This is a genomic window from Candidatus Pantoea formicae (assembly GCF_011752625.1).
In the GTDB taxonomy this organism is placed as follows: Bacteria; Pseudomonadota; Gammaproteobacteria; order Enterobacterales; family Enterobacteriaceae; genus Pantoea; species Pantoea formicae.
The window spans coordinates 1-57,671 of the sequence record NZ_VWXD01000007.1; the positions used below are offsets into that span (position 1 = coordinate 1).

Here is a 57,671-nt window from a genome sequence, read left to right on the forward strand (position 1 = left end):
TAATGAATTTCATTATGTGTTCACTCGTGAGACTTGATATTTTTTACGTCCGGAGACGCTGATATCAATCCTGCGAGTGCCCACACAGATTGTCTGATAAATTGTTAAAGAGCGGTGCAATCAGCGCCTTAAGCTGCTGTTGCGAGGTGGCGTATATTACGCTTTCCTCCTTCAGAGTCAAACACTTTTTTCAGCGTTTTCTCCGGCGGGGTGAATCATTTCACTCCCTGCTGAGCCGTCTGCGTTGCCGCTTTGCCGTCTCAGTGGTGGCGCATTATAGGGAGTTATTCGGGGCTGACAAGGGTTTATTGCAAAAAATTGACTGAGCGCTACTTTTTTAACCGAACAGGCTAAAAACAGACATTTCTCGATCAATAATCAGTCAAAAGCGCCCGTTTAGCGGCACAAATCAGCGTCACGCATATAAGCACCAATGCTATTCTGTTACTCCAACGCCGTTTTCTTTGTTGCAGACTGAACAATTATTAAAGAAGGATTTTCAATGATTCGCTCCGCGCGCAGTATGGCCGGCTTGCCCTGGATCGCCGCAATGGCATTTTTCATGCAAGCCCTCGATGCCACCATCCTCAATACTGCGCTCCCTGCTATCGCCACCAGCCTTGAACGTTCTCCCCTCGCCATGCAATCTGCCGTTATCAGCTACACGCTTACCGTGGCGATGCTGATCCCTGTCAGTGGCTGGCTGGCCGATCGCTTTGGCACGCGCAAAGTTTTCATTATTGCCGTATCGCTGTTTACGTTGGGTTCTTTAGCTTGTGCGCTGTCGGGTTCGCTGAGCATGCTGGTTGTCTCGCGCATTATTCAGGGCGTTGGCGGCGCGATGATGATGCCGGTCGCGCGTCTGGCATTGTTGCGTGCTTATCCACGCAGTGAATTGCTGCCGGTACTTAACTTTGTGACCATGCCGGGATTAGTCGGACCGATTCTGGGACCGATGCTCGGTGGGCTACTAGTCACCTACGCCAGTTGGCACTGGATATTCCTGATCAACATTCCAATCGGCATCGCTGGCATCTTCTATGCGCGTAAATTTATGCCGGACTTCACCACGCCTAAGCGTCGCTTTGATTTTGGCGGTTTCATTCTGTTTGGTTTGGGTCTGGTGCTGATATCCGTCGGTATCGAACTTTTTGGCGAACGTATTGTGTCACCCTGGCAGGCAGTGCTGGTGCTGCTGGCCGGTGTCGCGTTGTTGCTTCTTTATATAGTGCATGCGCGTCGTCATCCGGCACCGCTGATTAGCTTACCGATGTTTAAAACCCGTACCTTCTCGGTTGGCATCATCGGTAATATTGCGGCACGCTTGGGCACGGGCTGCATTCCGTTTTTAATGCCATTGATGTTACAAGTCGGTTTTGGTTATCCCGCATTGATCGCTGGCTGCATGATGGGACCCACCGCGATTGGCTCACTGCTGGCTAAATCCACCGTGACACAAGTTCTGCGACGTTTCGGTTATCGTAAAACGCTGGTCGGCATCACTATCATCATCGGCTTCCTCGTCGCCAGTTTCTCGCTGCAAACACCGGGTGAAAGTGTGTTAATGCTATTGGCGGCACTATTTGTATTAGGGATGGCGATGTCAACGCAGTTCACCGCCATGAATACCATCACACTGGCAGACTTGAATGATGAGAACGCCAGCGGCGGAAATAGCGTGCTCGCAGTGACACAGCAGGTATCGATTAGTTTTGGTGTGGCCGTCAGTGCCGCGGTGCTGCGCTTCTGGCAGGATATTGAAAGCACCACCGTGCAACAATTCCACGCCACCTTTATGACGATGGGTGTCATCACCGTGCTCTCAGCGTTTGCTTTCTTGATGTTACGTCCAGGTGATGGCCGTAATCTGATCGCTAATCGCGAGAAAAAGAAAAAAACTGCTTAAACCGAACCGCGTTCCACCAGCTCCGGCGTCAGCACCAGCGTTTGCTGGCTGGCGTCAGGATCGCTCATACGATGGATCAGCGTATCAATCGCCAGTTCGCCCAGCTCATCTTTGGGTTGATGGATAGTGCTGAGCGGCGGTGTGAGGTAACGCGACAGTTCTATATTGTCATAGCCCATCACTGCAATATCTTGCGGCACGCTTAACCCCGCCTGGAATAGCGCGTGATAAACGCCCACTGCCATCGCATCATTACTGGTGAAAACCGCTTCAGGCAATAACTCTAACGTCAGCAGTTGGTTCATCGCGTTGAAGCCACCCTGAAATTCGAAATCACCGTCGACCACATAACCGGGCAATACCGGCAATCCACTGCTGGCCATGGCTTTACGGAATCCATCCAAGCGCAGACGCGCAGGCGTTTTGTCCTGCGGCCCGGCAATGCAGGCAATGCGCGTGTAACCACGATCGATCAGATGCTGCGTCGCCAGTTCGCCGCCTAGCAGCGCGTTATCCTGAATAATGTCGCCACGCCCCTCAAACGGCGCCCAGTCCATCATCACCATAGGTACGGACGGATAACGATTGAGGATCTCCGCAGAGGGGAGGTGCGTTTCAGTACACATCATCAGTAACCCATCGACACGCTTTTGCATCAGCGTTTCGAGGCTGCGATTCATGCGTTCTTCATCGCCTTCGGTGTTACACAGAATGAGGCTATAGCCGCGTTCGTAGCAGCTATTCTCCACGCCACGCACCACTTCGGAATAGAACGGGTTACTACTGGCCGTCAGCAGCATACCGATGGTACGCGTCTGATTGATCTTCAAACTGCGCGCCAATGCGGAAGGCGCGTAGTTCAGCTCACGAATCGCTTGCTCAACCTTTTCCCGCACCTGCTCGCTAACAAAGCGATTGTTATTGATGACGTGGGAAACGGTGGATGTTGAGACGCCCGCCAGGCGGGCGACATCTTTCATGGTCGCCAAAGGCTTAACCCTGTTGCTGCAGGAAGGTGTCGATCTCAGCGCGCCACGGCACTGAGGGCTGAGCGCCAGGACGCGTCACCGCAATCGCGGCGGCGGCATGAGCAAAACGGACCGCATCATGCATTGCCACTCCTTCTAAACGCGCAGTAATGAAAGCACCATTGAAGGTATCACCTGCCGCAATCGTATCGATAGCCTGAACGCTGAAGCCTGGAATGCGCACACCTGTGCCTTGCTCACTCAGCCATACACCACGACGCCCTAAGGTGATCAGTACCGTGTGAATGCCTTTTTCATGTAACGCCTGTGCTGCACGCGCTGCGTCTTCATCACTTTTTACCGCAATGCCGGTTAAAATTTCGGCTTCGGTTTCATTCGGCGTGATGATATCAATTAAAGCCAGCAACTCGTCAGAGAGCTGGGTCGCAGGAGCAGGGTTCAGGATCACCTGGGTGGCATTGGCACGAGCAATCTCTGCAGCAGCCAACACGCTTTCCAGCGGCGACTCCAGTTGCATCAGCAGTGCGTCCGCCTGAGCAATCACCTGCTGATGACGCGCCACGCAAGCTGGCGTCAGTGCCGCGTTAGCACCCGAATAGATGCCGATATTATTCTCACCTTCGCCGTTAACGAAGATCATCGCCACACCGGTGGCTTCATCCGCCACGGTTTCCACCGGCGCGGTATCAATACGGTCCTGCTGTAATTGCTGGCGGATGCGCTCGCCAATGTCATCTGCACCGACACAGGCAATAAAAGCGATGTCGGCACCGGCACGCCCCGCAGCCACAGCCTGATTAGCCCCTTTGCCACCAAAAGCAATCTGATACTGTTTTCCGATCACCGTTTCACCCGGACGTGGAAAGTGGGTGAGGTTAAGGATGTGATCGGCATTAATGCTGCCGAGTACCGCCAGTTTTGCACTTGTGTTCATAGGGTTTGATCCAGAAAGTTGCGCCACCGGGAAGGTGGCGCGTTGCCATGCTTTTCTTTGTTTTTTATTTGGTAACCAGCTTCAGGTCAACCGGGTTAACCGCCTGTACTTTTTCGCCTTTCAGCACTTTATCTGCAGTATCAACACCAATCACGCCAATTTTATCGGGCATCTGCGCGACGGTAGCGGTCAGTTTACCGGATTCTACTGCTTTCACACCGTCTGCCGTGCCGTCGAAACCGACCACCAGCACATCAGTTTTACCCGCTGTCTGCAGCGCACGCAGTGCACCCAGCGCCATTTCGTCGTTCTGTGCAAATACGGCCTGCACATCTGGATGTGCCTGCAGCAGGTTCTGCATCACGTTCAGACCTTTAGTGCGGTCAAAATCGGCAGGCTGGCTCGCCAGAATATTAAATTTGTGTGCATCGGCTGCCTGTTTGAACCCTTCGCCACGCTCACGCGCTGCGGAAGTCCCGGCAATACCCTGCAGTTCAATAATTTTCGCGCCATCGCCCAGTTTCTTCGCAATGAAGTCACCGGCCATTTTGCCGCCAAAGCGGTTGTCAGAGGCAACGTGACTCACCACGGTACCCTGCGCAGCAACGCGGTCCAGAGTAATCACTGGAATGTTTGCCTGGTTGGCCATTTTCACAGCGTTGCCCACGGCATCAGAATCCGTTGGGTTGATCAGCATCAGCTTGGTGCCGCGCACAGTCAGATCCTGTACGTTTGCCAGCTCTTTCGCCGGGTTGTTCTGAGAATCCAACACCACCAAGTTATAACCCAGTTTGTCAGCTTCTTTCTGTGCGCCATCTTTCAGTGACACAAAGAACGGATTATTCAGAGTCGATACAACCAGCGCAATGGTGTCCTTTGCCATCGCGCCAGCACTGAGGGTGGCGCCAAGGACGACGGCCAATGCAGTTAACTTTTTCATTTATATAATCCTGTGTGAAGGTCAGAGTTATTTACTGCTTTTGTTATCCACCAGCACTGCCAGCAGAATGACGACGGCTTTAACAATCATTTGGTAGTAAGAAGACACGCCCATCAGATTCAGGCCGTTGTTCAGGAAACCAAGAATCAGTGCACCAATCAGCGTGCCCATGATGCGACCTTTACCGCCTGCCAGGCTGGTTCCACCCAGCACCACCGCCGCGATAGCATCCAGTTCATAACCGGTACCCGCTGTAGGTTGCGCAGAGGAGAGACGTGCCACTTCAATGGTGCCCGCCAGCGCTGCCAGCAGACCACACAGTGAATAGACGATGATTTTGACTCGGTTAACATTGATACCTGACAGTCGAGTCGCCGCTTCATTACCGCCCAGCGCATAGATATAACGACCCAAACGCGTGTGATGCAGCATGTACCAAGCCAGCGCAAACACGACTGCCATCAGCCATACCGGTGTTGGGATACCCAACGGACGGCCAATACCGAACCAGCCAAACAGATCGGCGTTATCACTGAAACCGGTATTGATCGGGCTACCGTTGGTGTACACCATGGTGACACCGCGCAGCAGCAGCATCATCACCAGCGTGGCGATAAAGGCCTGCACCTTGCCGCGAGCCACAATCACCCCAGTAATCCCGCCGATTGCCGCACCAAGTGCCAATGAAGCGGCGACCGCCACCAGCGCATTCACTTCCAGGCCGACAATCGATGCCGCGACAGCGCCGGTGAGCGCCAGCAGCGATCCCACGGACAGATCAATACCCGAAGTGAGAATCACCAGCGTCATCCCCACGGCCATAATGGCGTTGACCGAGGTCTGCTGCAGGATGTTGAACATGTTGGCAACGGTGAAGAAATTCGGGCTTTGGCTTGCTACCACGGCGATCAGCACAATCAGCGCAATCAGCGACTTCTGCTCCAGCAGCCAGGCTTTGCTGAACCAGCGACGGCTGGCGGGTAAGGTTTGGGTGCTCATACAACTAACTCCTCGCTGTGTTGCTTACCGACTGCTGCTGCCATCAGGGATTCCTGGGTAGCCTGCTCACGGGAAAATTCGCCACTCAGATGGCCTTCATGCATCACCAGGATGCGATCGCTCATGCCTAACACTTCCGGCATTTCAGACGACACCAAAATGATGCTCAGCCCTTCGGCTTTAAATTGGTTAATTAACTGATAAATTTCTTTTTTCGCACCCACGTCTACGCCACGAGTCGGTTCATCAAGAATCAACACGTCTGGGCGCGTCATTAAGCCACGCGCAATCGCCACTTTCTGCTGGTTACCACCAGACAGCAGGCCAATCGGCTGCTCCATAGAAGGGGTTTTAACGTTGAACAGGCGAATAAAGTCACCCACCGCTAGCTGCTCTTCACTATGCTTGAGATTACCCGCCGCGCGGCTGAAGTAACGCAGCGCGGTGAGCGACATGTTCTCTTTCACCGACATGCCGAGCACCAGCCCATCGCGCTTACGGTCTTCGGATATGTAGACGATGCCGTTCGCCAGACCATCCTGAGGAGAGCGAGTCATGATTTCGCGGCCGTTAAGCGTCACGGTGCCCTTACTGCGCGGCAATGCGCCGTACAGCACTTTCATCAGTTCGGTGCGGCCCGCGCCCATCAACCCGGAAATACCGAGGATCTCACCCTTACGTAAGGTGAAACTAACGTCATCCACGCCTGGACCGCTGAGGTGTGCGACTTTCAAACGAATGTCGCCAGGCTGTTGATCAATGTGCGGATATTGATCTTCCAGCTTACGGCCAACCATCATCTCGATCAGGCTCTCTTCACTGAGATCGCTTACCGCACGCTCGGCAATAAACTGGCCGTCGCGGAATACGGTGACGTCATCGCAAATCTCGAAGATCTCTTTCATGCGGTGCGAGATATAAACAATGCCGCAGCCCTGCGCTTTTAGTTCATTAATCACGCGGAACAGCGACAGGGTTTCGGTATCGGTCAGCGCATCGGTCGGTTCATCCATAATGATGACCTGCGACTCGAAGCTGAGCACTTTCGCAATCTCGACCATTTGCTGATCGCCAATGGATAAATCGCCCACCAGCTTATGGCTGTTGAAACGTAAGTTCAGGCGATGCAATAAAGCATCCGCCTCGGCATACATCCGTTTCCATTCGATGCGACCAAAGCGGTTAACAAATTCACGACCCAGAAAAATATTCTCCGCGACAGTCAGTTGCGGAATCAGGTTGAGTTCCTGATGGATGATACCAATGCCCGCTTCCTGCGATGCTTTCGGTCCAGAAAAAGCCACATCCTTGCCGAGCCACTGCAGCGAACCGGCATCCATGCTGTAAATGCCAGTCAGCACTTTCATCATGGTGGACTTGCCCGCGCCATTTTCACCGACCAGCGCCATCACGCGGCCCGGATAAACAGCAAGCGAAGCACCGTTCAGCGCCTTGACGCCGGGAAACGACTTTTCAATCCCTTTGAGTTGCAATAACGGTTGCATAACGGCCTCAGAAGGTCACGCCAGCGCTAAGGATGACATTCGCATACGGAGAACACTCTCCGCTGCGAATGACCGCCTGACTACGCTGTGTTTCTTGTTTGAACTGTTCATGGCTGGTGTAACTGATGGTGATGATATTCCCCTGGTGCCGTTGCAAGGCATCGAGCACGGCGAGCAGTGCGCTGTGAAGCTGCGGGTTAAGCTGTTTGATCTCTTCCGCCATCAGGGCGCTTTCGACTTGCATCTCCTGCGTGACAACATCCACCACCTGTAAAAATTCGGGCGTTCCCGGTGTTAATGCTAAATCGATACGCTGTGGACCGGCCGGAATCGGCAAGCCTGCATCAGCAATCGTCAGCGTGTCGGTGTGGCCCAGGCGGGCAATCACATGAGAGATTTCAGCGTTTAACAAGCGACCTTTTTTCATTTCTTCCACTCCACAGCGAAACGTTTCGCTGACCGGAAGTGTATTAAATGTACGCAGCAACTCAATGGCATCATCACGGAAATGTGATCGCCATCGAAACGTTTCGCTTGCGCCGGGGTGAATTTGAGTTTGGCCGTAAAAAGGGCCGCATCAGCGGCCCTTAAAAGGAGAGAAGTTAAATCTCGACTTGGGTGCCCAACTCGATGACACGGTTAGGCGGAATTTCAAACTGATCCGGCGCGCGAAGCGCATTACGTTGCAGCGCAAGGAATAGCTTGCCACGAAGGCGCAGATACCATGGGCGATCGCCGATAATCAGCGATTCATGCGACATGAAGAAGGAGGTTTCCATCATGCGGCAGTTGAGACCTTCCAGCCCGCAGCGGTGGAAAATCTCTTCCACATTTGGCGTTTCACGCCAACCGTAACTCGCCACTACGCGCCAAAAAGTTGGCGACAACTGCTCAATGGTCACGCGACGCACATTGTGTACGTAAGGCGCATCTTCAGTACGCAGCGTTAACAGCACCACGCGCTCATGTAGCACCTTGTTGTGTTTGAGGTTATGCAGCATGGCAAACGGAATCACGTTCAAGGCACGCGACATATACACCGCGGTGCCCGGCACGCGCACCGGCGGGGATTTCTCCAGTGAGGCGATCATCGCTTCAAGGGAGTTGCCGTGCTCATGCATACGACGCAGCAAACGGAAGCGCTCGCTTTTCCATGTGGTCATTACGATAAACATCATCAGCGCCAACGTCAGCGGTAACCAGCCACCTGAGAACACCTTGATCAGGTTGGCTGAGAACAGTGAAACGTCGATACACAGCATGCCAATCAGGATCAGAATCACCAGATAACGGTTCCAGTGCCAGTTTTGAATCGCCACCGTAGAGCAGAGAATGGCGGTCAGCACCATGGTGCCGGTTACTGCGATGCCGTAAGCCGCGGCCAGGTTGCTCGAGTGTTCAAAGCCCACGATGACGATAACCACAGAGAAGTAGAGCAGCCAGTTGATCACCGGGATGTAGATCTGACCGGATTCCTCTTCCGAGGTGTGCACAATGCGCATCGGCGGTAAATAGCCCAAACGCACCGCCTGGCGCGTCAATGAGAACACACCGGAGATAACCGCTTGCGAAGCGATGACGGTCGCCAGCGTGGCCAGAATCAGCATCGGAATCAACATCCAGTCAGGCGCCAGCAAGAAGAAGGGGTTCTTGATCGCCTCAGGATTTTTCAGCAGCAGCGCACCTTGGCCAAAATAGTTGAGCACCAGCGAGGGCAGAACAACGATAAACCAGGCAAGGCGAATCGGGAATTTGCCAAAGTGCCCCATGTCCGCATACAGCGCTTCTACGCCGGTAATGGCCAAAACCACCGCACCCAGCGCGAAGAACGACACCGTTTTGTACTGAATAAAGAAATGCAGCGCCCAATACGGGTTCATTGCATGCAGGACGTCAGGATTGTTGATGATGCTGCGCGCACCCAACACCGCAAGAATGATAAACCACAGCAGCATCACCGGCGCGAAAAGCTTGCCGACGATACCTGTACCGTGTTTTTGAATCACAAACAGCAGCGTTAACACCGCAATAGCAAGGGGAACGATATAGGTATCGAGACTGGGTGCAGCAATTTCCAGACCTTCAATGGCGGACAACACCGAAACCGCCGGCGTAATGACCACTTCGCCGTAAAAGAAACTGCCGCCAATCAAACCCATGATGACAAGAATGGCTGTGGCTCTGGCACCGGTATTACGGCCCGCCAGTGACATCAGGGTCAGGATACCGCCTTCGCCGGCGTTATCAGCACGCATCACGTAGCTGATGTACTTCAGCGACACGACGAGAATCAACAGCCAGAAGATCAGCGATAAAAAGCCAAAAACGGCTTCACGTTCCACCCCAAAGCCAAACTGGCCAGAGAGACATTCACGCAAAGTATAGAGCGGGCTGGTACCAATATCGCCATACACTACGCCAATCGCGGCGAGTGTGACTGCGCCGAGGGACTGCTTCTTATCCGAGCTCATAAGTTGTCTTTTGTTGGAGCCGATAAGGCATTTGCCTACCGCTCAAGCCATCAAAAAGCGCACAGTATGCACATATTCCCAAAAAAACCTACTCTTACAACATGTCACCATCACGTCAGCGACGCGGTTTTTCGCCGAAATTAGGCGAAAAAAACCGCCTGAAGCAGCGAGTTCTCTCGTCTCAACCTTCTGAAACAAAAAAGCTGACGGCTATCAACGCAATCAAGCATGATAACCAGTAGAGTATTGCGCTCGCCAGAATATGACGGCTCCAGGATCAGAAGGACAATGATGTGATTATGGCTCAACCCCATCTTTTGGCAGAAAGAATTTCTCGCCTGAGCAACGCCCTTGAGAAGGGGTTGTATGAACGGCATCATGCGATCCGCCTGTGCTTACTGGCTGCATTGAGTGGCGAGAGCGTATTTTTGCTGGGGCCACCGGGCATTGCCAAAAGCTTAATTGCCCGTCGTTTGAAATACGCCTTCCAGCACGCCCGCGCCTTTGAATACCTGATGACCCGCTTTTCCACCCCCGAAGAAGTCTTTGGTCCATTATCGATTCAGGCATTGAAGGATGAAGGGCGCTATCAGCGATTAACCAAAGGCTACCTGCCAGATGCCGAAATCGTCTTCCTGGATGAAATCTGGAAAGCCGGCCCGGCGATTCTGAACACCTTACTGACCGCCATCAACGAACGCCGCTTCCGCAATGGCGACAGTGAAGAAAAGATCCCGATGCGCTTGCTGGTGACGGCTTCCAACGAATTGCCAGAAGCCGACAGCGGGCTGGAAGCGCTGTATGACCGTATGCTGATCCGGCTGTGGCTGGATAACGTGCATGAGAAGCAGAATTTCCGCAGCATGCTCACCCACCAGCAAGATGAAAACGATAATCCGGTGACGGAAGCGCTGCGCATCAGTGATGAAGAGTATCACCAGTGGCAGAAAGGCATCAGTCAGGTGAGTTTGCCCGATCATGTGTTTGAGCTGATTTATCAGCTGCGCCAGCAGCTGGAAACGCTGCCTGACGCGCCTTATATCTCCGATCGTCGCTGGAAAAAAGCCATACACCTGCTGCAAGCCAGCGCCTTTTACAGCGGTCGCGTGACCATTGCGCCCATCGATATCATCTTGTTGAAAGATTGCCTGTGGCACGACGTCGCCTCGATGAAGCTGTTAGATCGTGAAATCGATGTGCTGATGACGCAACACGCCTGGCAGCAGCAGCCACTGCTGCATAAGCTGCAGCAAATCAAAGCCCGTCGTCTGGCACTGCAACAGCAGCAGAGCGTGGCGCAAGCGCTGACTTTGGAAAAACACAGCGGCATGTTCAGCCGCAAACCGCATTACGAATTGCCCGCTTCGATTGCTGACGAACAACTGACGCTGATGCTGCAACAACCGTTAATGCTGCACGATATGCAGGTCACGCATGTGCTGATTGCTCGCGAAGCGCTGAACCAGTGGTTAATAAAAGGCGGAGAAATTCGCGGTAAGTTGAACGGCATCGGCTTCGGTCAAACACTCGATCTGCTGGTGGATGCGCATCACTGCCTGACATTGCGTGACGTGAGCCTACAATCCACGCGATTAACCTTACCGGGTGCCAGCAGCAGCAGCGAAATGCCGCAGGAAATCATGGATGAATACGACGCACTGGATACGCAATTGCGCGCCCAGCGCACGCTGTTTAGCCAACACCAGCGCTGCCTGTTTATTAGTGATGACTGGCTGGCACGCATTGAAACCAGCTTACAGGACGTGGCGGAACAGCTAAAACAGGCACGTAAATGATCTCGCTGGAGACGCTGAGCACGTTGTTATCGATTGGCGAAACAGAGTTAATCGAAGAGTTGATTCTGGCCCTGCTCGCGTCGCCACAGCTGGCGCTGTTCTTTGAAAAATTTCCGCGTATGAAGCAAGCCTTAATGCGCGATTTACCACGCTGGCGCAGCGAGATCGCCGAACAGATGAAAACCACGCCGGTGCCGGATGCGCTGGCGCAAGAGTTTCAACTGTTTCAGCAAATGCAGTTACTCAGCACGCAGGACTTCAGCCACCAGCTTCCCCACATCATGTCGCAGCTAAAAAGCCTGCCTTCGCCGTTTATTGAAGAAGCCAGCAAACTGCTGCTGCACAACGAAACTGAGCAACTGAGCAATGCGCAGCACACGCTGTTTTTGCAACGCTGGCGACTCAGCCTGACGCTGCAGACCTTGACGCTCAACGAAACCCTCCTTGAGGAGCAGCGCGAACGCCTGATGGCCGAGCTGCAACAGCGAATGGCAATCAGCGGGCAGCTGGCGCCAATTCTCACCGACGATGATGAAGCCGCAGCCGGGCGTCTGTGGGATATGAGCAAAGCCCCGTTACAGCACGGCGATTATGAACTGATCGTGCAATATGGCGATTTCCTCGCACAGCAGCCGGAATTAATGAAACTGGCGCAGCAGTTGGGCCGCAGCCGCGAAGCCAAATCGGTGCCGTCGCAGGATGCACCGCTGGAAGCATTCCACCAACTGGTGCGCGAACCCGATCATGTGCCGGAAGAGGTCAGCGGCATTCATCAGAGCGATGACGTACTGCGTCTGTTGCCGCCGGAGTTGGCGGCGCTGAGCATCAGTGAACTGGAGCTAGAATTTTATCGCCGTCTGGTCGAAAAACGCCTGCTGACATATCAATTGCAAGGTGATGCATGGCATGAAAAAGTCACGCTACGCCCCGTCAGCCACCAGCAGCATGAAGAGCAGCCGCGCGGTCCCTTTATTGTCTGCGTTGATACTTCTGGTTCAATGGGTGGATTCAACGAACGCTGCGCCAAAGCCTTCTGCCTTGCGCTGTTAAAGGTGGCTTTAGCCGATAAACGCCGCTGCTACATCATGCTGTTTGCCCATGACGTGATCGGTTATGAACTCACGGCAGACAGTGGCATTGAGCAGGCCATCCGCTTCCTCAGCCAGCGTTTTCGCGGTGGTACCGATCTCGCGGCCTGTCTTGCCGCAGTGGTGCAGCGTATGGACGGCAGCTTGTGGCAGGAAGCGGATGCGGTGATCGTGTCAGATTTTATCGCTCAACGCCTACCTGACGATCTCGTTAACACCATCAAGCAGCGTCAGCGGCAGCATCAACAGCGTTTTCACGCCGTGGCGATGTCGCTTCACGGTAAGCCAGGCATTCTACGTATCTTCGATCACATCTGGCGTTTCGATACAGGGCTGAAGAGCCGCTTGCTGCGCCGCTGGAAGCGCTAATTCATCTGACGGAAATGCTTATTTGCTATAGTGATAAGTTCGCACACTGAGCATCTGGAGCATCTTGTGACTACCGCCCAACTTCCTGCACCTACCCGCACCTTGCAGCTCTCCGGCCAAAACGCCGAACAAAAACGGAGCGAGCTGCTGGCCTATTTCACCCAAACCTGGGAGCTGTACGAAAGCCTGTTTGATTGCCTTGCCGATGAGCGCGCTTATTTCGATAAAGCCATCTCCTTACGCCACCCGTTAATCTTCTATTTTGGCCACACCGCTACTTTCTACATCAATAAGTTAATGGCCGGACGCTATCTGGAAAACCGCGTAGACGATCGCATCGAAGCGATGATGGCGATAGGCGTGGATGAAATGAGCTGGGATGATCTTAATGACAGCCACTATGCATGGCCAACCGTCGAAGAAGTGCGTGATTATCGCGGCAAAGTGAAAAGCCTGGTGAGTGAATTCATTCGCACCATGCCACTTGAACTCCCCATTACATGGGAAAGCCCTGCTTGGGTGATCTTAATGGGTATCGAACATGAGCGTATTCATCTGGAGACCTCCAGTGTATTGATGCGCCAACTGCCTATTGCTTGGGTAAAACCTCAACCGCATTGGCCAGTGTGTTCGCAGGCGCGCCATGACCGAGCATCAGTACCGGCTAACAGCTTGATTAATATGCCCGGAGGCCGCGTACAGCAGGGGAAAGCGGACGACACCTACGGCTGGGACAATGAATACGGTCATCAGGTCACCGAGCTTAAGCCTTTCAAGGCCAGCAAAATGTTAGTCAGCAACGCCGAGTTTTACCGTTTTATCGCTGCCAACGGTTATCAGGATCAACGCTGGTGGGATAACGAAGGCTGGGGCTGGCGCGAATTTTCTGGCGCACAAATGCCGACATTTTGGGTGGGTGACGTATCGCAACCCGATCAGCTAAAACTGCGTTTGATGACCGAAGAAGTGGCCATGCCATGGGATTGGCCAGCGGAAGTGAATCAGTTGGAAGCGGCGGCCTTCTGCCGCTGGTTGGCAGAAGAGACAGGGAAATCCATCCAGCTACCTTGTGAAGCCGAATGGATGCAGTTACGCGAGCAGGTAAGCGGCGACCAACCCGACTGGATCGACGCACCAGGCAATATCAACCTGGCCTATTGGGCTTCATCAAGCCCGGTGGATCGCTTTGCGCAGGGTGAGTTTTTCGACATCGTCGGCAATGTCTGGCAGTGGACCACCACGCCGACTAACGGTTTCGAAGGGTTCAAAGTGCATCCGTTATACGATGATTTCTCGACGCCAACCTTTGACGGCAAACACGCGCTGATCAAAGGCGGCAGCTGGATTTCTACCGGCAACGAGGCGTTGAAATCGGCTCGCTATGCTTTCCGCCGTCATTTCTTCCAGCATGCCGGTTTCCGCTATGTGGTTTCGTCACACGAAGAGACCATGGCACTGAATCCGTATGAAACCGATAGCATGGTGTCGCAGTATCTCGATTTTCAATATGGGCCAAGCTATTACGACGTCCCTAATTACGCCGCTGCGCTGGTGGAAAAAGTGCTGCCGCACTGTCATGCGCGCAGCGCGGCACTGGATATCGGCTGCGCCACCGGTCGCGGCAGCTTTGAGCTGGCTCGCTATTTCGATGCCGTGACCGGAATGGATTATTCCGCGCGTTTCATTGATGTGGCCTTGCAGCTGACTTCCGGTGAAGACTTCCGCTATGTGGTACCGGAAGAGGGTGAGCTGGTGGAGTATCGCCAGGTGCGGTTGAAAGATTTTGATCTCAGCGATGAGCAGGCAAAACGCATTCAATTTTTGCAAGGCGATGCCTGTAATCTCAAACCGCAGCCGGATCGCTACGATCTGGTACTGGCTTCCAACCTGATCGATCGCCTGCGTCAGCCGCAGCGTTTCCTACAGGACATCACGCCGATGATCAAATCTGGCGGATTGCTGGTGCTCTCTTCGCCATATACCTGGCTGGAAGAGTTCACGCCAAAAGAGAACTGGCTGGGCGGCGTGCGCGAGAACGGTGAAGCACTGACCACCTACCAGGCATTGCAGCGTTTACTGCGTGAGGATTTCGAAGAAGTCGCTGCACCGCAGGATGTGCCCTTTGTGATCCGCGAGACGGCACGCAAGTTTCAGCATACTCAAGCACAGCTCACACTCTGGCGTAAGCGTTAAAAAAGCGTGCAGACTGCGGCACCCGCGCAGTCTGCACGTTGCCTGCAATGCTAATTTGCTGCACATTCTCCACTGTTCATAGAAGAAGAACCTTAAGAGGATGGATGATGGCGGAACAACTGCAACTGGATAACCTTGATCGCGGCATTCTCAATGCTCTACTTGAGAATGCGCGAACCGCTTATGCCGAACTCGCTAAACAGTTCAACGTCAGCCCCGGTACCATTCATGTGCGTGTCGAAAAGATGAGACAGGCAGGCATTATTTTAGGCACGCGCGTAGAAATCGATCCCCGCCAGCTTGGCTTTGATGTGTGCTGCTTTATCGGCATTATCCTGAAAAGTGCGCGCGACTATCCCGCCGCCCTCAGCAAACTCGAAGCGCTGGATGAAGTGGTCGAAGCCTGGTACACCACCGGCCACTACAGCATCTTTATTAAGGTGATGTGTCGATCCATCGATGCACTGCAGCAGGTGCTGATCAATAAGATCCAGACCATTGATGAAATCCAGTCCACTGAAACCCTGATCTCGTTGCAAAACCCGATCATGCGCACCATCAAGCCATAATTCCCTCATTCCTGTGTACAAACTTATCCTTGGCGGATCACATACGTGATGCGCCTTGTCGCCTGATGCTTTCTGTTATTAACCCTGTTTTCCACAGGTGGATCACGGCTTGATCACAGCGTACAATGCTCGCCTTTAGTGCGGGAGAGCATCATGGCCGATATTACCTTAATCAGTGGCAGTACCCTTGGCAGCGCCGAATACGTCGCCGAACATCTGGAAGCAAAACTGCAGGAAGCGGGCTTTTCAACCGAGGTGCTGCACGGGCCGGAGCTGGAAGAGCTGCCTCAAGAGGGGATCTGGCTGATTGTGACGTCCACGCACGGTGCAGGTGAACTGCCAGACAACTTGCTTCCTTTATATGAAGCATTGCAAGAGACACAACCGGATCTTTCCGGCGTGCGTTATGGCGCAGTAGGGATTGGTAATCACGAGTACGATCTCTTTTGTGGCGCAATCAAGTTAATAGAAGAGCAACTTAATCAGCTGGGTGCAAAACGCATTGGCGATCGCCTTGAGATCGACGTTCTCGAGCACGAGATTCCTGAAGATCCTGCTGAAGTGTGGGTTGAGACCTGGAAAACGCAGATTTAAAACGATCCCAGCCGGTTGGGGATCGGGAAAACAGGCCGATCCCCAGATTATTTCGCTGTTTTACTCTTTTTTTTACCGATTGTTCTGTGGATAACATAGCCTTAATCTTGCGTATAACCGGTAGTTATCCAAAGAACAACCCATGATGCTTTTTTCAGCTGTGTATAAGTAGCTCTTTTGATCCCAGCTTATACGGATCAGGATCACCGATCATTCACAGTAAGTGATCCTCGCTAATCCTCTGTAAAAGAACTGTTTTTCTGGGTTATCAACAGAACCTCGCGATCCTAATAAGAGATCTAACAGAGAGATCATATAAAAGAATAAAGATCCTTTCTTTTAAACCGCAGGATCCCGCGGCTTTCGCAGCAGACAGAATTTCAGTAGAATCCACCGCCCAGGGCAACGATCCCTGTCCGAACATTAACGAGGACCCACTTCATGTTTTATCCAGATCCTTTTGACGTCATCGTAATTGGTGGTGGTCATGCGGGCACAGAAGCCGCGATGGCCGCTGCTCGAATGGGTCAGCAAACGCTGTTGCTCACCCATAACATTGATACGCTTGGACAAATGTCCTGCAATCCAGCGATCGGTGGTATCGGAAAGGGACATCTGGTTAAGGAAGTGGATGCCTTAGGCGGCTTGATGGCCACCGCAATTGACCAAGCGGGTATCCAGTTTAGGATACTAAACGCGAGTAAAGGCCCTGCGGTACGTGCGACGCGTGCACAGGCTGACCGTGTACTGTATCGCCAAGCGGTACGCACCGCGTTGGAAAATCAGCCTAACCTGATGATCTTCCAACAGGCTGTTGACGATCTGATTGTCGAGAACGATCGCGTTGTCGGTGCCGTTACGCAGATGGGTCTGAAATTCCGCGCGAAAACCGTGGTTCTGACGGTTGGTACTTTCCTCGACGGCAAAATTCATATTGGTCTGGATAATTACAGCGGTGGACGTGCAGGCGATCCGCCATCCATTCCATTGGCAAAACGCCTTCGTGCGCTGCCACTGCGCGTAAATCGCTTAAAAACCGGCACGCCGCCGCGTATTGACGCGCGCTCAATCGATTTCTCCGTGCTGACACCGCAACATGGCGATACGCCAATGCCGGTATTCTCGTTCATGGGGAATGTCTCCCAGCACCCACAACAAGTGCCGTGCTGGATTACCTACACCAATGAGCAAACTCATGATGTGATCCGCAACAACCTTGATCGTAGCCCAATGTATGCTGGGATCATCGAAGGGATCGGTCCACGTTATTGCCCATCGATCGAAGACAAAGTGATGCGCTTTGCCGATCGTAATGCACACCAGATCTTCCTTGAGCCAGAAGGCTTAACCAGTAACGAAATCTATCCGAACGGCATCTCGACCAGCCTGCCGTTTGATGTGCAGATGCAGATCGTCCGTTCAATGAAAGGCCTGGAGAATGCGAAGATCGTGCGTCCTGGCTATGCCATTGAGTATGACTTCTTCGATCCGCGCGATCTGAAACCCACGCTGGAAAGTAAATTTATTCACGGCTTGTTCTTTGCTGGCCAGATCAATGGTACGACCGGTTACGAAGAAGCTGCTGCACAAGGTTTACTGGCTGGCTTGAACGCTGCTCGCGCATCAGCAGACAAAGAAGGCTGGGCACCGCGTCGCGATCAGGCTTATCTGGGCGTGCTGGTGGACGACCTTTGCACACTTGGTACCAAAGAACCGTACCGCATGTTTACCTCACGTGCCGAATATCGTCTGATGCTGCGCGAAGATAATGCTGACCTGCGCCTGACAGAAACAGGGCGTGAGTTAGGCTTGGTTGATGACGCGCGTTGGGCTCGTTATAACCAGAAGCTGGAAGCGATTGAGTTGGAACGTCAGCGTCTGCGCGATCTTTGGGTTCATCCAAAATCCAGCAACGTTGATGAAGTGAACAGCGTGATCAGTGCGCCATTGACGAAAGAAGCCAGTGCCGAAGATCTGCTGCGTCGTCCAGAAATGACGTACGAGCTTTTGATGACGTTGCCAAGTTACGGTCCTGCACTGGCTGATGCTGAATCTGCTGAGCAGGTTGAAATCCAGGTGAAGTACGAAGGCTATATTGCGCGCCAGCAGGAAGAGATTGATCGCCAGCAGCGCAATGAAAACACCTTGCTGCCAGTGGATCTCGACTATCGTCAGGTGAATGGTCTGTCGAATGAAGTCATCGCGAAGCTCAACGACCATAAGCCAACATCCATTGGTCAAGCCTCGCGTATTTCTGGCATTACGCCAGCTGCAATCTCAATTCTGCTGATTTACCTCAAAAAACAGGGTCTGCTGCGTAAAAGCGCCTGATAGACTTCGGGGCGAGGCAACTCGCCCCTGTTAACGGAACTTTCCTTGTGATTAACAAACTCTCTCAGCTGCTCAAAGCGGCAAACATTTCCCTTACCGATCAACAAAAACAGCAGTTGGTCGGCTATGTTGAATTGCTGCATAAGTGGAACAAGGCCTATAACCTGACGTCGGTACGCGATCCACAGCAGATGCTGGTGCGCCATATTCTCGACAGCGTCGTGGTGGAACCTCACTTGCAAGGCGAACGTTTTATTGATGTCGGCACTGGACCGGGCCTGCCAGGTATTCCTCTGGCGATTGTTCGTCCGCAGTCGCATTTCACCTTGTTGGATAGCTTAGGTAAACGCGTACGCTTCTTACGCCAGGTACAGCATGAGTTAGGGCTCACTAACATCACACCTGTTCAAAGCCGCGTTGAAGAATTTCCTGCGGAACCACCTTTTGATGGGGTGATTAGTCGCGCATTCGCTTCGCTGGAAGATATGCTGAACTGGTGCCATCATCTGCCTGGCCCTTCAGGCCGCTTCTACGCATTGAAAGGTGTACGTCCTGATGATGAAATCACGGACTTGCCAGCCGGCTTTACTGTAGAGAAAATCGAGGCACTGCACGTTCCTGAATTGGATGGAGAGCGTCATCTGGTGATCATTCGTCGCGAATAGCCACGAAAACAGTGCGGATTTAAGTCAATCAGTCCCCTTTATCTTTGAAAATGCATTGAATAAAAAAACAGCGGTTGAACACTTTTAGTCAAAAGCTTTTATTCGGCAGGGCAGGGAGGAGGGGTTAACAACCGACGCGGAAATTATCCGAAAAGGTCTGTTACATTTAACGAATAATTCACATTTCATTATCACTTAGATCACTTTATTGGCTGTATTTACCTGACCAAATAGTCACGCCAGAAAATATAACTCTGCAATAAATCGGCGTGCGTAATATCAGTTTTGCGTTTTTATTGCGCCCTCTGATGTCAATAGAGTGTTTTTATCGAAAATCATGGCAACTTGTTGGATGAGTAATTCTAACTTTATGATTTAAAAATATTTTAACAGGATTTGAAATCTTAAAATTCATGTTTAATACAAATTTATCCGCTTATGCATTGCTTATAATGTGATCTAAAGCACGCTTTAAAAGCAAGCTAACACGGCAATTTCAGACTTTTGGTCAAGCCATCGTGGAAGGTGATGTTTTGAAAAATAGCCCTCCAGAAAGAAATTTAAATAATTGTTCACCTTTTCGCTACTTACCGATTGAAATCGCAGGTGGCGCCCGTATAATTTGCACGGCTTTTGCTGCTTGACTCAAATGAGTAAAGGCAGTCTTATACGACACGCGACATACCCCGTTCGGGGCAGGAGAGTTCAACGCCATGTCAGTGTCACTTTACAGTGTGAAATTAGCCCGGACCGTGCTGGTTATCCAGCTGGTGACTTTTGTCATCATCGGCGCGCTCTTTATGCTGAAAGATGTCACCTGGGGCGCCTCTGCCATCGCGGGTGGTGCGGCAGCTTGGCTGCCAAATGTGTTGTTTATGTTTTTAGCCTGGCGCCTGCAGGATCAAACACCTGCCAAAGGTCGCGTGGCCTGGAGCTTCGCCTTCGGTGAAGTGTTGAAGGTGTTCACGACAGTCATTTTCCTTATGGTGGCGCTAGGTGTGTTTGGAGCGGTCTTCTGGCCTCTCGCAATCACTTGGTTATCGGTGCTGGTGGTGCAGATCGTCGCGCCGGCTGTAATTAACAACAAAGGGTAAGAGGCATCATGGCTGCTGGGGAAATCTCTACTCCGCAAGAATACATAGGTCACCACCTGAATAACCTTCAGCTGGACCTGCGTACTTTCGAGTTGGTGAATCCGCACGACGCTCCTGCGACGTTCTGGGTATTAAATATCGATTCCATGTTTTTCTCTGTGTTACTGGGACTGGTTTTCCTGGTGTTGTTCCGCAAAGTGGCAAAAAGCGCTACCAGCGGTGTACCAGGGAAATTACAAGCGGCTATCGAACTGGTTGTCGGTTTCGTTGATAACAACGTACGTGACATGTACCACGGTAAAAGCAAACTTATCGCCCCGCTGGCTCTGACAATTTTTGTCTGGGTCTTCCTGATGAACTTCATGGATCTGCTGCCTATCGACCTGCTGCCATTTATCGGTGAGCACTATTTAGGCCTGCCAGCGCTGCGCGTTGTGCCGTCTGCAGATGTGAACATCACGCTGTCTATGGCGTTGGGCGTCTTTATTTTGATTCTGTTCTACAGCATCAAAATGAAAGGCATTGGCGGCTTCACCAAAGAACTGACGCTGCAGCCTTTTAATCACCCGATCTTCATCCCAATCAACCTGATTCTTGAAGGTGTTAGCCTGCTGTCTAAACCGGTTTCACTCGGTCTGCGACTGTTCGGCAACATGTATGCGGGTGAGCTGATCTTTATCCTGATTGCCGGCTTGCTGCCGTGGTGGTCGCAGTGGGTGTTGAATGTGCCATGGGCCATTTTCCACATCCTGATCATTTCGCTGCAGGCTTTCATTTTCATGGTCCTCACGATCGTCTATCTGTCGATGGCATCTGAAGAACATTGATTTTTTTATCTCAACACTAAGCTTTTAACTGAAACAAACTGGAGACTGTCATGGAAAACCTGAATATGGATCTGCTGTACATGGCTGCCGCTGTGATGATGGGCCTGGCGGCAATCGGTGCTGCGATCGGTATCGGCATCCTCGGGGGCAAATTCCTGGAAGGCGCAGCGCGTCAGCCGGATCTGATTCCTCTGCTGCGTACGCAGTTCTTTGTTGTAATGGGTCTGGTGGATGCAATCCCAATGATCGCTGTAGGTCTGGGTCTTTACGTGATGTTTGCGGTCGCCTAAACCTGGTAGCCTTGTTCACTCATGGCACCCGGTGTGATGAGGAACGGATTCTGCCGTTTATCGTTGATAGCGGCAGAGCAAGTTAACTTAATAAGAGGCATTGTGCTGTGAACATTAATGCAACAATCCTCGGCCAGGCCATCGCGTTCATTCTGTTTGTCGCGTTCTGCATGAAGTACGTATGGCCGCCGATCATGGCTGCCATCGAAAAGCGCCAGAAAGAAATTGCTGATGGCCTTGCTTCTGCTGAGCGCGCGAAGAAAGATTTAGATCTCGCGCAGGCCAATGCGACCGACCAGCTGAAGAAAGCGAAAGAAGACGCTCAGGTCATTATCGAGCAGGCGAACAAACGCCGTGCCCAGATTCTGGACGAAGCGAAAACCGAAGCTGAGACTGAACGTAACCGTATCGTGGGACAAGCGCAGGCAGAAATCGAAGCCGAGCGTTCACGTGCCCGTGAAGAGCTGCGTAAGCAAGTCGCGTTGCTGGCATTAGCTGGCGCCGAGAAAATCATCGAACGTTCCGTTGATGAAGCTGCTAACAGCGACATCGTTGATAAACTGGTCGCTGAACTGTAAGGAGGGAGGGGCTGATGTCTGATCTGATTACTGTAGCTCGCCCCTACGCCAAAGCAGCTTTTGACTTTGCTGTTGAGCATCAAAGTATCGATCGCTGGCAGACTATGCTGGCGTTTGCCGCTGAAGTGGCTCGCAACGAACAGATGGCAGATCTTCTTTCCGGTGCGCTCGCGCCGGAAGCTTTGTCTGCTTCTTTCAACGCGGTATGTGGCGATCAACTTGATGAACCCGCTCAGAACCTGATTAAGGTAATGGCGGAAAACGGACGTTTGACAGCACTTCCAGCGGTACTGGCACAGTACATCCAACTGCGTGACGCTTATGAAGCGACAGCCGAAGTGGATGTGATTTCTGCCAGTACCCTGAGTGACAGCCAGCTGAGTAAAATCAGCGCCGCGATGGAAAAACGTCTGTCACGCAAAGTTAAGCTGAATTGCAAAATTGACAAGTCTGTAATGGCAGGTGTGGTTATCCGTGCGGGTGACCTGGTCATTGATGGTAGCGTACGCGGCCGTCTTGATCGTCTGGCAGACGTCTTGCAGTCTTAAGGGGACTGGAGCATATGCAACTGAATTCCACCGAAATCAGCGAACTGATCAAGCAGCGCATTGCTCAGTTCAATGTGGTGAGCGAAGCTCACAACGAAGGTACTATTGTTTCTGTAAGTGACGGTATCATCCGCGTACACGGCCTGGCCGATGTGATGCAGGGTGAGATGATTGCCCTGCCGGGTAACCGTTACGCTATTGCACTGAACCTCGAGCGTGACTCGGTTGGTGCAGTAGTGATGGGCCCGTACGCTGACCTCGCCGAAGGCATGAAGGTTAAGTGTACTGGCCGTATTCTTGAAGTTCCAGTTGGCCGTGGCCTGCTGGGCCGTGTGGTGAACACCCTGGGTGCACCGATCGACGGTAAAGGCGCAATCGACAACGACGGCTTCTCGCCTGTTGAAGTGATTGCACCGGGCGTTATCGACCGTCAGTCAGTAGACCAGCCTGTTCAGACCGGTTACAAATCTGTCGATGCGATGATTCCAATCGGCCGTGGCCAGCGTGAGCTGATCATCGGTGACCGTCAGACCGGTAAAACCGCAATGGCAATCGACGCCATCATCAACCAGCGCGATTCAGGCATCAAGTGTGTCTATGTTGCGATTGGCCAGAAAGCGTCAACCATTTCTAACGTGGTACGTAAGCTGGAAGAACACGGCGCGTTGGCTAACACCATCGTCGTTGTGGCTTCGGCTTCTGAATCCGCTGCACTGCAATACCTGGCGCCATACGCCGGTTGCGCAATGGGTGAGTACTTCCGTGACCGCGGTGAAGATGCGCTGATCGTATACGATGACCTGTCTAAGCAGGCTGTTGCTTACCGTCAGATTTCACTGCTGCTGCGCCGTCCACCAGGTCGTGAAGCATTCCCAGGCGACGTGTTCTATCTCCACTCTCGTCTGCTGGAGCGCGCATCACGCGTAAGCGCTGACTACGTTGAGCGTTTCACTAACGGTGCTGTGAAAGGCCAGACCGGTTCTCTGACCGCGCTGCCAATCATCGAAACTCAGGCGGGTGACGTTTCTGCGTTCGTTCCGACCAACGTAATCTCGATTACTGATGGTCAGATCTTCCTGGAATCGAACCTGTTCAACTCCGGTATTCGTCCAGCCGTTAACCCGGGTATCTCTGTATCCCGTGTTGGTGGTGCTGCACAGACCAAGATCATCAAGAAACTGTCCGGTGGTATCCGTACCGCTCTGGCACAGTATCGTGAACTGGCTGCGTTCTCTCAGTTCGCATCCGATCTGGACGATGCAACGCGTAAACAGCTGAGCCACGGTCAGAAAGTGACCGAGCTGCTGAAACAGAAACAGTATGCGCCGATGTCTGTCGCGCAACAGGGTCTGGTGCTGTTTGCTGCTGAGCGCGGCTTCCTGAACGACGTTGAACTGGCGAAAATCGGCAGCTTCGAAGCCGCTCTGCTGGCGTTCGCAGACCGCGATCACGCTGAGCTGATGGCTGAAATCAACCAAGCGGGCAACTTTAATAACGAAATCGAAGAGAAGCTGAAAGGCCTCCTCGAAACGTTTAAAGCAACCCAGTCCTGGTAATGTCTGGCGGCTTGTCTGAAAAGGCAGGCCGCAAGGCTTTGAGGAGAAGCTAATGGCCGGTGCAAAAGAAATACGTACCAAGATTGGAAGCGTAAAAAATACGCAGAAGATCACCAAAGCGATGGAAATGGTCGCCGCCTCCAAAATGCGTAAAACGCAGGAACGCATGGCGGCCAGCCGTCCGTATGCAGATACCATGCGCAAAGTGATTGGTCACCTTGCTCTCGGTAATCTGGAATACAAGCACCCTTACCTGGATGAGCGTGACGTTAAGCGCGTCGGCTACCTGGTCGTTTCGACTGACCGCGGGCTTTGTGGTGGTTTGAACATTAACCTGTTCAAAAAATTGCTGGCAGATATGAAAGGCTGGGCTGATAAAGGTGTACAGAGCGATCTGGCCGTTATCGGTTCTAAAGGCAATTCATTCTTCGGCTCTGTCGGTGGCAACATTGTGGCACAGGTCACTGGTATGGGCGACAAGCCTGCACTGTCTGATCTTATCGGCCCAGTAAAAGTGATGTTGCAGGCCTATGATGAAGGCCGCATCGACAAGCTGTATATCGTCAGCAACAAGTTTAATAACACCATGTCTCAGACTCCGACCATTACCCAACTGCTGCCGTTACCGCCAGCGGAAGGTGAAGAAGAGATGAAGGCGAAGACCTGGGATTACCTGTACGAACCCGATCCGAAAGCGCTGCTGGATACCCTGCTGCGCCGTTATGTCGAATCGCAGGTTTATCAGGGTGTGGTGGAAAACCTGGCCAGTGAGCAGGCTGCACGTATGGTGGCAATGAAAGCTGCAACCGATAACGGCGGAAACCTGATCAAAGAGCTGCAGTTGGTTTACAACAAAGCTCGTCAGGCCAGCATCACCCAGGAACTTACCGAGATCGTCTCGGGAGCCTCCGCGGTTTAACCAGGCATATATCCTGTCGCGCGAGCGCGGCCGGATATTCTCGTATTAGGTAGAGGATTCAAGATGGCAGCTGGAAAGATTGTCCAGATTATCGGCGCCGTAGTTGACGTCGAATTCCCTCAGGACGCGGTACCGCAGGTATATAGCGCGCTTGAGGTTCAAAATGGTGACGCTCGTCTGGTGCTGGAAGTTCAGCAGCAGCTGGGTGGTGGCGTGGTTCGTACCATCGCCATGGGTACTTCTGATGGCCTGAAGCGCGGTCTGCAAGTTACCGACCTGAAAAAACCGATCCAGGTACCGGTTGGTAAAGCAACCCTCGGCCGTATCATGAACGTATTGGGCGAACCAATCGACATGAAAGGCGACCTGCAGAATGATGACGGCACCACCGTAGAGGTTTCCTCTATTCACCGTGCTGCGCCTTCTTATGAAGATCAGTCTAACTCGCAAGAGCTGCTGGAAACCGGCATCAAGGTTATCGACCTGATGTGTCCGTTCGCTAAGGGCGGTAAAGTCGGTCTGTTCGGTGGTGCGGGTGTAGGTAAAACCGTAAACATGATGGAGCTGATCCGTAACATTGCGGCTGAGCACTCAGGTTACTCGGTATTTGCCGGTGTGGGTGAGCGTACTCGTGAGGGTAACGACTTCTACCACGAAATGACTGACTCCAACGTTATCGATAAAGTAGCGCTGGTGTATGGCCAGATGAACGAGCCGCCGGGTAACCGTCTGCGCGTAGCACTGACCGGTCTGACCATGGCGGAAAAATTCCGTGATGAAGGCCGTGACGTTCTGCTGTTCATCGACAACATCTACCGTTACACCCTGGCCGGTACTGAAGTATCAGCACTGCTGGGTCGTATGCCATCTGCGGTAGGCTACCAGCCAACGCTGGCAGAAGAGATGGGTGTGTTGCAGGAGCGTATTACCTCCACCAAGACCGGTTCAATCACCTCTGTTCAGGCCGTTTACGTCCCTGCGGATGACTTGACTGACCCGTCACCAGCAACCACCTTTGCTCACTTGGACTCAACCGTTACGCTGAGCCGTCAGATCGCCTCTCTGGGTATCTACCCAGCTGTTGACCCGCTGGATTCAACCAGCCGTCAGCTGGATCCACTGATCGTGGGTCAGGAGCACTATGACGTTGCGCGTGGCGTGCAGTCTCTGCTGCAGCGTTACCAGGAGCTGAAAGACATCATCGCCATCCTCGGTATGGACGAGCTGTCTGAAGAAGACAAACTGTTGGTGGCACGTGCGCGTAAGATTCAGCGCTTCCTGTCTCAGCCGTTCTTCGTTGCTGAAGTCTTCACTGGTTCTCCAGGTAAGTACGTGACCCTGAAAGACACGATTCGTGGCTTCAAAGGCATCATGGAAGGCGAATTCGACCACCTGCCAGAGCAGGCGTTCTACATGGTCGGCGCTATCGAAGAAGCTGTAGAAAAAGCGAAGAAACTGTAATAACGGTTTCCCAGGAGGAATAGTATGGCTATGACTTATCATCTGGACGTTGTCAGCGCGGAGCAACAAATGTTCTCCGGTCTGGTTGAGCGTATCCAGGTGTCAGGTAGCGAAGGTGAGCTGGGTATTTACCCTGGCCACGCCCCGCTGCTGACAGCCATCAAGCCTGGTATGATTCGCATCGTTAAACAGCACGGCGAAGAGGAGTATATTTACCTCTCTGGCGGCGTGCTGGAAGTACAGCCGGGTAGCACTACCGTTCTGGCCGACACTGCGATCCGCGGTGAAGACCTCGACGAAGCGCGCGCGCTGGAAGCGAAACGCAAAGCAGAAGAGCACATGAACAGCAGCCACGGTGACGTGGACTATGCTCAGGCCTCTGCGGAGCTGGCGAAAGCTATCGCGAAACTGCGTGTAATCGAGCTGACCAAGAAAGCGATGTAATCAGGCTTTATGCGTCACGAAATGCCAGCCCATTGGGTTGGCATTTTTTTTGCGCGCGATAAATCGCCCCGCTTTGGGTGAGTGCGATGTTGTCGTGCTCAGCCGACCGATTGCATCGGCAAAATGCATCGTGTGATGTCCAGGCCGGAACTGGTTTTATCCCCGATCATCCTTTCATCTTTATCCGCTAATTTCGTCCCGAGAAAAATGTAGTAATCTCAGGGGTAAACCTTACACTTTCGAAAGTTAAATTGAGTCTGGATAGTTATGTCTACAAGCGCGATGAGTGTGGTGATCCTGGCCGCTGGCAAAGGCACCCGAATGTATTCCGATCTGCCGAAAGTTCTGCATACCCTGGCAGGCAAACCGATGGTTCAGCATGTGATCGATGCCGCGACCGGCCTCGGTGCCCAGCAGTTGCATCTGGTCTATGGCCACGGCGGCGATCTGCTTAAAGAGAAGCTGGCACATAACACCCTTAACTGGGTATTGCAGGCTGAACAGCTGGGAACGGGCCATGCGATGCAGCAGGCGGCACCTTTCTTTGCTGATGACGAAGATATTTTGATGCTGTACGGCGACGTACCGCTGATCTCCCAACCGACATTGCAACGCCTGCGTGATGCCAAACCCGAGGGCGGCATCGGTTTGCTGACGGTGGTGCTGGATAATCCAACCGGTTATGGGCGCATTGTGCGTGAAAACGGCACGGTGACGGGCATTGTTGAGCAAAAAGATGCCTCAGCAGAACAGCTGAAAATCCCTGAGATCAACACCGGCATTCTGATTGCTAACGGCGGGGACTTAAAACGCTGGTTAGCACAGCTGAATAACAACAATGCGCAGGGTGAATTCTATATCACCGATATCATTGCCATGGCGCATCATGAAGGCCGCGTGATCAATGCGGTGCATCCAGCCCGTATCAGCGAAACCGATGGCGTGAACAATCGTCTGCAGCTGACCACGCTTGAGCGCGCCTATCAGAGCGAGCGGGCAGAACAACTGCTGCTGGCGGGTGTCATGCTGCGCGATCCTGCTCGCTTCGACCTGCGCGGTACGTTGCAACATGGGCGTGACGTCGAGATCGATACCAACGTTATCATTGAAGGCACGGTGACATTGGGCAACCGCGTTAAAATAGGCGCTGGGTGCATCATCAAAAACAGCGTGATTGGCGATGATTGCGAAATCAGCCCTTATTCAGTCATCGAAGATGCCTCCTTAGCCGCTGCCTGCACCGTAGGCCCGTTCGCGCGTCTGCGCCCTGGCAGCGAGTTGGCGGAAGAGGCACACGTCGGCAATTTCGTTGAGATGAAAAAAGCCACTTTGGGCAAAGGCTCTAAGGCCGGTCATCTTTCTTATCTCGGTGACGCGGAAATTGGCGCGGGCGTGAACATCGGTGCAGGCACCATTACCTGTAACTACGATGGCGCGAATAAATCGAAGACCATTATCGGCGACAACGTGTTTGTTGGCTCCGATACACAACTGGTCGCGCCGGTTACGGTCGCGGCGGGTGCCACTATTGCAGCAGGCACCACGGTCATGAAAGACGTGCTGGCTGACGATCTGGTCTATAACCGTAAAGAACAAAATCAGAAGTCTGGCTGGCAGCGTCCGGTTAAGAAGAAATAAACAAATTTTAAGGGCTGGCAAAGATCAGCTCGTGAGAAAAAGCTACCCGAAATAATTCGAGTTTCAGGAAGGCGGCAAGTGCATGAATCCTCAGGAGCTTACTGAAGTAAGTGACTGAGGTGAATGCACGTAGCCAACGCACCTGAAATTTGAAGTATGAAGGGTAGATCCCCCACTCTCTACAAGGCTCGGGGAAAATCAGGTCAGATGACAACGCAATGGCCGAAAGCCATGAAGTCAGGAAACTATTATGTGTGGAATTGTTGGTGCAGTAGCGCAGCGTGACATCGCAGAAATTCTGCTGGAAGGTCTGCGTCGTCTTGAGTATCGCGGTTATGACTCTGCCGGTCTGGCAGTGGTTGACGCGCAGGGCCATATGACGCGCCTGCGTCGTCTGGGGAAAGTGGCAAATCTGGCCGAAGCGGCAGAACAGCAGCCGCTGATTGGTGGCACCGGTATCGCTCATACGCGTTGGGCAACTCATGGTGAGCCATCAGAAGCCAATGCGCATCCGCATGTCTCTGAGCACATCATCATCGTGCACAACGGCATCATTGAGAACCATGAGCCACTGCGTGCGCAGATGATTGAGCGCGGTTATACCTTTGCTTCAGAAACCGACACCGAAGTGGTGGCACACCTGGTGCACTGGGAGCAGAAGCAGGGGGGCACGCTGCGCGAAGTGGTGCTGCGCGTGATCCCGCAACTGCGTGGTGCTTATGGCATGGTGATCATGGACAGTCGCGATCCGTCCGTGCTGGTGGCCGCCCGTTCTGGTAGCCCATTGGTGATTGGCCGTGGCGTGGGTGAAAACTTTATCGCTTCTGACCAACTGGCACTGCTGCCGGTGACCCGCCGCTTTATGTACCTGGAAGAGGGCGATATTGCGGAGATTACGCGCCGTGAAGTCACTATCATCGATCGTGATGGTAAGCCAGCCAAACGCGCGGAAATCGAATCCACCGCGCAGTACGATGCTGGTGATAAAGGTGCCTATCGTCACTACATGCAGAAAGAGATCTACGAGCAGCCGAACGCGATTAAAAACACCATCACCGGTCGCTTTAATCACGGGCAGATCGATCTCAGCGAGTTGGGTGCCAATGCCGAAGCGCTGCTGAGCAAAGTTGAGCATATCCAGATTATCGCCTGCGGCACCTCGTATAACTCCGGAATGGTGTCGCGCTACTGGTTTGAGTCACTGGCCAACATTCCTTGCGATGTGGAAATCGCCTCTGAATTCCGCTATCGCAAATCCGCCGTGCGTAAAAACAGCCTGCTGATCACCCTGTCGCAATCGGGTGAAACCGCCGATACGCTAGCCGCGCTGCGTCTGTCAAAAGAACTGGGTTATCTCGGTTCGCTGGCCATCTGTAACGTTGCCGGTTCTTCGCTGGTGCGTGAATCCGATCTGGCGCTGATGACCAAAGCCGGCACCGAAATTGGAGTGGCCTCCACTAAAGCCTTCACCACCCAGTTGGCGGTGTTGCTGATGCTGGTGGCGAAACTCGGCCGTCTGCACGGTATGAAGCCGGAAACAGAGCATGAGATTGTACATGCGCTTCAGGCATTGCCAAGCCGCATTGAGCAGATGTTGGCGCAGGACAAAGTGATTGAAAGCCTGGCGGAAGGTTTCTCTGACAAGCATCATGCGCTGTTCCTGGGTCGTGGCGATCAGTATCCGATCGCGATGGAAGGCGCGCTGAAGCTGAAAGAGATCTCCTATATTCATGCTGAAGCCTACGCAGCCGGAGAGCTCAAACATGGCCCGCTGGCGCTGATTGATGCCGATATGCCGGTCATCGTCGTCGCGCCGAATAACGAGCTGCTGGAGAAGCTGAAATCCAACATCGAAGAGGTGCGCGCGCGTGGCGGTCTGCTGTATGTGTTTGCCGACCAGGATGCGGGTTTCACCGACAGCGATGGCATGAAAATCATCTCTCTGCCGCACGTAGAGGAAGTGATTGCCCCGATCTTCTACACCGTGCCATTGCAGCTGCTTTCGTATCACGTTGCGCTGATTAAAGGCACTGATGTTGACCAGCCACGTAACCTGGCGAAATCGGTTACCGTTGAATAATCAGTAAAAAGGGCGGGTCTGCAAGGGGCCCGCTTGTATTTTAGACGGTGTCATATAACTGTCATATTTCGTACATTTCACTGTCATCAAACTGTCCTATTTTCCCTCCAGCAGCAATCACTGACTCCTACTAAAAAAGGCATTGAGCCTGATTTTTTTAAATCCCCTGGAGGGAACATGACACTGATGCGTACTACCGTAGCCCGAATCCTCGCCGCCACCTTCGCAGTAAGCGCGGTATCTGCTTTCGCAGCAACCGACCTGACTGGCGCTGGCGGTACATTCCCGGCACCGGTTTATGCCAAGTGGGCAGCAGAGTATCAGCAAGCCACCGGTAGCAAAATCAACTATCAGGGTATTGGTTCTTCAGGCGGCGTTAAGCAAATCATCGCTAAAACCGTCGATTTCGGTGCGTCTGATGCACCGTTAAGTGATGCCGATCTGGATAAAAATGGTCTGTTCCAGTTCCCTACCGTTATCGGTGGCGTGGTACTGGCCGTTAACATCCCAGGTATTAAATCAGGTGAACTGACGCTGGACGGCAAAACCGTTGGCGACATCTACCTGGGTAACATCAAAAAGTGGAACGACCCGGCGATCACTAAACTGAACCCAGGCGTGAAACTGCCAGACACCAACATCAACGTGGTTCGCCGCGCAGATGGTTCAGGTACCTCTTTCGTGTTCACCAGCTACCTGTCTAAAGTGAACGCAGACTGGAACAGCAAAATTGGTAAAGGCAACACCGTTAACTGGCCAACCGGTCTGGGCGGCAAAGGTAACGACGGCGTAGCAGCCTTCGTGCAGCGTCTGCCTGGTTCAATTGGTTACGTAGAATATGCGTACGCTAAGCAGAACAACCTGACCTACACCAAACTGATGGATGCAGATGGTAAGCCAGTGACGCCAAGCGAAACCAGCTTCTCAAACTCTGCTAAAGGCGCAGACTGGAGCAAATCTTTCGCTCAAGACCTGACCTTCCAGAAAGGTGCTGATGCATGGCCAATCTCTTCTACCACTTTCATCCTGATCTACAAAGAGCAGGCTGATGCAGCTAAAGGTGCAGAAGTGATGAAGTTCTTCGATTGGGCTTACAAAGGCGGCAGCAAAACTGCAACCGCACTGGATTACGCTGCGCTGCCAGAAAGCGTTGCTAACCAGATTCGTACTGCCTGGAAAGCGAACATCAAAGACAGCTCCGGCAAAGCGCTCTACAAGTAAGCGAATGACCCGGTCAGTCTCCCCTGACTGACCAACCCGATGGGCGGCATTGTATGCCGCCCTGAACTTCCTCTGAGAACCGAGAAACTTATGGCTGCCACTAAGCCGACGTTCAAAGCCCCAGGTAAACAAGGCGACATGATTTTCGGCGCGCTGGTGAAACTTTCTGCGCTTATCGTGTTGTTGTTGATGGGTGGCATTATCGTCTCCCTGATTTTCTCCTCATGGCCAAGCATCCAGAAATTTGGTTTTTCCTTCTTATGGACCAAAACCTGGGATGCGCCAAACGAACAATTTGGTGCGCTGGTACCGATTTACGGCACCCTCGTCACCTCCATCATTGCCCTGATCATCGCCGTGCCGGTGAGCTTTGGCATTGCGCTGTTCCTGACGGAGCTGGCACCCAACTGGTTGCGTCGCCCGCTGGGTACCGCGATTGAGCTGCTGGCCGCTATCCCGAGTATCGTTTATGGCATGTGGGGCCTGTTTATCTTTGCTCCGCTGTTCGCCGAGTACTTCCAGACGCCGGTCGGCAACGTGATGTCGAACATTCCGATTGTCGGCACCCTGTTCTCAGGCCCGGCATTCGGTATCGGTATTCTGGCCGCTGGCGTGATCCTTGCCATCATGATCATTCCGTACATTGCGTCGGTCATGCGTGATGTATTTGAGCAGACGCCGGTGATGATGAAAGAGTCCGCCTACGGTATTGGTTGCACCACGTGGGAAGTGATCTGGCGCATCGTGCTGCCGTTCACCAAAAACGGTGTAATCGGTGGTGTGATGTTGGGTCTGGGTCGTGCTCTGGGTGAAACCATGGCGGTGACCTTCATCATCGGTAACACCTACCAGCTCGACAGCGCCTCGCTGTTTATGCCGGGCAACAGTATCACCTCCGCGCTGGCGAACGAGTTCGCTGAAGCCGAATCCGGTGTGCACGTGGCGGCACTGATGGAACTGGGTCTGATCCTGTTTGTGATTACCTTTATCGTGCTGGCGATCTCCAAATTGATGATCCTTCGTCTGGCGAAAAGTGAAGGAGCCCGTTCATGACTGCTATCGAAATGCATGCTCGTGCTGAGCTGGAAGCCTCGCGCCGTAAAATGCAGGCACGCCGCAGCGCTAAAAATAAAGTGGCATTGACGCTGTCGATGCTGACTATGGCCTTTGGCCTGTTCTGGCTGGTGTGGATTCTGTTCACTACCGTCACCAAAGGTATTGATGGTCTGAGCTGGTCACTGTTCACTGAATCAACTCCGCCACCAAACACCGCAGGCGGGGGTTTAGCCAATGCCCTGGCGGGCAGTGGGTTACTGATCCTGTGGTCAACGGTGATCGGTACGCCGCTGGGCATCATGGCCGGTATCTATCTTGCCGAATATGGCCGTAAGCACTGGCTGGCTGAAGTGATTCGCTTCATCAATGACATTCTGTTGTCTGCACCGTCGATTGTGGTGGGCCTGTTTGTCTACACCATCGTGGTGGCACAGATGCAGCACTTCTCTGGCCTGGCAGGTGTGGTAGCACTGGCACTGTTGCAGATTCCTATCGTGATTCGTACCTCGGAAAACATGCTGCGTCTGGTGCCAGACAGCATGCGTGAAGCGGCTTATGCACTGGGTACGCCGAAGTGGAAGATGATTTCGGCCATCACGTTGAAAGCCTCGGTATCCGGCATTATCACCGGTGTGCTGCTGGCTGTTGCGCGTATCGCGGGCGAAACCGCACCGCTGCTGTTTACGGCGCTGTCGAACCAGTTCTGGAGTACCGACATGATGCAGCCGATCGCGAACTTGCCGGTGACGATTTTCAAATTCGCCATGAGCCCATTTGCCGAGTGGCAAAGCCTGGCATGGGCGGGTGTGTTGATCATTACCCTGTGCGTGCTGCTGCTGAACATTGTCGCGCGAGTGGTTTTCGCCAAGGGCAAACATTAATTTCCCGGCGCGGCTTCGGCGGCGCTGCACATGAGAGATGAGCAATGAGTATGGCAACGACTTCTGCCGGTAAAATTCAGGTTCGCAATCTGAACTTCTATTACGGAAAGTTTCACGCTCTGAAGAACATTAACCTGGATATCGCGAAGAACCAGGTCACCGCCTTCATCGGACCATCAGGCTGTGGTAAATCCACCCTGCTGCGCACCTTCAACAAAATGTACTCGCTCTATCCAGAGCAGCGTGCTGAAGGTGACATTCTGTTGGATGGCGACAATATTCTGGCTTCCCATCAGGATATCGCTCTGCTGCGCGCACGCGTGGGCATGGTGTTCCAGAAGCCTACGCCGTTCCCGATGTCGATTTATGACAACATCGCCTTTGGCGTGCGTCTGTTTGAAAAGCTGTCACGTGCCGATATGGACGAGCGTGTGCAGTGGGCGCTGACCAAAGCGGCGCTGTGGAATGAAACCAAAGACAAGCTGCATCAGAGCGGTTACAGTCTCTCCGGCGGTCAGCAGCAGCGTCTGTGCATCGCACGCGGCATCGCGATTCGCCCGGAAGTGCTGCTGCTGGATGAACCATGCTCAGCACTCGATCCGATCTCTACCGGTCGTATCGAAGAGCTGATCACCGAGCTGAAGCAGGATTACACCGTGGTGATCGTGACGCACAACATGCAGCAGGCCGCGCGTTGTTCTGACCATACCGCTTTCATGTATCTGGGCGAGCTGATCGAATTCAGCGATACCGATACACTGTTTACCAAGCCCGCGCAGAAGCAGACCGAAGATTACATCACCGGTCGTTACGGCTGATTCAGGAGACGCACATGGACAATTTGAATCTGAATAAACACATCTCCGGTCAGTTCAACGCGGAGCTGGAGCACATTCGCACTCAGGTGATGATCATGGGTGGCATGGTAGAGCAGCAGCTCACCGACGCTATTACCGCGATGCATAACCAAGACGGCGAGCTGGCACGTCGCGTGATCGACGGTGACCAGAAGGTCAACATGATGGAAGTGGAGATTGATGAAGCCTGTGTGCGCATCATCGCCAAACGCCAGCCTACTGCCAGTGACCTGCGCCTGGTGATGGCAATCATCAAGACCATTTCTGAGCTGGAACGTATCGGTGACGTTGCTGAGAAAATCAGCCGCACGGCGCTGGAGAAGTTCAGCCAGCAGCACCTGCCGCTGTTGGTCAGCCTTGAGTCACTGGGCCATCACACCGTGCAGATGCTGCACGACGTGCTGGATGCCTTCGCGCGTATGGATCTCAATGAAGCGATTAAGATCTACCGTGAAGACAAGAAGGTCGACAAAGAGTACGAAGGCATCGTGCGCCAGCTGATGACCTACATGATGGAAGATCCGCGCACCATCCCAAGCGTACTGACGGCATTGTTCTGTGCCCGCGCCATTGAGCGTATCGGTGACCGTTGCCAGAACATCTGCGAAATTATCTTCTATTTCGTTAAAGGTCAGGATTTCCGTCACGTTGGCGGCGACAAGCTGGATGAGCTGCTGTCAGGCGACGACGGCAGCAATAAACCCTCTTAATTGCCGTTTCGGCTGCCTGTTGCCACTGTGGCAAACAGGCAGCCATCTTCATTTCTGATTGGTCTCCGCGATTCCCTCTCTTTATACTTGGCGCACTTTTTTCTGCCAGGTGCTGTTAAATGTCTTCCCCAATAACGAAAAAAAACGCCGTGACGCCGGCGAGAGCGATGGTTGCTGCCATTAGTGGCTACGCGATGGACGGCTTCGATCTGTTAATTCTGGGCTTTATGTTACCGGCGATCAGCGTCTCGCTGGCGCTCGATCCCTCTCAGGCCGGTTCTCTGGTCACCTGGACGCTGATCGGCGCGGTGATTGGCGGCATTGTGTTCGGTCATCTCAGCGATCGTTATGGTCGTATCCGTATTCTCACCGTGACCATTCTGATGTTCTCCATCTTCACCGGGCTGTGCGCGGTGGCGCAGGGGTACTGGGATTTGCTGGCCTATCGCACGCTGGCAGGCGTAGGGCTGGGCGGTGAATTCGGTATCGGCATGGCGCTGATTGCGGAAGCCTGGCCGAAAGAGAAGCGCAATCGTGCATCGGCATGGGTGGGCATTGGCTGGCAGCTCGGTGTACTGCTGGCCGCCTTTATCACGCCGCCATTGCTGAGCGTGATTGGCTGGCGCGGCATGTTCCTGGTGGGCTTACTGCCTGCGCTGGTGTCGTTTGTGATTCGCCGCAGTATGGGCGAGCCGGAAGGCTTTACGCGTCACGTGGAAAAAACACCGCAGCTGTCGTTCGCCGCACGTATCAAACTGCTGTTTGCCGATCGCGCCACCAGCAAAGCGAGTTTGGGCATCTTTATTCTCTGCTCGGTGCAGAATTTCGGTTATTACGGTCTGATGATCTGGATGCCAAGTTACCTCTCATCCAGCTTTGGTTTTAGCCTGACCAAATCCGGCTTGTGGACAGCGGTGACCGTGGTGGGCATGACCTTTGGTATCTGGCTGTTTGGTGTGCTGGCCGATCGCTTTGCCCGCTGGAAAATCTTCTTGCTGTACCAATTTGGCGCGGTGGCGATGGTGGTGGTGTATGCGCAGCTGCGCGATCCTACCGTTATGTTGTTTACCGGCGCGATCATGGGGATGTTTGTGAATGGCATGATTGGCGGTTACGGCGCGTTGATCTCTGACACCTTCCCACCACAGGCACGCGCAACCGCGCAGAACGTGTTGTTCAACCTTGGACGCGGGGTAGGTGGCTTTGGTCCACTGGTGATTGGCCTGCTGGCGGCGAAAATCTCGTTCACCGCGGCGATCACGCTGCTGGCGCTGATTTATCTGCTGGATATCGTTGCGACGCTGTTCCTGCTACCGAAGAAGCAGAGCAACGAGGATTCACTGGGCGCGATTGGCTAAGTATGCAAAAGGCATAACCGGGCACATAGGTAGCCGTTCAGACTGACCAGCCAGGCTTCGATCAGTCTGATCAAACAGGTATCAGATAAGACCGACCACATGGGAAATACTTTTGTGGTCAGTCGTTTCGGATAATATCTTTTTCGACCCGGTCCTAATGCTCAGGCCTCTTCATTTACACCAGATCCCAACCCCGTGCGCGCCACAGTGCGGGCAGTTGCGCCATATCATCAAAACGCGTCACCAGCGGATGATCCAACTCTGGATTGTGCGCATCGGCACAGTAGTAAAATACCGGAATGCCTGCCGCGATACCCGCGCGTGCACCCGCTTCGGAATCGTCCACCAGAATGCACTTCTCAATCGACACCTGCATTTGCTCCGCCGCGTGATACATCAGTTCGGGATCGGGCTTCCAGTGGTTGATGTCGTAACCGCTGTACAGTCGGCCATCGAGGTACGGCAGCATGCCGGTTAAACCCAGTGAGTGCTGCATCTTTTTCACCGTGCCGTTCGAGACTACGCACATCGGCACTTTTACGCTCTCAACCAGCGCTTTGGCACCGGCAATCGGCTTCAGGTCGAGGTCAAACAGGCGGGCGACATCAGCGCGATACGCCGTTTCGAACTCGTCTAACGGCACCTCTTTCTGATGCTGTGCCAGTACATCCCGCACGATGTCATAAAGCTTTACCCCTTTGTACTGCTCAAACATCTGCTGCAAAGAAAGCTCAATACCGTATTGGGCAAAGGTGTTGACGTAAGACTGCGTACAGATCACTTCACTGTCGACCAGCGTACCGTCGCAATCGAAAAACACACATTCAACTGACATCGCACATCATCCTTTTGTTAAACAACCAACTGACACTCTATCGCACTCAGCGCAGAAAGCGACCCCGGCAACCGTTTGCGAATAATCAGTGTTTTACTGCGCTAAAATCTATAGGATACGCGGCGATAAATTTTTTTCCGGGACAGTTGAATGAACAATCAGGGCTTGTTGCAGCGCATTTTTAAGCTGCAGGAACACGGCACAACCGCGCGCACTGAGGTGATCGCCGGTTTCACGACTTTCCTGACGATGGTGTATATCGTCTTTGTAAACCCACAGATCCTGGGCGCGGCGGGCATGGATACCCAAGCGGTGTTTGTCACCACCTGCCTGATCGCGGCGTTTGGCAGCATCCTGATGGGGCTGGTGGCGAATCTGCCGGTCGCGCTGGCACCCGCAATGGGCTTGAATGCTTTCTTTGCCTTTGTCGTGGTTGGCGCAATGGGGTATTCGTGGCAAGTCGGGATGGGCGCGATTTTCTGGGGCGCGCTGGGTCTGCTGATCCTTACGCTGCTGCGCGTCCGTTATTGGATGATTGCTAACATCCCGATGAGTCTGCGTGTCGGTATTACTGCCGGTATCGGTCTGTTTATCGCCATGATGGGGCTGAAGAACGCCGGTATCATTGTACCGAATGCCGATACCATTGTGACGGTGGGTAACCTCACCTCGCATAGCGTATTACTTGGCGCACTGGGCTTCTTCATCATTGCGATTCTGGCCTCACGCAATATCCATGCGGCAGTGCTGGTATCGATTGTGGTCACCACCGTGATCGGTTTAGCGATTGGCGATGTGAAGTTCAGTGGCGTGTTTGCCGCTCCGCCTGCCGTGACGTCTGTCGTGGGCCAGGTCGATATCAAAGGCGCATTTAACATCGGCATGGCGGGTGTTATCTTCTCCTTTATGCTGGTGAACCTGTTTGACTCCTCCGGCACACTGATCGGCGTCACCGATAAAGCGGGATTAACCGATGAGAAGGGCACTTTCCCGCGTATGAAGCAGGCGCTGTATGTCGATAGCATCAGCTCGGTGACCGGTTCACTGATCGGCACCTCTTCAGTGACGGCGTATATCGAAAGCTCTTCCGGCGTGGCGATTGGTGGCCGTACCGGCTTGATGGCGGTAATCACCGGGATTCTGTTCCTGCTGGTGATGTTCCTGTCACCCCTGGCCGCGATGGTGCCTTCCTATGCGGCAGCAGGTGCGCTGATCTATGTGGGGGTCTTGATGACGGCGTCACTGTCGCGCGTGCGCTGGGACGATCTCACCGAAGCGGTTCCGGCGTTTGTCACGGCGGCAATGATGCCATTTAGCTTCTCGATCACCGAAGGTATCGCGCTGGGCTTTATCTCTTACTGCGTGATGAAGCTCGGCACAGGACGCTGGCGCGAAATCAGCCCGTGCGTGGTGATCGTCGCGCTATTGTTTGTATTGAAAATCGCGTTTATCGACGCACACTAAAAGAACAGGCCGCAATCGCGGCCTGTTTTGTTATAGGTGCCCGATTTCCTGTGGTGCGCTGGCCAGGCTCGTCAGCCGCAGTGAACGTGGGCCGATATTCGGCTTACTCATCTCGACATCGCGCAGCGGCTGCCACTGTTGCTGTGCATCAATTTCCCACAGACATAAGCGTTCGGTGCCGGGTGACAGGGCGCAAGACCACACCAACATAGGCTCAGCATCGCATACCGCCTGAATATCAGGAAATACGCTAGAACGCAGACGGCCAGCGGCGGGGTGCAGCTGCAATGAGCCAATACCGCTCGCCTCACCTGTGAGTTTGAGAATGCTTTGACGCAGCGTCCATATTTGCGTCACGGCTTCCATAAAGTCTTGCTGTGCATTGATCCAAGCCTTCTCCCCAGAGGAGAGATCCTGTGTCAGCGTATCCTGCGTTTGACGGCTATGGGCCCGCACGATCTCCATATCCAATCCGGCACGACCACCCTCTTCAGCCAGCAGTACGCCCACCATATTGCCTGCATAAGCGATGCTGAAATCGGGGAGGTTAGGATCGGCAAAACAAGGGCGTCCACTGCTGGTGGTGACGAGCGGCGGCAGTTCACGAATACCGTAGACGCGCAGCATCAGTTGCGCCAGTACCTCACGCGCAGCAAGAAAACGGCTGCGGCGCTTATCAGGGAAGCGCTCAGCGCTGTTAATCACATCCTGTGAAACTCGCGGTGACTCTGGAGAGAACAGCGAATTTCCCATCCAACGTACAAAATGACTAGCCATCTGTCGCTCCGTGAAAATGGTCAGATAATCATCAAGTCTATTGTAAGAATTTTCTCATGGGTTTGCATCCGGCATAACATTGAATGTGAGAAAATTCAGATAACGCCGAAGCGATGTCTTATCCCACTCTGCAACTTTGTTTATAACGCTTTTGCGGATTATGCCCAGAAAGGGTGTCGTGAAGCGTGATGTGGTGTAGGATTTGGGCAGCAAAACAGCACATCGAAGTGCGCAAACAATCCACCTCAAGAAATCGTGCCCATCGCAGTTGCATGCACGTTGGAGTTTCTTATGTCAGTAACCTCACTTACTCGCCAGGAATCGATCTCTCTGGATGAATTTCGTCATGGTATGCGCCGCTTAACAGCAGGTGTTTCATTGGTGACCACTGAGTTCCAGGGCGAAAAGCTGGGGCTGATTGCCACCTCGGTTAGCTCACTGGCCGCCGAGCCACCGAGCCTGCTGGTCTGCGTCAATCGTAGCGCGACCAGCCATGATGCTTTCGTTAACGCGGGCCACTTTGCGGTGAACGTCTTGCGTGAGCAGCATGATGAGTTATGCGCCCAGTTTAGCCAGTCTGCGCGTCGTGCAGAACGTTTTCAGAGCGGTGAATGGCACACGCTAAATACCGGCGCACCGGTATTGGCCGATGCGCTGGTGAGCTTTGACTGCCAGCTGGAAAAAGTTGTGGAGTGGAATACGCACAGCGTCCTGCTGGCGCGTATTGTCGGTATCGCCTTACCGGGCGAAGCCGCAGAGCCGATGGTGTACTTCAATAGCGGTTTTCATCGCTTGGGCAATTGAGCCTCTCGCTGCTCAATAACGCCGTACCAACCCAGTCCCTGATAGCTCTCATAACCGGGCGTCAGGGCAAATGCCACCTGACGACCGTTCTCGGGTTGCCAGCTGCCGGAACGCTGACCCTGCGTATTCAAACGGTAAGCTTCTCCTGACTGCACGAGTGGATCGGAACTGGCGATGACGCGATGTTTTGAATCAAGGATCATACAGCGCGAACGTGCCCACTCTTCTTTGCTCAAGCGCACATTGTTCACCACGGCTGCAGCCTGCGGCGCCCAGTCAAAGAAAATTAGCAAGGTGCCTAAAACGCGTCCCTCAGTGTTACCGCCTTCACGGATTGCTGTGCCGTACGTCGCAACAGCGGCATTTTGCAACTGCGGCAGTGTCATGATGTCTGCTGCGACGTAATCAGCACCGCTGGCTGTTTTCATGGCCTGTCGGAAGGCGTCTAGATGGCGAACATTCTGCTGGTTTAACCTGTAGCTATCGCCGCGTCCGTTGGCCAGAATATTGCCCTGCGCATCGGTAATCCAAATATCGAGATAAACCGTATAGCTATCCAAAATCACCGATAACCGTTCGGCCGCGTGACGGCAGGCATCAACATCCCCGTTCAGTGCACAATCAACCACGGCGGCATCAGTGGCCCACCAGCGCACATCGCAAGAGCGTTCATAGAGGTTGCGGTCGATAATATCGATCATATTGAGTGCCAAATCGATACTACGCTGGCTTTCGTGGCGCTGAATTTGCTGAATCATCACATCGCCGAGTGAGGTCAGCTGCGAAAGCGAGCCTGATAACTCTTTGGTCAGGCTTTGGGTAATATCACCAATATTGGCGGAAACCTGTTTTACCTGATTCGCCACCACGGCAAAGCCACGACCGGCTTCTCCTGCACGTGCGGCTTCAATCAACGCATTGAGAGCCAGAATAGTGGTTTCCCGATTAATATCATTAATGTCTTCGATTTTTGCATCCGCCATTTTGCGAATGGCATAGCTGAGTTCAACAATTTCACGTGGATCAGTCATCAGGTATTCAGCCCTCGGAATCATAAGAGGAATGCAGCCGAATCTATAGCGTTTGAATCAAGGACTTTACGCCACAGGCAGTTTGTTTGTCATTTATTGTAAGCATGGAAATTTAATGCTGTCATTAACATGAAATAAGCGGAATGTGCCGTTTGGCTTAAGTTTGAATTTAATAATATTATTTTGTTCAGTATCAATAAATTAAAAAGCATATGAAAATCATATGGTAAGTTTCATCGGTATTATTCACTGTCTGCATAATTAAAAGGTAAGGATAATTTATTTCAGTGAATCATTAGATATTGGTTGGGAAGGAGGGCATGATCTGCGGTAATTTGTGCTAAGAACGAAATAATAGAAATTGATGCGCAAACATAATTTGCGCCGGAAGAGATTCCGGCGCGGCCTGGTATCAGGCAAATTTGCTGGCTTCGTCGAAGCCTAAACGCGGTAAACGCGCGTGTAGTTTGCTGGCTTCACCGTAGCCAAGGTTAATCAGTAAATTCACCTGCCATTTGCTTTCGCTAAAGAAAGCTTCGTTCACTTTTGCCGGATCAAAGCCAGACATCGGACCGGCATCCAGGCCCAATGAGCGTGCTGCCAGGATCAGATAGCCTGCTTGCAGGCTACTGTTGCGGAATGCGGTTTCTTTGGCCAGATCTGGGCTGCTGGTGAACCAGCTACGCGCATCGCCGTGTGGGAAGAGTTTTGGCAATGCCTCATAAAACTCTGGATCCCACGCCACAATCACCGTCGCCGGTGCCGCCATGGTTTTATCCACGTTGCCAGAAGAGAGTGCGGGCTTCAGCTTTTCTTTGCCTTCCTGAGAAGTGACAAACACGAAACGTCCCGGTGAGCAGTTGGCTGAAGTAGGGCCGAGTGCGGTCAGGCTATAGAGCTGCTGCAGCACGTCGTAGGAAATAGGTTTATCCTGCCAATAACTGTGCGTGCGAGCGTCATTGAACAGCGCGTTCAGCGCCACGCTGTCGAGCGGTATACTCATGTGTCTCTCCTGTTCAGGCGGCCAGTCGCGCCTGACTTTTAGCATGAATAGTCGATGTGGCCGGTGCGCTTTAGCACGGGCCAGCGATCGTTATACTGCAAAGGAGAGGGGGAGCCAAATAACAAAGATGCATGTTTACAACGATCCCAGCGTGTATCAATGCGCACTTTACAGAATCAAGCATACCGATGTAGGGCCGCCATTCCTGGCGACCGAATGGCAGAGTTTACTTACCAATACAGAAGCTGGAAAAAATCCTGCCGAGCAGGTCGTCGGAGGTAAACTCCCCGGTGATTTCGCTCAATGCCTGTTGTGCCAGGCGCAACTCTTCCGCCAACAATTCACCCGCCCATGCACCGAGCAGTTGGTCTTTGCCCTGCAGTAAGTGAGTGGCAGCTAACTCTAACGCCTGCAAGTGGCGGCGGCGTGCTAAGAAACCACCTTCCATATTGCCCGAGAAACCCATGCTCTGTTTCAGATGGTCGCGCAATGCATCCACACCTTCACCCGTCCGCGCAGAGAGGCGAATCAGTGAGTGATCATTCACTTCTGTCAGGCCCAGCACTTCGCCAGTCATATCGGCTTTATTACGCACCACGGTAATCGGCAGTTGTGCCGGTAAGCGCGCGACGAAATCGGGCCAGATAGCGGCGGCTTCGGTGGCGTCAGTGGTGGTGCCATCCACCATAAACAGCACCCGGTCAGCTTGCTCTATTTCTTGCCACGCACGTTCAATACCGATGCGTTCAACTTCATCACTGGCTTCGCGCAGCCCAGCAGTATCGATGATGTGCAGCGGCATGCCGTCAATGTGAATGTGCTCACGCAGCACATCACGTGTGGTGCCGGCGATATCCGTGACAATCGCGGCTTCACGGCCGGCGAGGGCGTTGAGTAGGCTGGATTTACCGGCGTTAGGGCGACCCGCAATCACCACTTTCATCCCTTCACGTAGCAAACTGCCTTGACGCGCTTCAGCACGCACGCCATCCAGATCGCCGATCACCGCATTGAGCTGAGCTTCGATTTTACCGTCAGACAGGAAGTCGATCTCCTCATCGGGGAAATCGATAGCCGCTTCCACGTAGATGCGCAGGTGAGTGAGTGCTTCCACAAGCGCATTAATACGCAGTGAAAATGCACCTTGAAGTGAGTTCACGGCGGAACGTGCTGCCTGCTCTGAGCTGGCGTCGATTAAGTCGGCGATGGCTTCTGCCTGCGCCAGATCGAGTTTGTCGTTCAGGAAGGCGCGTTCAGAGAATTCACCGGGTTGAGCAATGCGCAACCCTGGCAGCGCCACAATACGTTTCAGCAGCAAATCAAGAATTACCGGGCCACCGTGGCCTTGTAACTCCAGGACATCTTCGCCGGTAAAGGAGTTCGGGCCAGGGAACCACAGCGCAATGCCCTGATCGAGCACGCTGCCATCTGCATCATTGAACGGCAGATAGTCGGCATAGCGCGGTTTCGGCAATTTGCCGAGCACGGCTTGCGCGACGTCAGCGGCTTTGGCGCCGGAAATTCGCAGAATGCCGACGCCGCCGCGACCGGGAGGCGTCGCCTGGGCAACGATGGTGTCGCTGTGGCTCATGATTCTCTCTCTTACCCGTCATACTTCAAGCCACAGCGGCGTTGGCTGCGCTCGTTCACCTCAGTCACTTACTTGAGTAAGCTCCTGAGGATTCTCTCGCTTGCCGCGTGATTCGGCCATTGGCCTCACCCTGCGGGCCAGCGCAAGCGCTGTTCAAAAGCGCCTCACGACGCTTTTGTGCTGCAGCTCGAATTATTTAGGGTACAAATTTTGAAAAAAAACAGGGCGACATAAATGCCGCCCCTTGAGTATACGCTGCTGCTGTTGCAGTCAGACGTTACGCTTTCTTCTTGTCGCGGCTGTGTAGACCACGTTTTTCCAGCCCGCGATAAATCAGCTGCTGCTGGAGGATGGTGACCAGGTTACTGACGATGTAGTACAGCACCAGACCCGCAGGGAACCACAGGAAGAACACGGTAAAGATAACCGGCATGTAGGTCATGATCTTCTGCTGCATCGGATCGGTCACGGTGGTCGGTGACATCTTCTGAATGAAGAACATGGTGATACCCATGATGACCGGCAGGATGTAGTACGGATCCTGTGCGGACAGGTCATGAATCCACAGAATGAACGGTGCATGACGCAGTTCAATCGAACCTGACAGCATGTAGTACAAGGCCAGGAAGATAGGCATCTGGATAACCAGCGGCAAGCAGCCACCCAGAGGGTTCACTTTCTCTGCTTTGTACAGCGCCATCATTTCCTGGCTCTGCTTCTGCTTGTCATCACCCAGACGCTCGCGCATAGCCTGAATTTTCGGCTGCAGCATACGCATCTTCGCCATGGAGGTGTACTGCGCTTTGGTCAGCGGGTACATGATGCCACGTACGATGAAGGTGATAACGATAATGGAGAAGCCCCAGTTACCGATAAAGCTGTGGATGAACTTCAGCAGTTTAAACAGCGGCTGAGAGATGAACCACAACCAGCCGTAATCTACGGTCAGATCCAGGTGAGGCGCGATAGCCGCCATTTTGTCCTGGATTTCTGGGCCTAACCACAGGGTCGCGCCGAGGTCTTGCTGTGCGCCAGCTGCTACGGTAACCGGTGCAGATTTATAACCGATAGCTGCAACGCCATTGCCGAGGTTGCTGGTGTACAGCGTATTGTTACCCTGAGTGCGCGGCACCCATGCTGTGGCGAAGTACTGCTGCAGCATGGCCACCCAACCATTGCTGGTGGTGGTATTCAGGTTCTCGTTATCCGCGATGGTATCGAATTTGTATTTTTCGTATTTCGCATCGCTGGTCGAGTACGCCGCGCCACGGAAGGTGTGCAGTGCGAAGTTGTTGCTGCCGGTGTCACGGTGTTTTGGCAGATCAATGGTCTGCTTCAGCTGACCAAACATCGACACTTCCAGCGGCTGCTGTGTGGCGTTATTGATGTTGTAGTCAACGTTAACCGCGAAATCGCCACGTTTGAACAGGAAGGTCTTGGTATAAACCACGCCTTTTTCATCGGTCCAGGTCAGCGGCACGCGCAGCTCGGTCTGGCCGTCGGCCATCTCGAAGTGATCTTGAGTGGTGGTGAACAGTGGGCGAGCGCCATTGTTCGGGTTGTCCGGACCGTTACGGCCGGTTAAGCCACTCTGTGCCTGATAAATGAAGGCAGGGGTGGTTTCCAGCAGCTGGAACGGTGCGTCTGAACCCAATTTATCTGGGTAGGTCAGCAGCTGCGCCTGCTCAATATCGCCACCGCGAGTATTGATGCTGAGTGACAGGACATCAGTCTTAACGGTGATCGTTTGGCCCTGACCGCTAGCCGGCACGCCGGAAGAGGCGGCATCACCCGCTGCGCTGCTTGTGTTCTGCGTGGTCTGAGTCTGCTGTGGCTGCGGATTGTGGTCCGTTTGCCATGCTTGCCAGATCATAAAAGACACGAACAGAAAAGCGATGAGAAAGAGATTGCGTTGCGAATCCATCGTTAATGTTCTCTGGTATCAAAGGTTTTTGGCGGCACAGGATCGTCACCACCCGGGTTCAAAGGGTGGCATTTTAATACGCGTTTTATCGTCAACCAACTACCTTTTACGACGCCGAAACGACGTAATGCCTCAATCCCATACTGCGAGCAGGTGGGATGGAACCGACAATGAGGTCCAAGTAGTGGGCTGATGGCGCGTTGATAAACGCGTATCAGGGCGATCAGGAGCCGCGAGCCAGGCGACAGTGACGACGCCATAATTTCTCCAACGCTTCCGTTAACGCACGGTTATCGAGGTCAGCAATCCCCTTTTTCGCCACGATGACAAAATCCATCGCAGGCAGCTCATGTTGACGCAGACGAAAGCTTTCGCGGGTCAATCGCTTGATCCGGTTGCGTTCATGGGCGCGTTTTACATGCTTCTTGGCGACGGTTAGACCGATGCGGGGATGCCCCAGCGAGTTAAGGCGGCCGAGGATGGTGATTTGCGGCGTACCGGCTCTTTGTGGCTGCTGGAAGACGAAAGTGAAATGAGTGGGAGTTAACAAACGTAACTCCCTGGGAAATGCGAGCTTAACCACTAGGGTTAGCTTTATTACTTAGAAACGGTCAAACGAGCACGGCCTTTAGCACGACGACGTGCCAGAACCTGACGACCATTTTTTGTTGCCATACGAGCACGGAAACCGTGTGAACGGTTGCGCTTCAGTACGGACGGTTGAAAAGTGCGTTTCATGGCGATTTCTACCTAAACTTGAAAATTTTCACTGGGTGACGCGTTTTCGGGCCAGTAAATCGACCGACGCCTCAATGTGTCTTTAATAAAGAGGCGGGATTGTAATAATTGTACAGTCCAGAGTCAATTTACTTCGCAGTTCGCGGCACCTGGAAACCAGATACAGCCCGCTGATTCCGGGCATCAAGGCTTCACGCAATAATGCCGGGTGGGGAATTATACGGCCTATAGGGCAAAGCGCAAGGATCGCGCAGGATCTTCTTGCGATCAATTTGCAGGTTTATTGCGCGGAAACGAGAGGCGACCAGAAAAATTGCCTCTTTCAGCGAGATCTCCGCTCGCTTTTTCCGCAGAAAGCGTAAACTCATTAGCGCTTCGGCAGCCTGTGGATAAATTGGATCAAAACTGTGTAGAAAGGGAAGATCTCTGAGCCGCTTTGCGCTATGATCCGCCCTTCCGCTGACGATCCTCAACTGCGATCGCCGGGGATGACTACCGCGCATAGCGGTCGCAGGCGCTTTCTGATCGCCTGTGTCAAAAAAGACAGTTTCTATTATTAGCGCCTGAAATTCTTATCGATTTTGTACGAGTGGAGTCCGCCGTGTCACTTACGCTTTGGCAACAGTGTCTTGCCCGTTTGCAGGATGAGCTTCCTGCCACCGAATTCAGCATGTGGATTCGTCCGCTGCAGGCTGAATTGAACGACAATACGCTGACCTTGTATGCACCAAATCGGTTTGTACTCGACTGGGTTCGGGATAAATATCTCAATAGTATCAATGGGCTGCTGAATGAATTCTGCGGTGCGAATGTGCCGTTGTTGCGTTTTGAAGTGGGTACGCGTCCGACTGCGCAGGTCGCCGCGAGCCAGCCTGCCATGGCAAGCTACAGCACGCCCGCGCCGGTTGAAAACCGTCCTGCGCCTGCACAAATTTTGCGTCCGAGCTGGGATTCAGTACCTGCACCCGCAGACGTGACCTACCGCTCCAATGTGAACAACCGCCATAACTTTGACAACTTCGTTGAAGGTAAATCTAACCAGCTGGCACGCGCGGCGGCCCGTCAGGTGGCGGATAATCCTGGTGGCGCTTACAACCCGCTGTTCCTTTATGGTGGCACCGGCTTGGGGAAAACCCACCTGCTGCATGCGGTCGGCAATGGCATTATTGCGCGCAAGCCGAATGCTAAAGTGGTTTACATGCACTCCGAGCGTTTTGTGCAGGACATGGTAAAAGCGCTGCAAAACAATGCGATTGAAGAGTTTAAGCGTTATTACCGCTCCGTCGATGCGCTGTTGATCGATGACATTCAGTTCTTTGCCAATAAAGAGCGCTCGCAGGAAGAGTTCTTCCATACCTTTAATGCGCTGCTGGAAGGCAACCAACAGATCATTCTGACCTCGGATCGCTACCCGAAAGAGATCAATGGCGTAGAAGATCGTCTGAAATCGCGCTTTGGCTGGGGCTTAACCGTTGCGATCGAGCCGCCCGAGCTGGAAACACGCGTGGCGATCCTGATGAAGAAAGCGGATGAAAACGATATTCGCCTGCCGGGCGAAGTCGCCTTCTTTATTGCTAAGCGTCTGCGTTCTAATGTGCGTGAGTTGGAAGGGGCGCTGAACCGCGTCATCGCCAATGCCAATTTTACCGGCCGCGCCATTACGATTGATTTCGTCCGTGAAGCGCTACGCGATCTGCTGGCGTTGCAGGAAAAGCTTGTCACTATCGACAATATTCAAAAGACGGTGGCCGAGTACTACAAAATTAAAGTGGCGGATTTGCTGTCGAAGCGTCGTTCACGCTCAGTGGCACGTCCGCGTCAGATGGCAATGGCAATGGCGAAAGAGCTAACCAACCATAGTCTGCCGGAAATTGGTGATGCGTTTGGTGGCCGCGACCATACCACCGTGCTCCACGCCTGCCGCAAAATCGAGCAGTTGCGCGAAGAGAGCCACGACATCAAAGAAGATTTTTCTAACCTCATTCGAACCCTATCTTCCTGACGCATATGAAATTTATTGTAGAACGTGAGCAGTTGCTGAAACCACTGCAACAGGTGAGTGGCCCGCTGGGTGGACGCCCAACTTTGCCGATCCTCGGAAACTTACTGCTGCAGGTCAGCGAAGGTTCGCTGCGGCTGACGGGCACCGATTTGGAAATGGAAATGGTGGCGCGCGTTGCCTTGACGCAGCCGCATGAGCCCGGTGCGACAACCGTTCCTGCCCGCAAATTCCTCGATATTTGCCGCGGCCTACCGGAAGGCGCTGAAATCAGCCTGACGCTGGAAGGTGACAGAATGCTGGTGCGTTCTGGCCGCAGTCGTTTTTCATTATCGACGCTGCCCGCCACGGACTTCCCGAATCTGGATGACTGGCAGAGCGAGGTGGAGTTCACCTTGCCGCAGGCCACGCTGAAGCGTCTGATCGAAGCGACTCAGTTCTCGATGGCGCATCAGGATGTGCGTTACTACCTTAACGGCATGCTGTTTGAGACCGAAGGTGAAGAGTTGCGCACCGTCGCCACCGATGGACACCGCCTGGCGGTGTGTTCTATGCCTATTGGTCAGGCATTGCCTAACCATTCGGTGATCGTGCCACGTAAAGGTGTGATTGAGCTGGTGCGTCTGCTTGATGGCGGCGAAACCCCGCTGCAGGTGCAAATTGGTAGCAGCAATATTCGTGCGCACGTCGGTGACTTTATCTTCACCTCCAAGCTGGTTGATGGCCGTTTCCCGGATTATCGCCGCGTATTGCCGAAGAACCCGGATAAAGCGCTAGAAGCCGGTTGCGATCTGCTGAAGCAAGCATTTGCCCGTGCAGCGATTCTCTCCAATGAGAAATTCCGCGGTGTTCGCATCTATATCACCGAGAATCAGCTCAAAATCACCGCCAATAACCCTGAACAGGAAGAAGCGGAAGAGATGCTGGATGTGTCGTATAGCGGCACTGAACTGGAGATCGGCTTTAACGTGAGTTACGTGCTGGATGTGCTCAATGCGCTGAAGTGCGAGAACGTGCGTTTGCTGCTGACTGATTCGGTTTCGAGTGTGCAAATCGAAGACGTTGCCAGCCCAGCAGCGGCATACGTAGTCATGCCAATGCGCTTGTGATCGTCTAGCGGGCTAACTTACTCGCTATTTTGCCCCCGGGCAGTGCTCGTCCCTGGTCACATACTTCAGTATGCTCCCAGGGCCTGCGCGCTGGCCGTGTGCAAACTAGCTTCGCCGTTAACGCCCTGGATTGCAGGGTTAGGTGAAAAACACTTCTTAATGCGCAGCTGGATTCGTTCATGGCTTTAACCCGCCTCCTGATTAAAGATTTCCGTAATATTGAGCAGGCCGATCTCATTTTGGCGCCGGGCTTTAATTTTCTTGTGGGTGCTAACGGCAGCGGAAAAACCAGTGTGCTCGAGGCGATCTACACCCTCGGACATGGCCGCGCGTTTCGCAGTTTGCAGGCTGGACGCGTGATTCGTCACGATCAGGACGCCTTTGTGCTGCACGGGCGTATTGAAGGCAGCGAGCGAGAGTTGGCCGTTGGGCTGACCAAAAACCGTGCGGGCGACAGCAAGGTGCGCATCCACGGCAGCGATGGCCACAAAGTCGCGGAACTCGCGCAGCTGTTGCCGATGCAGTTGATTACCCCCGAGGGGTTTACTTTGCTCAACGGCGGCCCCAAATACCGTAGAGCCTATGTTGATTGGGGATGCTTCCACTCTGCGCCAGGTTTTTTCAATGCTTGGAATAACTTGCGGCGCTTGATGAAACAGCGCAATGCCGCATTGCGACAAGTTTCGCGCTACAGCCAGATCCGCCCATGGGATCAAGAATTAGTGCCTTTGGCCGAACAAATTAGCCAGTGGCGCGCCGAGTACAGTGCGGCGATCTCCAAAGAGATCATCGCTACCTGCAGTCAATTTTTACCAGAGTTTGAGTTGTCGTTTTCTTTCCAACGTGGTTGGGATAAAGAGAGCGATTTTGCCGAACTGCTGGAACGCAATTTCGAGCGCGATCGCGCGCTCACCTACACCGCCAGCGGCCCGCACAAAGCGGATTTTCGCATTCGTGCAGAAGGCACGCCGGTGGAAGATTTACTCTCACGCGGTCAATTAAAGCTGCTGATGTGTGCCCTGCGTTTAGCGCAGGGCGAATATCTGACGCGCAGCAGCGGACGTCGCTGTTTGTACCTGATTGATGACTTTGCTTCGGAGCTGGACGATTCGCGTCGTCGGCTGCTTGCCGAGCGACTGAAAGCCACGCAGGCTCAGGTGTTTGTCAGTGCCATTGGTGTCGAACATGTAATCGACATGAGTGACGAAAAGGGCAAGATGTTCCGCGTGGAACAGGGTAAAATAGCGGTTCAACCTGAAGATTAAATGAGCGAGAAACGTTGATGTCGAATTCTTATGACTCCTCAAGTATCAAAGTTCTTAAAGGGCTTGATGCGGTACGCAAACGCCCGGGCATGTACATCGGCGATACGGATGACGGCACCGGTCTGCATCACATGGTATTCGAGGTCGTGGATAACGCAATCGACGAAGCGCTCGCGGGTCACTGTAGTGACATTGTAGTGACCATCCATGCGGACAATTCTGTGTCTGTTCAGGATGATGGCCGTGGTATTCCGACCGGCATTCACCCGGAAGAGGGTGTATCTGCGGCGGAAGTGATCATGACCGTCCTGCACGCCGGCGGTAAATTCGACGATAACTCGTATAAAGTGTCTGGTGGTCTGCACGGCGTAGGTGTTTCAGTGGTTAACGCCCTGTCGCAGAAACTGGAGCTGACGATTCGCCGTGAAGGTAAAGTGCATCAGCAGATTTACCAGCACGGTGTGCCACAGGCACCGCTGGCCGTATCCGGTGATACCGAAGCCACCGGTACGCGCGTCCGCTTCTGGCCGAGTTATGAAACCTTCACCAACGTGATCGAATTCGAATACGACATCCTGGCTAAACGCCTGCGTGAACTGTCGTTCCTGAACTCGGGCGTGTCGATCCGTCTGGAAGACAAGCGTGACGGCAAGAGCGACCACTTCCACTATGAGGGCGGTATCAAAGCGTTCGTTGAGTATCTCAACAAGAACAAAACCCCAATTCACCCGACGGTGTTCTATTTCTCTAATGAGAAAGACGGTATCGGCGTGGAAGTGGCGTTGCAGTGGAATGACGGTTTCCAGGAAAACATCTACTGCTTTACCAACAACATTCCACAGCGCGATGGTGGTACGCACCTGGCCGGCTTCCGTGCGGCAATGACGCGTACGCTGAACGCCTACATGGATAAAGAAGGCTACAGCAAAAAAGCCAAAGTGAGCGCCACCGGTGATGATGCGCGTGAAGGCCTGATTGCTGTGGTGTCGGTGAAAGTGCCAGATCCGAAGTTCTCCTCACAGACCAAAGACAAGCTGGTCTCTTCTGAGGTGAAATCGGCGGTTGAGCAGCAGATGAACGAACTGCTGAGCGAATACCTGCTGGAAAACCCGTCAGACGCGAAAATCGTGGTTGGCAAAATTATTGATGCCGCGCGTGCACGTGAAGCGGCACGCCGTGCACGTGAAATGACCCGTCGTAAAGGCGCGCTGGACTTGGCTGGTCTGCCGGGCAAGCTGGCGGATTGCCAGGAACGTGACCCTGCGCTGTCTGAAATTTACCTTGTGGAAGGGGACTCAGCGGGCGGCTCTGCGAAGCAGGGACGTAACCGTAAGAACCAGGCGATCCTGCCGTTGAAAGGTAAAATCCTCAACGTAGAGAAAGCGCGTTTCGACAAGATGCTCTCTTCCCAAGAAGTGGCTACGCTGATCACCGCACTCGGCTGTGGTATCGGACGCGACGAATATAACCCGGACAAACTGCGTTATCACAGCATCATCATCATGACCGATGCCGACGTCGATGGCTCGCACATCCGTACGCTGCTGTTGACCTTCTTCTACCGTCAGATGCCGGAAATCGTCGAGCGTGGTCATGTTTATATTGCTCAGCCGCCACTGTACAAAGTGAAGAAAGGCAAGCAAGAACAGTACATTAAAGATGACGAAGCGATGGATCAGTACCAGATCGCTATCGCGCTTGATGGTGCAACGCTGCATACCAACGCCAGTGCCCCGGCGCTGGGCGGCCAGCCGCTGGAAAATCTGGTGAGTGATTTCAACAGCACCCAGCGCATGATCAAGCGTATGGAACGCCGCTTCCCAACGGCAATGCTGCGTGGCCTGATCTACCATCCAACCCTGAGCGATCTCAGCAATGAGGCCGCGGTTAAAGGCTGGATTGAAGGTTTAGTCGCATACCTGACCGAGCGCGAAGCGCACGGCAGCAGCTATATGGCCCACGTGCGCACCAACAGCGAACTGAACGTGTTCGAACCGGTATTGCGTGTGCGTACGCACGGCGTTGATACCGACTATCCGATGGATAGCGAGTTCATTGATGGACCGGAATATCGCAAAATCTGTGGTCTGGGCGAGCAACTGCGCGGCCTGATTGAAGAAGATGCGTTTATCGAACGTGGCGATCGCCGTCAGCCAGTGACCAGCTTCGAGCAGGCGATTGAGTGGCTGGTGAAAGAGTCGCGCCGTGGTCTGTCAGTCCAGCGCTATAAAGGTCTGGGCGAAATGAACCCAGAGCAGCTGTGGGAAACCACCATGGATCCAGACAGCCGCCGCATGCTGCGCGTTACCATCAAAGATGCCATCGCAGCTGACCAACTGTTCACGACGCTGATGGGCGATGCAGTTGAACCGCGCCGTGCCTTCATTGAAGAGAACGCGCTGAAAGCGGCCAACATCGATATCTAATCTGTTCAACCCTTCCCAATCGGGAAGGGTTTTTTATTCCCCGCATTTTGCTATTCTCCTGACAATCTTTTTTTTCCTTAAAAAACATCTGCGTTAGTTTTTGTTTGCTTCCGTTTTTCCCCGAGTGCTGAGATCCGTATCACTTTCATAAACCGCCGTCTCCCTTACGCTTGCGTGCGAAGCGGAGGAGAGCGCATGTTTTTGGAAGAACGACGTAGCCAGATTTTGCAGTGGCTGGATGAACACGAGCGCGTCACGGTGAATGGGCTGGCTAGTCAGCTTGGTGTGACACGGGAAACCATTCGCACCGATCTCAGCGCATTGGCGCAGCAGGGATTAGTGCAGCGCTGCTATGGCGGTGCCATTGCGTTACGCCGCAACATGCAGGAAAAACTGATCAGCGAAAGCGGTAACTTTGAGGTGTTATTACAGCGCCTTCAGTCACGCAAAGCATCGGGAAAGTCGTCAGGAAAGCAGGGGAAAGTCTGCATTCTCGGTGCGTTTAACGTTGATATCGTGGCGAAAGTGGCGCGCTTTCCGCAAAGTGGCGAATCGCTGATGGCACTCGGGAGCACCCTGGGACCGGGCGGCAAAGGGGCTAACCAGGCGATGGCGGCCAGTTGTGCCGGCACTCGCGTCCATTTTGTGGCCAAAGTGGGGACTGACCAGTTCAGCCAGTTCGCGTTCGATCATCTGTCAGCATCCGACATTCACTCTTTCCGTCTCTACCAAACAGACACCGAACCCACCGGCAGCGCCATCATTTACGTCTCGCAGGAAAATGGCGAGAACATGATTGCGATCTACTCGGGTGCTAATAAAACCGTCACCGATGAAGAAATTGCCGAACTCACGCACGAATTAACCGATGCGGATGTGATGTTGCTGCAGTTGGAGAACAACTTTGAGGCCACCCGCAGCGCCATCCGGCTCGCTCACACTTTAGGCGTGCGCGTCATCATGAACCCTGCACCGTTTTCCGCTGACGTGGTGAGCTGCTTGCCGATGATTGATGTCCTCACGCCGAACGAAACGGAAGCTTCGCGCCTGTCTGGGATTGAAATCCTTGACCTGCCGAGTGCGCGTGCAGCCGCGCAGGCGATTGTCGCGCTAGGTGCAAGGCGCGTGATCATCACCATGGGATCGCGCGGCGCGCTGCTGTTTGATAACCAACAATTCCACCATATTCCGGCTTTTCCAGCGTTCAGTGTTGATACCACGGGTGCAGGGGATGCCTTCAATGGCGCGCTGGCTGCGGCATTAGCCCAGGGTCAAAGTCTGCTACAGGCCGCGACCTGGGCATCGGCCTTCGCTTCGCTGGCAGTAGAGCGAGAAGGGGCCAGCAACATGCCCGACCGTCAGCAGGTGCTGACCCGACTTCAACAACGATAAACCCAATAATGAATCACAGCGGTTCTCCGCTGGCAGGAGAGATGATGAAAAAGATTGAAGGCATTGTACCGGTCATGTTGACCCCGTTTACCCCGGATAACCAGATTGATTATCCCGGCCTGGAAAAGTTGATCGGCTGGTATTTGCAAGAGGGTGTCGATGCACTGTTCGCGGTGTGTCAGTCGAGCGAGATGCAGTATCTCAGCCTTGAAGAACGCGTTGAGCTGGCACGCTTTGTGGTAGAAAAAGTACAGGGGCGTGTTCCGGTGATCGCCTCTGGTCATATCAGCGACGACCTGACCGAACAAACCACCGAGCTGCAAGCCATGGCCAAAACCGGCATTGATGCGCTGGTGCTGGTGACCAATCATCTTGATCCGAAGAATCAAGGTAGCGAAACATTTTATGCTCACATCAACCATCTGCTGGAGGCATTGCCAGTCGATTTACCGCTAGGTCTGTATGAGTGCCCGGCACCTTATCGCCGCCTGTTAACGGATGACGAGTTCAGCTTCTGTGCTAACAGCGGTCGTTTCGTGGTGCTGAAAGATGTGAGTTGTGATCTGCCTACCGTTGAGCGTCGCGTCAAGCTGGCAGAAGGCACGCCGCTGGCGGTCATCAATGCGAATGCCGCGATTGCCTGGCCGGCGATGCAGGCAGGTTCAAAAGGTTTCAGTGGCGTGTTCACCAATTTCCATCCGGGCCTGTATCACTGGCTGTATCACCAAGGTTCACAGCAGCCGGATAAAGCCCATGAACTGTCTCTGTTCCTGTCCCTGAGCGCGGTGACCGAGACCCTCGGCTATCCGAAAAACGCCAAAATCTATCACCAGCGCCTCGGTACTTTTGCTAGCGAGCACTGCCGTGTGAACAAAGATGACGTGCTGGAAAAATTCTGGGGTTTGAGCGTACTGCTCGATCAAATCCGAGATGGCAGCGCGTTGTGGCAGCCGCGCGTAGCCAAATAAATCCTCTGAAGGGAGGATGTTTATCCTCCCGCTGTACCTGAACCCACTAACGATAACGACACGGGAAAACATCATGATTGTATGCGATCGACTGGACTGGCCGCGCGAGCGCCACGCTTTTCATCCCATAGTTGACCAGGCTATTCGCTGGATTGCGGAGACCGATTTCAGCCAGCTGGAAGCAGGGAAATACGATTTACTGCCCAACAACCAGATGTTCTGTCTGGTGCAGGAAATGGAGACTGAGCCGGCAAGTGCACGCCGTGCCGAGTCGCATTTTAACTATGTTGATATCCAATATTTACTGGAAGGACGTGAGAATATCGGTGTGGCACGTGCCCATCCGCAGCACGTCATTACTGAAGATTTGCGCAGTGAGCGCGATGTGGTGTTTTATCAGGACACCATTGATGAGTCGATGATTACGCTGACGCCAGGCCAGTTTGCGCTGTTTTTCCCGCACGATGTTCATCGTCCGTGCTGTGCCGCGCCCGAAGTACAGCGCATTCGCAAAGCGGTGATTAAAATCCATCTCGACTTGTTCTCTGCCCCGCAGGAGGCGTCATGAAACCCTCCGCGCATACGTTATCTGACGCGACCCTCGCGCCAACCACGGCGGTAAGCAAACTGCGTTGGGGCATTGTGTTGCTTTTACTGTTGGCGGCGGTGGTTAACTACCTTGATCGCGCCAACCTCAGCATCGCCAACACCACCATTGCTGCCGAGTTTGGCTTCTCGCAAACCGAAATGGGACTGTTACTGTCGGCGTTTCTCTGGCCTTATGCGCTGGCGAACCTCCCTGCTGGCTGGTTAGTCGATAAGTTTGGCCCAAAGCGCATGTTTTCATGGGCGCTGGGACTGTGGTCGACCTTTACCGTGCTGGCATCCTTTGTGAATAGCTACAGCTTCTTCTATGGCTTACGCATGATGTTGGGTATTGCCGAATCACCCTTTTTCACCTCAGGCATCAAGATCACCCATCGCTGGTTTGGTGATAACGAACGTGGATTACCCACGGCGATCATCAATACCGGCTCGCAAATCGCCAATGCGATTGCGCCACCGATTCTCACCGTATTGTTGCTGACATTGGGCTGGCGCGGCATGTTTGTTGCGATTGGCTTAATGGGCATTCCTTTGCTGCTGGCATGGTGGAAGTTTTACCGCGACCCGAATGCGCGTGAAGATGCGTTGTTGCACGCAGGTCATCGCAGCGTGGCAACGGCGGATGAGAAAGCGCAGTCCAGCTGGGGTGCCTTGTTCCGCCATAGCACCACCTGGTTTATGGTGATCGGCAACTTCTCCATCATGTTTACCATCTGGGTTTATCTCACCTGGCTGCCGGGCTATCTGGAAAAATCCTTGGGCTTCAGCCTAAAAGCAACCGGTTGGATCGCCTCCATTCCCTTCTTCGCCGGGATATTAGGGGTGCTGGTGGGCGGCATGTTGTCCGATCGCCTGGTGCGCCGCGGCGTTCG

The 57,671-nt window shown here is 53.4% G+C and carries 52 protein-coding genes (1 of these 52 running past the window's edge); 35 read left to right on the forward strand and 17 right to left on the reverse strand.

Features of this window, described 5'->3' with window-relative positions; genetic code table 11:
- Nucleotides 1-502: 502 nt before the first annotated feature.
- Nucleotides 503-1,906 (forward strand): multidrug transporter subunit MdtD, encoded by a 1,404-nt coding sequence (mdtD, locus tag F3J38_RS18955; protein WP_167140950.1) that lies wholly within the window; start codon nt 503-505, stop codon nt 1,904-1,906.
- Here mdtD and rbsR read toward each other — a convergent pair.
- The 7 genes from rbsR to kup all read right to left on the reverse strand — a co-directional run bounded on the left by rbsR (nt 1,903) and on the right by kup (nt 9,744).
- Entirely contained in the window at nt 1,903-2,886 is a 984-nt protein-coding gene (gene rbsR, locus F3J38_RS18960; protein WP_167141335.1) for a ribose operon transcriptional repressor RbsR, read from the reverse strand. The genes mdtD and rbsR overlap by 4 nt on opposite strands.
- A gap of 13 nt (nt 2,887-2,899) precedes the next feature.
- A complete protein-coding gene (gene rbsK, locus F3J38_RS18965; RefSeq protein WP_167140952.1) occupies nt 2,900-3,829 on the reverse strand; it encodes a ribokinase in 930 nt (309 codons plus the stop codon).
- 64 nt (nt 3,830-3,893) lie between these two features.
- Nucleotides 3,894-4,769, reverse strand: coding sequence for a ribose ABC transporter substrate-binding protein RbsB (rbsB, locus tag F3J38_RS18970; RefSeq protein WP_167140954.1), 876 nt, complete (start codon nt 4,767-4,769; stop codon nt 3,894-3,896).
- 27 nt (nt 4,770-4,796) lie between these two features.
- Nucleotides 4,797-5,768, reverse strand: coding sequence for a ribose ABC transporter permease (gene rbsC, locus F3J38_RS18975; RefSeq protein ID WP_034830072.1), 972 nt, complete (start codon nt 5,766-5,768; stop codon nt 4,797-4,799).
- Nucleotides 5,765-7,273 carry a ribose ABC transporter ATP-binding protein RbsA gene (rbsA, locus tag F3J38_RS18980; protein WP_167140956.1) on the reverse strand — a complete coding sequence of 503 codons (1,509 nt, stop codon included), beginning with the start codon at nt 7,271-7,273 and terminating at the stop codon, nt 5,765-5,767. The genes rbsC and rbsA overlap by 4 nt, the downstream gene beginning before the upstream one ends.
- A gap of 7 nt (nt 7,274-7,280) precedes the next feature.
- Nucleotides 7,281-7,700: a D-ribose pyranase gene (gene rbsD / locus F3J38_RS18985; RefSeq protein WP_167140958.1), complete on the reverse strand. Its 420-nt coding sequence runs from the start codon at nt 7,698-7,700 to the stop codon at nt 7,281-7,283.
- Between the two features lie 175 nt (nt 7,701-7,875).
- On the reverse strand, nt 7,876-9,744 hold the full coding sequence (gene kup, locus F3J38_RS18990) for a low affinity potassium transporter Kup (RefSeq protein ID WP_167140960.1): 1,869 nt from the start codon (nt 9,742-9,744) through the stop codon (nt 7,876-7,878).
- A gap of 299 nt (nt 9,745-10,043) precedes the next feature.
- Here kup and ravA point away from each other — a divergent pair, with 299 nt between their 5' ends.
- The 24 genes from ravA to F3J38_RS19110 all read left to right on the forward strand — a co-directional run bounded on the left by ravA (nt 10,044) and on the right by F3J38_RS19110 (nt 36,867).
- Nucleotides 10,044-11,540, forward strand: a complete 1,497-nt coding sequence (gene ravA, locus F3J38_RS18995; RefSeq protein WP_167140962.1) for an ATPase RavA — start codon at nt 10,044-10,046, stop codon at nt 11,538-11,540.
- On the forward strand, nt 11,537-12,997 hold the full coding sequence (viaA, locus tag F3J38_RS19000) for an ATPase RavA stimulator ViaA (RefSeq protein WP_167140964.1): 1,461 nt from the start codon (nt 11,537-11,539) through the stop codon (nt 12,995-12,997). Before ravA ends, viaA begins: the two co-directional genes overlap by 4 nt.
- Nucleotides 12,998-13,063: 66 nt before the next feature.
- Entirely contained in the window at nt 13,064-15,190 is a 2,127-nt protein-coding gene (gene ovoA / locus F3J38_RS19005; protein ID WP_167140966.1) for a 5-histidylcysteine sulfoxide synthase, read from the forward strand.
- A 107-nt stretch (nt 15,191-15,297) separates the two neighbouring features.
- Nucleotides 15,298-15,759 (forward strand): transcriptional regulator AsnC, encoded by a 462-nt coding sequence (gene asnC, locus F3J38_RS19010; RefSeq protein WP_034830053.1) that lies wholly within the window; start codon nt 15,298-15,300, stop codon nt 15,757-15,759.
- Between the two features lie 153 nt (nt 15,760-15,912).
- On the forward strand, nt 15,913-16,353 hold the full coding sequence (gene mioC / locus F3J38_RS19015) for an FMN-binding protein MioC (RefSeq protein WP_167140968.1): 441 nt from the start codon (nt 15,913-15,915) through the stop codon (nt 16,351-16,353).
- Between the two features lie 441 nt (nt 16,354-16,794).
- Nucleotides 16,795-18,684 (forward strand): tRNA uridine-5-carboxymethylaminomethyl(34) synthesis enzyme MnmG, encoded by a 1,890-nt coding sequence (gene mnmG / locus F3J38_RS19020; protein WP_167140969.1) that lies wholly within the window; start codon nt 16,795-16,797, stop codon nt 18,682-18,684.
- Nucleotides 18,685-18,731: 47 nt separating this feature from the next.
- On the forward strand, nt 18,732-19,349 hold the full coding sequence (gene rsmG / locus F3J38_RS19025) for a 16S rRNA (guanine(527)-N(7))-methyltransferase RsmG (protein WP_167140971.1): 618 nt from the start codon (nt 18,732-18,734) through the stop codon (nt 19,347-19,349).
- Nucleotides 19,350-20,062: 713 nt separating this feature from the next.
- Nucleotides 20,063-20,443: a F0F1 ATP synthase subunit I gene (atpI, locus tag F3J38_RS19030; protein WP_167140973.1), complete on the forward strand. Its 381-nt coding sequence runs from the start codon at nt 20,063-20,065 to the stop codon at nt 20,441-20,443.
- Between the two features lie 8 nt (nt 20,444-20,451).
- Entirely contained in the window at nt 20,452-21,270 is an 819-nt protein-coding gene (gene atpB / locus F3J38_RS19035) for a F0F1 ATP synthase subunit A (protein ID WP_167140975.1), read from the forward strand.
- Between the two features lie 50 nt (nt 21,271-21,320).
- Complete coding sequence (gene atpE / locus F3J38_RS19040; RefSeq protein WP_003849523.1) at nt 21,321-21,560, forward strand: F0F1 ATP synthase subunit C; 240 nt, start codon at nt 21,321-21,323, stop codon at nt 21,558-21,560.
- Between the two features lie 107 nt (nt 21,561-21,667).
- Nucleotides 21,668-22,138 carry a F0F1 ATP synthase subunit B gene (gene atpF / locus F3J38_RS19045; RefSeq protein WP_167140977.1) on the forward strand — a complete coding sequence of 157 codons (471 nt, stop codon included), beginning with the start codon at nt 21,668-21,670 and terminating at the stop codon, nt 22,136-22,138.
- Between the two features lie 14 nt (nt 22,139-22,152).
- Complete coding sequence (atpH, locus tag F3J38_RS19050) at nt 22,153-22,686, forward strand: F0F1 ATP synthase subunit delta (RefSeq protein WP_167140979.1); 534 nt, start codon at nt 22,153-22,155, stop codon at nt 22,684-22,686.
- A 14-nt stretch (nt 22,687-22,700) separates the two neighbouring features.
- Entirely contained in the window at nt 22,701-24,242 is a 1,542-nt protein-coding gene (gene atpA, locus F3J38_RS19055) for a F0F1 ATP synthase subunit alpha (RefSeq protein ID WP_058961695.1), read from the forward strand.
- Between the two features lie 52 nt (nt 24,243-24,294).
- Nucleotides 24,295-25,161 carry a F0F1 ATP synthase subunit gamma gene (gene atpG, locus F3J38_RS19060; RefSeq protein ID WP_034830040.1) on the forward strand — a complete coding sequence of 289 codons (867 nt, stop codon included), beginning with the start codon at nt 24,295-24,297 and terminating at the stop codon, nt 25,159-25,161.
- Between the two features lie 63 nt (nt 25,162-25,224).
- Complete coding sequence (atpD, locus tag F3J38_RS19065; protein WP_034830039.1) at nt 25,225-26,622, forward strand: F0F1 ATP synthase subunit beta; 1,398 nt, start codon at nt 25,225-25,227, stop codon at nt 26,620-26,622.
- Between the two features lie 24 nt (nt 26,623-26,646).
- A complete protein-coding gene (locus F3J38_RS19070; protein ID WP_034830038.1) occupies nt 26,647-27,066 on the forward strand; it encodes a F0F1 ATP synthase subunit epsilon in 420 nt (139 codons plus the stop codon).
- Between the two features lie 267 nt (nt 27,067-27,333).
- Entirely contained in the window at nt 27,334-28,704 is a 1,371-nt protein-coding gene (gene glmU, locus F3J38_RS19075; RefSeq protein ID WP_167140981.1) for a bifunctional UDP-N-acetylglucosamine diphosphorylase/glucosamine-1-phosphate N-acetyltransferase GlmU, read from the forward strand.
- A 250-nt stretch (nt 28,705-28,954) separates the two neighbouring features.
- Nucleotides 28,955-30,784: a glutamine--fructose-6-phosphate transaminase (isomerizing) gene (gene glmS, locus F3J38_RS19080; protein WP_167140983.1), complete on the forward strand. Its 1,830-nt coding sequence runs from the start codon at nt 28,955-28,957 to the stop codon at nt 30,782-30,784.
- Nucleotides 30,785-30,961: 177 nt separating this feature from the next.
- Nucleotides 30,962-32,005 carry a phosphate ABC transporter substrate-binding protein PstS gene (gene pstS, locus F3J38_RS19085; protein WP_167140985.1) on the forward strand — a complete coding sequence of 348 codons (1,044 nt, stop codon included), beginning with the start codon at nt 30,962-30,964 and terminating at the stop codon, nt 32,003-32,005.
- A 90-nt stretch (nt 32,006-32,095) separates the two neighbouring features.
- Complete coding sequence (pstC, locus tag F3J38_RS19090) at nt 32,096-33,058, forward strand: phosphate ABC transporter permease PstC (protein ID WP_038643966.1); 963 nt, start codon at nt 32,096-32,098, stop codon at nt 33,056-33,058.
- Complete coding sequence (gene pstA / locus F3J38_RS19095) at nt 33,055-33,942, forward strand: phosphate ABC transporter permease PstA (protein ID WP_167140987.1); 888 nt, start codon at nt 33,055-33,057, stop codon at nt 33,940-33,942. Before pstC ends, pstA begins: the two co-directional genes overlap by 4 nt.
- 44 nt (nt 33,943-33,986) lie before the next feature.
- Nucleotides 33,987-34,760, forward strand: a complete 774-nt coding sequence (gene pstB, locus F3J38_RS19100) for a phosphate ABC transporter ATP-binding protein PstB (protein ID WP_034830029.1) — start codon at nt 33,987-33,989, stop codon at nt 34,758-34,760.
- A gap of 14 nt (nt 34,761-34,774) precedes the next feature.
- A complete protein-coding gene (gene phoU / locus F3J38_RS19105) occupies nt 34,775-35,509 on the forward strand; it encodes a phosphate signaling complex protein PhoU (RefSeq protein WP_167140989.1) in 735 nt (244 codons plus the stop codon).
- 119 nt (nt 35,510-35,628) lie between these two features.
- Nucleotides 35,629-36,867 (forward strand): MFS transporter, encoded by a 1,239-nt coding sequence (locus tag F3J38_RS19110; protein ID WP_167140991.1) that lies wholly within the window; start codon nt 35,629-35,631, stop codon nt 36,865-36,867.
- Between the two features lie 175 nt (nt 36,868-37,042).
- Here F3J38_RS19110 and yieH read toward each other — a convergent pair whose 3' ends face one another.
- Nucleotides 37,043-37,702, reverse strand: a complete 660-nt coding sequence (gene yieH, locus F3J38_RS19115) for a 6-phosphogluconate phosphatase (protein WP_167140993.1) — start codon at nt 37,700-37,702, stop codon at nt 37,043-37,045.
- Between the two features lie 150 nt (nt 37,703-37,852).
- On the opposite strand from yieH, the gene F3J38_RS19120 reads away from it, so the two are divergent.
- Nucleotides 37,853-39,166 (forward strand): NCS2 family permease, encoded by a 1,314-nt coding sequence (locus F3J38_RS19120; RefSeq protein WP_167140995.1) that lies wholly within the window; start codon nt 37,853-37,855, stop codon nt 39,164-39,166.
- A gap of 30 nt (nt 39,167-39,196) precedes the next feature.
- On the opposite strand, the gene F3J38_RS19125 is transcribed toward F3J38_RS19120, so the two are convergent.
- Nucleotides 39,197-39,943: a 4'-phosphopantetheinyl transferase family protein gene (locus F3J38_RS19125; RefSeq protein WP_167140997.1), complete on the reverse strand. Its 747-nt coding sequence runs from the start codon at nt 39,941-39,943 to the stop codon at nt 39,197-39,199.
- 291 nt (nt 39,944-40,234) lie between these two features.
- Here F3J38_RS19125 and F3J38_RS19130 point away from each other — a divergent pair, with 291 nt between their 5' ends.
- The gene (locus tag F3J38_RS19130; RefSeq protein WP_167140998.1) at nt 40,235-40,747 is read left to right on the forward strand and encodes a flavin reductase family protein; all 513 of its coding nucleotides are present in this window, start codon (nt 40,235-40,237) and stop codon (nt 40,745-40,747) included.
- On the opposite strand, the gene F3J38_RS19135 is transcribed toward F3J38_RS19130, so the two are convergent.
- From F3J38_RS19135 to F3J38_RS19170, 8 genes are all read right to left on the reverse strand, one after another.
- Entirely contained in the window at nt 40,729-41,778 is a 1,050-nt protein-coding gene (locus F3J38_RS19135; protein WP_167141000.1) for a methyl-accepting chemotaxis protein, read from the reverse strand. The two genes, F3J38_RS19130 and F3J38_RS19135, sit on opposite strands and share 19 nt — an antisense overlap.
- A gap of 412 nt (nt 41,779-42,190) precedes the next feature.
- Nucleotides 42,191-42,781, reverse strand: a complete 591-nt coding sequence (locus F3J38_RS19140; protein ID WP_167141001.1) for a malonic semialdehyde reductase — start codon at nt 42,779-42,781, stop codon at nt 42,191-42,193.
- A gap of 226 nt (nt 42,782-43,007) precedes the next feature.
- Complete coding sequence (mnmE, locus tag F3J38_RS19145; protein ID WP_167141002.1) at nt 43,008-44,372, reverse strand: tRNA uridine-5-carboxymethylaminomethyl(34) synthesis GTPase MnmE; 1,365 nt, start codon at nt 44,370-44,372, stop codon at nt 43,008-43,010.
- Nucleotides 44,373-44,649: 277 nt separating this feature from the next.
- Nucleotides 44,650-46,296: a membrane protein insertase YidC gene (gene yidC, locus F3J38_RS19150; RefSeq protein WP_167141003.1), complete on the reverse strand. Its 1,647-nt coding sequence runs from the start codon at nt 46,294-46,296 to the stop codon at nt 44,650-44,652.
- Between the two features lie 2 nt (nt 46,297-46,298).
- Complete coding sequence (yidD, locus tag F3J38_RS19155; protein WP_007893564.1) at nt 46,299-46,556, reverse strand: membrane protein insertion efficiency factor YidD; 258 nt, start codon at nt 46,554-46,556, stop codon at nt 46,299-46,301.
- Nucleotides 46,520-46,879: a ribonuclease P protein component gene (rnpA, locus tag F3J38_RS19160; protein WP_034830013.1), complete on the reverse strand. Its 360-nt coding sequence runs from the start codon at nt 46,877-46,879 to the stop codon at nt 46,520-46,522. Before rnpA ends, yidD begins: the two co-directional genes overlap by 37 nt.
- 14 nt (nt 46,880-46,893) lie before the next feature.
- Nucleotides 46,894-47,034, reverse strand: coding sequence for a 50S ribosomal protein L34 (gene rpmH, locus F3J38_RS19165; protein WP_000831330.1), 141 nt, complete (start codon nt 47,032-47,034; stop codon nt 46,894-46,896).
- Nucleotides 47,035-47,225: 191 nt separating this feature from the next.
- Complete coding sequence (locus F3J38_RS19170; protein WP_167141004.1) at nt 47,226-47,402, reverse strand: hypothetical protein; 177 nt, start codon at nt 47,400-47,402, stop codon at nt 47,226-47,228.
- 233 nt (nt 47,403-47,635) lie between these two features.
- Between F3J38_RS19170 and dnaA the strand changes: the two genes are divergently transcribed.
- The 8 genes from dnaA to F3J38_RS19210 form a co-directional block, all read left to right on the forward strand.
- Entirely contained in the window at nt 47,636-49,036 is a 1,401-nt protein-coding gene (gene dnaA, locus F3J38_RS19175; protein WP_167141005.1) for a chromosomal replication initiator protein DnaA, read from the forward strand.
- Nucleotides 49,037-49,041: 5 nt separating this feature from the next.
- The gene (gene dnaN / locus F3J38_RS19180) at nt 49,042-50,142 is read left to right on the forward strand and encodes a DNA polymerase III subunit beta (protein WP_084932845.1); all 1,101 of its coding nucleotides are present in this window, start codon (nt 49,042-49,044) and stop codon (nt 50,140-50,142) included.
- A 179-nt stretch (nt 50,143-50,321) separates the two neighbouring features.
- Nucleotides 50,322-51,407: a DNA replication/repair protein RecF gene (recF, locus tag F3J38_RS19185; protein ID WP_167141006.1), complete on the forward strand. Its 1,086-nt coding sequence runs from the start codon at nt 50,322-50,324 to the stop codon at nt 51,405-51,407.
- Between the two features lie 17 nt (nt 51,408-51,424).
- Entirely contained in the window at nt 51,425-53,833 is a 2,409-nt protein-coding gene (gene gyrB / locus F3J38_RS19190) for a DNA topoisomerase (ATP-hydrolyzing) subunit B (protein WP_167141007.1), read from the forward strand.
- 195 nt (nt 53,834-54,028) lie between these two features.
- On the forward strand, nt 54,029-55,225 hold the full coding sequence (locus F3J38_RS19195; RefSeq protein ID WP_167141008.1) for a PfkB family carbohydrate kinase: 1,197 nt from the start codon (nt 54,029-54,031) through the stop codon (nt 55,223-55,225).
- Nucleotides 55,226-55,269: 44 nt separating this feature from the next.
- Entirely contained in the window at nt 55,270-56,193 is a 924-nt protein-coding gene (locus F3J38_RS19200) for a dihydrodipicolinate synthase family protein (RefSeq protein WP_167141010.1), read from the forward strand.
- 73 nt (nt 56,194-56,266) lie between these two features.
- Nucleotides 56,267-56,761 (forward strand): NanQ anomerase/TabA/YiaL family protein, encoded by a 495-nt coding sequence (locus F3J38_RS19205; protein ID WP_167141012.1) that lies wholly within the window; start codon nt 56,267-56,269, stop codon nt 56,759-56,761.
- A protein-coding gene (locus F3J38_RS19210) for an MFS transporter (protein ID WP_167141014.1) crosses the window boundary here: on the forward strand, nt 56,758-57,671 show its 5' portion. It continues 376 nt past the right edge of the window; only the first 914 of its 1,290 coding nucleotides appear in the window; its start codon is at nt 56,758-56,760; its stop codon lies beyond the right edge, outside the window. The genes F3J38_RS19205 and F3J38_RS19210 overlap by 4 nt, the downstream gene beginning before the upstream one ends.

Bases quoted from the DNA above. Each gene is read 5' to 3' on its own strand.
- mdtD (WP_167140950.1), top strand. From the start codon at position 503: ATGATTCGCTCCGCGCGCAGTATGGCCGGCTTGCCCTGGATCGCCGCA.
- rbsR (WP_167141335.1), bottom strand. From the start codon at position 2,886: ATGAAAGATGTCGCCCGCCTGGCGGGCGTCTCAACATCCACCGTTTCC.
- rbsK (WP_167140952.1), bottom strand. From the start codon at position 3,829: ATGAACACAAGTGCAAAACTGGCGGTACTCGGCAGCATTAATGCCGAT.
- rbsB (WP_167140954.1), bottom strand. From the start codon at position 4,769: ATGAAAAAGTTAACTGCATTGGCCGTCGTCCTTGGCGCCACCCTCAGT.
- rbsC (WP_034830072.1), bottom strand. From the start codon at position 5,768: ATGAGCACCCAAACCTTACCCGCCAGCCGTCGCTGGTTCAGCAAAGCC.
- rbsA (WP_167140956.1), bottom strand. From the start codon at position 7,273: ATGCAACCGTTATTGCAACTCAAAGGGATTGAAAAGTCGTTTCCCGGC.
- rbsD (WP_167140958.1), bottom strand. From the start codon at position 7,700: ATGAAAAAAGGTCGCTTGTTAAACGCTGAAATCTCTCATGTGATTGCC.
- kup (WP_167140960.1), bottom strand. From the start codon at position 9,744: ATGAGCTCGGATAAGAAGCAGTCCCTCGGCGCAGTCACACTCGCCGCG.
- ravA (WP_167140962.1), top strand. From the start codon at position 10,044: ATGGCTCAACCCCATCTTTTGGCAGAAAGAATTTCTCGCCTGAGCAAC.
- viaA (WP_167140964.1), top strand. From the start codon at position 11,537: ATGATCTCGCTGGAGACGCTGAGCACGTTGTTATCGATTGGCGAAACA.
- asnC (WP_034830053.1), top strand. From the start codon at position 15,298: ATGGCGGAACAACTGCAACTGGATAACCTTGATCGCGGCATTCTCAAT.
- mioC (WP_167140968.1), top strand. From the start codon at position 15,913: ATGGCCGATATTACCTTAATCAGTGGCAGTACCCTTGGCAGCGCCGAA.
- mnmG (WP_167140969.1), top strand. From the start codon at position 16,795: ATGTTTTATCCAGATCCTTTTGACGTCATCGTAATTGGTGGTGGTCAT.
- atpI (WP_167140973.1), top strand. From the start codon at position 20,063: ATGTCAGTGTCACTTTACAGTGTGAAATTAGCCCGGACCGTGCTGGTT.
- atpB (WP_167140975.1), top strand. From the start codon at position 20,452: ATGGCTGCTGGGGAAATCTCTACTCCGCAAGAATACATAGGTCACCAC.
- atpE (WP_003849523.1), top strand. From the start codon at position 21,321: ATGGAAAACCTGAATATGGATCTGCTGTACATGGCTGCCGCTGTGATG.
- atpH (WP_167140979.1), top strand. From the start codon at position 22,153: ATGTCTGATCTGATTACTGTAGCTCGCCCCTACGCCAAAGCAGCTTTT.
- atpA (WP_058961695.1), top strand. From the start codon at position 22,701: ATGCAACTGAATTCCACCGAAATCAGCGAACTGATCAAGCAGCGCATT.
- atpG (WP_034830040.1), top strand. From the start codon at position 24,295: ATGGCCGGTGCAAAAGAAATACGTACCAAGATTGGAAGCGTAAAAAAT.
- atpD (WP_034830039.1), top strand. From the start codon at position 25,225: ATGGCAGCTGGAAAGATTGTCCAGATTATCGGCGCCGTAGTTGACGTC.
- F3J38_RS19070 (WP_034830038.1), top strand. From the start codon at position 26,647: ATGGCTATGACTTATCATCTGGACGTTGTCAGCGCGGAGCAACAAATG.
- glmU (WP_167140981.1), top strand. From the start codon at position 27,334: ATGTCTACAAGCGCGATGAGTGTGGTGATCCTGGCCGCTGGCAAAGGC.
- glmS (WP_167140983.1), top strand. From the start codon at position 28,955: ATGTGTGGAATTGTTGGTGCAGTAGCGCAGCGTGACATCGCAGAAATT.
- pstS (WP_167140985.1), top strand. From the start codon at position 30,962: ATGACACTGATGCGTACTACCGTAGCCCGAATCCTCGCCGCCACCTTC.
- pstC (WP_038643966.1), top strand. From the start codon at position 32,096: ATGGCTGCCACTAAGCCGACGTTCAAAGCCCCAGGTAAACAAGGCGAC.
- pstA (WP_167140987.1), top strand. From the start codon at position 33,055: ATGACTGCTATCGAAATGCATGCTCGTGCTGAGCTGGAAGCCTCGCGC.
- pstB (WP_034830029.1), top strand. From the start codon at position 33,987: ATGAGTATGGCAACGACTTCTGCCGGTAAAATTCAGGTTCGCAATCTG.
- phoU (WP_167140989.1), top strand. From the start codon at position 34,775: ATGGACAATTTGAATCTGAATAAACACATCTCCGGTCAGTTCAACGCG.
- F3J38_RS19110 (WP_167140991.1), top strand. From the start codon at position 35,629: ATGTCTTCCCCAATAACGAAAAAAAACGCCGTGACGCCGGCGAGAGCG.
- yieH (WP_167140993.1), bottom strand. From the start codon at position 37,702: ATGTCAGTTGAATGTGTGTTTTTCGATTGCGACGGTACGCTGGTCGAC.
- F3J38_RS19120 (WP_167140995.1), top strand. From the start codon at position 37,853: ATGAACAATCAGGGCTTGTTGCAGCGCATTTTTAAGCTGCAGGAACAC.
- F3J38_RS19125 (WP_167140997.1), bottom strand. From the start codon at position 39,943: ATGGCTAGTCATTTTGTACGTTGGATGGGAAATTCGCTGTTCTCTCCA.
- F3J38_RS19130 (WP_167140998.1), top strand. From the start codon at position 40,235: ATGTCAGTAACCTCACTTACTCGCCAGGAATCGATCTCTCTGGATGAA.
- F3J38_RS19135 (WP_167141000.1), bottom strand. From the start codon at position 41,778: ATGACTGATCCACGTGAAATTGTTGAACTCAGCTATGCCATTCGCAAA.
- F3J38_RS19140 (WP_167141001.1), bottom strand. From the start codon at position 42,781: ATGAGTATACCGCTCGACAGCGTGGCGCTGAACGCGCTGTTCAATGAC.
- mnmE (WP_167141002.1), bottom strand. From the start codon at position 44,372: ATGAGCCACAGCGACACCATCGTTGCCCAGGCGACGCCTCCCGGTCGC.
- yidC (WP_167141003.1), bottom strand. From the start codon at position 46,296: ATGGATTCGCAACGCAATCTCTTTCTCATCGCTTTTCTGTTCGTGTCT.
- yidD (WP_007893564.1), bottom strand. From the start codon at position 46,556: ATGGCGTCGTCACTGTCGCCTGGCTCGCGGCTCCTGATCGCCCTGATA.
- rpmH (WP_000831330.1), bottom strand. From the start codon at position 47,034: ATGAAACGCACTTTTCAACCGTCCGTACTGAAGCGCAACCGTTCACAC.
- F3J38_RS19170 (WP_167141004.1), bottom strand. From the start codon at position 47,402: ATGAGTTTACGCTTTCTGCGGAAAAAGCGAGCGGAGATCTCGCTGAAA.
- dnaN (WP_084932845.1), top strand. From the start codon at position 49,042: ATGAAATTTATTGTAGAACGTGAGCAGTTGCTGAAACCACTGCAACAG.
- recF (WP_167141006.1), top strand. From the start codon at position 50,322: ATGGCTTTAACCCGCCTCCTGATTAAAGATTTCCGTAATATTGAGCAG.
- gyrB (WP_167141007.1), top strand. From the start codon at position 51,425: ATGTCGAATTCTTATGACTCCTCAAGTATCAAAGTTCTTAAAGGGCTT.
- F3J38_RS19195 (WP_167141008.1), top strand. From the start codon at position 54,029: ATGTTTTTGGAAGAACGACGTAGCCAGATTTTGCAGTGGCTGGATGAA.
- F3J38_RS19200 (WP_167141010.1), top strand. From the start codon at position 55,270: ATGAAAAAGATTGAAGGCATTGTACCGGTCATGTTGACCCCGTTTACC.
- F3J38_RS19205 (WP_167141012.1), top strand. From the start codon at position 56,267: ATGATTGTATGCGATCGACTGGACTGGCCGCGCGAGCGCCACGCTTTT.